Consider the following 50,384-nt stretch of genomic DNA (forward strand, 5'->3'; position numbering starts at 1 on the left):
ACGCAGGCGGCTGCCGGTGTCGCGGGTGTCATCAAGATGGTGATGGCCATGCGCAACGGGATGCTGCCGAAGACTCTGCACGTGGATCAGCCGTCCACGAAGGTCGACTGGGACGCGGGGAACGTGCGGCTGCTGACGGATCAGCAGGCATGGCCCGAAGCGGACCGTCCGCGCCGGGCGGGCATCTCCTCCTTCGGGATCAGCGGCACCAACGCCCACACGATCATCGAGGAGGCACCGGCCGAGGAACCCGCGGCGGACGCGGAACCGGCCCCCGCCCCGCTGCTGCCCCTCGTGATCTCCGGTGCCACCCCCGAGGCCCTGGCCGCCCAGGCCGCACGGCTGCACGCGGTCGCCGACCAGCCCCTGCCCGACCTCGCCCGCTCCCTGGCGACGGGCCGTGCCGCCCTCACCCACCGGGCCGCGGTCGTCGCCCGCGACCGGGACGAACTCCTCGCCTCACTCGCCGCGCTGGCCGACGGCTCCGCCTCCGACACCGTGGTCCGGGGCCGGCCCGCCGCAGGCAAGGTGGCCTTCCTCTTCACCGGCCAGGGCGCCCAGCGCGCGGGCATGGGACGCGGTCTGTACGCGGCCCACCCCGCGTTCCGGCAGGCGCTCGACGAGGCCTGCCAGGCGCTCGACGCCCATCTCGACCGCCCGCTGCGGGACGTGATGTGGGCCGAGCCCGGCACCGAGGAGGCCCGCCTGCTCGACCGCACCGTCTACACACAGAGCGCCCTGTTCGCCGTGGAGACCGCCCTGTACCGGCTGCTGGACTCCCAAGGCGTCCGCGCCGACTGGCTGGCCGGCCACTCCATCGGCGAACTGACGGCCGCGCACGTCGCCGGCGTCTGGGACCTGGCGGACGCCGCCCGGCTGGTCGCCGCGCGCGGCCGGCTGATGCAGGCCCTGCCCGCCGGGGGCGCGATGCTCGCCGTCGACGCCACCGAGGCCGAGGTGCTCCCGCACCTGGGCCCCGAGGTGTCCCTCGCCGCCGTCAACGGGCCCCGCGCCGTGGTCGTCTCCGGCACCGAGGCCGCCGTGACCGCCGTGGCCGAGGCACTCTCCGGCCGCCGCACCAAGCGGCTGCGGGTCAGCCACGCCTTCCACTCCCCGCTGATGGACCCGATGCTGGCGGAGTTCGAGAGGACGGCCCGTGCCCTGCGGTACGCGCCGCCCGCCGTCCCCGTCGTCTCCGACGTGACCGGAGCGCGTGCGGGCGAGGACGAGCTGTGCGCCCCCGAGTACTGGGTCCGGCACGTCCGCGAGGCCGTCCGTTTCGGTGACGGCATCCGCACGCTGGAGGCCGACGGAGTACGCACCTACCTCGAACTCGGCCCCGACGCCGTCCTGTCGGCCATGGGCGCCCACGCCCTCGCCGACGCCGAGGGTTCGGCGTTCGTCCCGGCGCTGCGCCGCGACCGCGACGAGGAGCAGACCTTCGCGACCCTGCTCGGCACCACCCACGTCCGCGGTCTGACCGTCGACTGGGAGCGGGTGTTCGCCGGCACCGGTGCCCGCCGCTGCGACCTGCCGACCTACGCCTTCCAGCGCCGGCGGCTGTGGCTGGACGACGCGCCCGGCGCGGCCACGGACGCCGGCGGACTGGGCCAGGCGCCGGCCGGCCACCCGATGCTCGGCGCGGCCCTGGAGCTGGCCGGCGACGACAGCGTGGCCCTGACCGGCCGCCTGTCCCTGGCCACCCACCCCTGGCTCGCCGACCACGCCGTGGCGGGCACCGTACTCGTCCCGGGCAGCGCCCTCGTCGAACTGGCCGTCCGGGCCGGCGACCGCACGAACTGCCCGCAGGTGGAGGAACTCACCCTGGAACGGCCCCTGGTCCTGCCCCGGCACGGCGCGGTCCACCTCCAGGTGGCCGCCGCGGCCCCCGACGCCGACGGACGCCGCCGGCTGACCGTGCACGCCCGCCCGGAGGGCGCGGACGGCGAGTGGACCCGGCACGCGACCGGCGTCCTCGCCCCGCGCACCACGCCCGAACCGGCCGCCGAGACCGCCTGGCCGCCCCCGGGAGCCGTACCGGTGGACGTCACTGGCACTTACGACCACTTGGCCGAACAGGGTTACCACTACGGTCCGTTGTTCCGCTGCCTGCGTGCCGCCTGGCGGCTCGGCGAGGAGGTCTGCGCCGAACTCGCCCTGCCCGACATCGACGCGGCGGACGGCTTCGGACTGCACCCGGCGCTTCTGGACTCCGCGCTGCACGCCATCGACCTGCTCGACGGCCAGGACCCGACCGTGATGACCCTGCCCTTCTCCTGGGAGGGCGTCACCCTGTACGCGACCGGCGCCACAGCGGTGCGGCTGCGCCTGACCCCGCACGGCAGCGACCACATGACCCTGCGCCTGTACGACGGCGCCGGGGCGCCCGTGGCCGAGGTGACGTCGCTGCGCATCCGCCAGGTGACCGCCGAGCAGTTGAACGCGGCCACCCCGGCGCCCGGCGACCTGTTCCGGGTGCGGTGGACCGCGCTGCCGCTGAGCGACGAGGGCGACGCGCCCGCGCCCCGCACCCTCCCCATGACGGTGGACGACGACTCCGGCGCCGATCTGCCCGCGCTGGCCCGCCGGACCGCCGTGCAGGCCCTCACCGCACTGCGCCGGCACCTCGCCGACGCACCGGACGGAGCGCCGCTGGTGGTCCTGACCCGGTCCGCCGTCGCCGTCGACGCCGAGGGTGCACCCGACCCGGCGCAGGCCGTGGTCTGGGGCATGGTCAGGGCGGCGGCGGTCGAGCACCCCGGCCGGTTCGTGCTCGTCGACACCGACGACGCCCCCGCCTCGGCCGCCGCCTTCCCGGCCGCCGTCGCCACCGGCGCACCTGAACTCGCCCTGCGGGCGGGCACGGTGTACGTACCGGAACTGGCCAGGACCACCGAAGCGGAGCCGGACAGCGCGGCCGCCCTGGACCCGGACGGCACCGTCCTGGTCACCGGAGGCACCGGCAGCCTCGGCCGTCTGCTGGCCCGGCATCTGGTCACCCGGCACGGCGTACGCCATCTGCTGCTGGCCGGCCGCGGCGGGCGCCTTCCCGAGCCCGGCGCCCTGGACGATCTGGCCGCTCTGGGCGCCACCGTGACCGTCGCCGCGTGCGACGCCACCGACCGCGCCGCCCTCGCCGCCCTGCTGGCGTCGGTACCGGCCGAGCACCCGCTGACCGCCGTGGTGCATGCCGCGGGCGTCCTGGACGACGGGCTGCTCACGGACCTCACACCGCAGCGGCTGGAGGAGGTGATGCGCCCCAAGACCGACGCCGGCTGGCATCTGCACGAGCTGACCCGCGATCTCGGACTCGCCGCGTTCGTCCTGTTCTCCTCCGCCGCGGGCACGCTGGGGGCGGCAGGGCAGGCCAACTACGCCGCCGGGAACGCCTTCCTGGACGCCCTGGCCGCGCGGCGCCGCGCCCAGGGGCTGCCGGCCCTCTCGCTGGGCTGGGGACTGTGGGACACCGGGGAGGGCATGGCGGCCGGGCTCGGCGAGACCGAGCTGCGCCGGCTGGCCCGCGACGGCATCCTGCCGCTGCCGGCCGACCGGGCGCTGGCCCTCTTCGACCGGGCGCTGAGCACCGACGACGCCCCGGCCGCCGACCGGGCCCTGTTGCTGCCGGTCCGCGTCCAGGTCACCGACGGCGCCCCCGCCCTGATACGCGGCCTCGTCCCGGCGGCGGTACGCCGTACCGCACGTGCGGTCACCGAGGCGCCGGCGTCCGCCGAGTCGCTGCCGCAGCGGCTGGCCCGGCTGAGTGGCGCCGACGCCCTGCGGGTGCTGGTGGAGACGGTGTGCGGACATGTCGCCGACGTCCTCGGACACGGCTCCGGCAGCGCCGTCGACCCCCAGCGCCCCCTGGGCGACCTGGGCGTGGACTCGCTCGCCGCCCTGGAGCTGCGCAACCGGCTCAGCGCCGACACCGACCTGCGGCTGTCCACCACGCTCACCTTCGACTACCCGACCTCCGACGCCCTCGCCCGGCACCTCTTCGCGGAGCTCGGCGGGGACACCTCCGGTGACCTCGTCGACATCGAGGCCGAAGTGGTGCGCCTGGAGACGGTGTTGGGTGCCGCGCTGGACTCGGCCGCGCCTGACGAGGAGCAGCGGGCCCGGGTGGCCGCCCGGCTGCGCACTCTCAGCGCACGGTGGGACGGCACCGGGGAGTGGCGGGAGAACGGGACCGGGCAGACCGGTGACGCGGGCCTGGAGACGGCCACGGCCGACGAGCTCTTCGACATCCTGGACGACGAGCTCGGCAGCTTCAGCTGAGGCCCGCGTCCGCCGACGGCAGAGCGCGGCCCCACCGGGTGATGTCACCGGTGGGGCCGCGCTCCGTCGCGTGGACGCGGGGGCGGACCGCTCAGCCCGCGGACGAGTGGGTGCTGGCCCAGCGGTCCGACAGCTTCGGGATGCGGTGCTCCAGCATCTTCGACGGCAGCTCCGACCGGCTGGCCACGTTCAGCTTGCGGTAGACCCGGGTGAGATGCTGTTCGACCGTGCTGATGGTGACGTGCAGCCGGGCGCTGATCTCGCGGTTGGTGTATCCGAGCGCGGCGAGCCCCGCGACCCGGCACTCCGCGTCGCTCAGGATGGCGGGGCCGCCCTCCTCGGACTCGGAGCTCTCGGGCCGTACCGGATCCTCCAGCAGGTGTGCGTCGACCGGCGACTCGATGCGGCAGGCCTCCGCCTCCTGCGCGGCCTGCCGTGCCACCAGCCGGGCGCGGTCGTACTCACCCAGTTCGTAGTGCGCCGCGGACAGGTCGGCGTACGCCTGGGCCAGCGCGTACCGGTCGCCGGACGTCTTGAGCAGGTCGATCGACTCGCGCAGCAGCGAGGCCCTGCGGTGCGGTTTGCAGGTCGCGGCCAGCAGGTGCAGCGCCATCGCCCGGGCCCGGGAACTGTGGCCGCCGGGCAGCCGCAGCTGCTCCTCGGCCCAGTCCCGGGCCGTGCGGGCCTTGCCGATCCGCAGATTCGCCAGGGCCAGGTCGGACCGCCAGGGGATGCCCTTCTGCAGGCTGGGGTTGCCCTCCCGCAGCAGCCGCCCGCAGGTTTCGAAGTCATTGAGCGCTGCGAAGGGCCGGTCGGTGGCGAGGTAGTGGTGACCGCGCGCACGCAGGTACTGGATGCCGAACACGGTGCGGAACATCGGCTCGGGCACATCGTGCTTCAGCAGTTCCTCGGCCTCGGCGTAGGAGCCCATGGCGGTGTACGCGGAGATCGCCGTCGACAGCGGGAGGCCGATGAGAACCCCCCAGCTCTGGGCGCGCAGTATGCCGAGCGCGGCGAGCGCGCCCTGGGACGCGGTGGTCACGTCCCCCTGGAGCAGGGCGATTTCGGCCCGGATGCTGCCCAGCAGGGCCTGCCAGGTCGTCGCCCGGCGTTCCACCGCGCACTCCAGCAGCACGTCGCAGGCCTCGGCGGCGATCGCGGGCCGGTCCGAGTGGGCGATCGCCAGCAGTGACATGGCGACCAGCTCCAGGTTCAGGTGGTCCAGTCGATGCCCCTGGAGTGCCTGTGCGACCGCCGCGGCCGACTCGTCGGTGGCCTCGCCGCCGATGAGCGCCGCCACCCGGGCGGCCAGTCCGCCGGTGCCCGCGGGCACGTGGCGGCGGCGCGGGTCGGGGCCGGCGACCGGAGCCCCCTTGCCGGGGAGCGCCACACCGTAGAACCACTGCCGTACGAATTCCACCTCGGCGATGATCTGTGCGTCGGCGGGCGACTGCGCGTGGACCAGACTGGCCACGGCCTGGGCGGCCAGCTCGGTGTCGCCCCGCCACAGCATGTACCGCAGGACCGTGGCGGTGTCCCGCATGGTCAGGTCACCGTGCAGCGCGGCCTCGCGCAGCGGTTCCAGATGGGGGCCGGCCGCTGCCGGGTTGGTGCGCCACTCCGCGCGCGCCAGAGCCGCCGACAGGGCGTGGCGTTCGCGCTCGTCGGCGCAGTCGCGCAGGACCAGACCGAGATAGGCGGTGCAGCGCTCCACGTCGTCGGCGGCCAGCGCCTGTTCCGCGGCGGCGCGCAGGATTCCCGCGCCCCATCCCGCCGGGACGAGGTCCGCGAGCCGGAGGTGACGTGCGACCTCGACGGCGGGTGCGCCGGAACGATACAGCGTGTGGGCGATCCTGCCGTGCAGCCCGGTGCGTGCGTCTGCGTCCATCTCCTCCAGGACCGCCGCGGCGGCGGTCGGGTGCCGGAAGGCGTGACCGTCGAGCAGCCCCGAGGAGTTGAGGACGTCGACGGCTTCCTGGGTGCCGGCCGGTGTGGTGCCGGCCAGTTCTCCGACGGGAACGGTCTCCGCCAGGGTGCCGAGCGCGGCCAGTGCCCGGGCCACCCGGACATGACCCGCCTCGCCTCGGTGCAGCAGCGACAGGACTGCCTGGCGGTAGGCGGCGCCGGCGATGGGCCGGCCGATCTCGGGTGCGAAACGCGTACCGTCGTCCAGCAGGGCGTGCACCAGAAGCGGGCTGCCGGCGGTGGCACGGTGGTAGGCGCTGCGGACGTGTCCCGGCAGGGCCCGTCCGGCCTGGGCTGCGAGCAGTTGGCCGACGCCGGCCTCCGACAGCGGAGCAAGGCGTACCCGTCGGTGCGGTTGTCGAAGGAGCCGTGTGTACGCGGGCGAGCGCATCTCGCCGAAGTGTCCTGAGGTGGCGCACACGACGAGCACTCGGCGGGAGCGGCTGCGGTGCAGCAGGTGGACGATCGTGTGCAACGAGGACCGGTCCATGGCGTGGGCGTCGTCCAGGGCGATGACCAGGGGGCGTGCGTCGTGGCCGAGGCGGAGGAGAGCCTCGGCCGTCTCCTGTTCCGCGGGGGCGTGATGCGCAGGGGTGTGGACGGCATCGTGCCCGGCGCCCGTAGGGCGATGGTCCTTCGCCTGTGGGTTCACTGCCGGTGGGGCGTGGTGCGACACGGCCCACTCCGCCTCTGCATTGCGGAGTAATTGTGCTATCAGGCTCAGGGGCTGGTCCTGTTCGGTCGCGCAGGCCGTACCGGTCAGTATTCGTGCATCGGTGCTGTTCAGTGTGGTGAGGAATTCATGCACCAGCTGGGTCTTGCCGGATCCGGGGCCGCCCGTGATGATCACGAGCCGGCCGTGCCCCCGCGCGCTGTCGGTGAACGCCTCACTCAAGGCCTGCAGTTCTCGCGAACGGCCGAAGAGGTGCATCGTGGGTCCCCCTTGATTCATTTTCCGAGTGAGGTCGTGGCCCCGTTTCCCGGTTTCCCGCGTGACGAGGCGGCGTCGTGCGACGGTGCGTGGAAGAGTTTCTGAGGGCGATCGCGCTGCCGCAAAGGCGGCGCGCCGGGTCGCTCCGGTCCTCGGCGAACGATTCCTGACAGGGTGCAAGAAAAAAGAGGGGCAGGAGTGGTCGTTCAAGCCATTCGGCCTGGTCCGGGCGTGTCTCGGGAAGGGCGTGTGACCATGCCGTCGCGCTGGCGTCCCGCACGTCCCCCGTCCGTCCGCCGACGTTTCCACCTGCACCGCTAGAGAGGCGTCGCATCCTGTGGCCCCCTGTTTGTCGCTTACCGCGGGCGGACCCCAATGCTGTTTGGAATTGATGTGCCGATTCTTGCCGCGGACACAATCGCGATGACCCGGAATTCATGCACCAAATGATTTCAGTCAATTCATGGCTGGCTTTGGTTCGGGGCGTCGGCGGCTTTGATGGTCGAGTGCCAATAATGAGTATTTTCTCAATAGCACGCAGAAAGGCTATCTGTCTAGTCCAACGTTGTCAACTGTCGTCTTGCGACGCTCCCTGCCTACTCACTGTATGACCCACCGAGACGTCCTTTTACCATCCTTTGAATTACCGGCCGGTTAAAGGAAGGAACCGGGCGGTTTCAATCGTGACATCGGTCACGAGAAAGCGCTTCCTGTGCCCGTTCGGGCAACGCCCATTGCCCTGGGAGCCTCTGACTCTCAAGGATCCATTCGGAATGTTGTCACCATGGACTGCCACGGCCGAAGTCGTGCTCGGCATAAATCGCGCCAGCGCCGGCTTCCTCCGGATCCGGCCTTCGACCCCGGTGGGGGAGAGGCCTACCTGCGCCTTCGGCTCCCGGTCGCCGGCGGTGCGGCCGTCGCGAAGGGGCGGGAACCGGTCAGGAATGCATCGAGCCGGCGCAGCCGCGCTTCGTCTGCCGGTCCGGTGGGTGGCGCGTGCCGGTCCGGCCGGTGGCGTGCGCCTGTGTGGCCCCGAAGGACGCGCTGAAGCCGCTTGTTGCCCGTGAGTTCACCGAGGCGGATGTGCTCGCCGTCGGCGAAGTCCCGCCGTCGGCCCGTCCGGGTCCCCGGGCACGCACCCGCTTCGAGCCGTCACCGGCCACGGGTTTCGCGCCAGGGACACGCCGCTCACGCTCAGAGGCATGCTCCGTCCTGGAGGCTCTCGCGCTCCAGGGCCCGGATGATGCGCCAGTCCGCCTCGACGGCCTCCGGCTCACTGCTGCTGAGCACGACCTCGGCGTGCCGGGCCGTGCCGGTGACCGGGGCGTGCCCCAGGAGATCTGCGCCGATCGCGGCCACCGTCGGCAGCCGGCGCAGGATGTGTCCGAGGCGGGGGTCGAGACCGGCGCCGCTGCTCCGGTCCAGGTGCACCCGGACGATCCGGTGACCTGCGGGGTCGGGAGCGAGCTGGACGGGCGACGGCGGGATCAAGGTGTCCAGTGCGTCCGTCACGCGGTCGTAGCCGGTCGCCCTGCGCAGCGCCTCGTCGGCCGGGGAGAACCCGGGCACCGCCAGCGCTGAGACGAGGAGCGGACTCCGGCCCTCTTCGTGGGCGACGCGCGCGGTGACCGGACCGCGCATCACGTCCAGGGCGTCGAGCACGCGCACCATGTACGCCGACAGAAGTCGCGTCAGCGGTTCGTGAGGGTGCAACAGGTCGGTGCGGTCCAGCGATCGGTCGTCGGAGCGCGTCTCGGCCCACACGTCGGTGATGACATGCTCCGTCTGCCCGTCCACCCCGGGACGGCTGACACTGTTGACGACGAACTGCCGGGTGGGCAGCCGCTCGGTGAGGACCAGGTGGGCGTCGTCGGAGTACCGGGCGGCGGCTCGCTTCATGGCGGGCCAGGCGGTGTTGATCTGACTCCGTCCGGCGCAGGCCACCGGCTCGACGGGCACTCCGGCCGCGGCCGGGGCCAGCACATGGCCGGGCAGGGGACAGGTCTCGGCCCAGGCCAGGACCTCGGCCAGGTCGGCACTGCGGATGCTGCGCGGTGCCGGTATTCCCACTCGCGCCAGGGCGGCCGCCTGCACGCCACGGTCGTAGCGCAACCGTGAAGTCTCAGGATCGCCTTGGGGCAGGCCCAGATGCCAGGCGATCCGCTCCGCCAGCTCGATCCCCGCCGCGCTCCCGGCGACGACAGCCGTCACACCCAGCCCGCGCAGCGATTTGACCGTCTGCCGCAGGGATCCACGATGCTCCACCGAGTCCGCGCACGCGCCCGCCCCGCGCGCCGGTACGAGCGCCGACGGCCGGTGCCGGGCGTCCAGTTCGACGGCCACGGTTCTCCAGCCCTGCCGCGCGAAGACCTCCGGGTGGGCAGAGCTGCCGTAGGGGGCGACGATCGCCACAGTGCCGGCATGGGCTTCGAACCGGGGAGCGACGACGAGTGCGGCGGAGGTGATGGCCATGGGAACGGGCTCCAGGACAGAAGATGTGTCAGGGCGATAGGTGGCCGTGCGGCCGGGCATTGACCGACTACGAGGACCAGATGCGCGCGGCCCCCCACCAGTTGGCTTCAGGCGTGGCCGGGCCGGAAGGCGCGCTGGTGACAGGCGGAGTTGCGGGCGCGGGCACTCCAGGCAGGAAGGGGCCGGGCCAGGGCGTCCGGCGAACACAGGGTGCCGTGGCCGCAGGAGTCGTGAACGCATCCGTCCGGGGTGCCCCCGGTCGCTGCGGCAGGTCAGGACCCGTGGGCCTTCGGCATGGAGACGACACCGGGACCTGCTGGGGCGCTTCGGCCGTAGCCATGAGGAGCACGGCTTCCGCGACGGTCCGGGCCGGTTTCCCCGCAGGAGCGGTACGTGCCGGGGCCGGCGGGCAGGCCGACGCCGCTTGAACCGAGCTGTCCCGGAAAACAGGGGAAGCCGTGAGGGAAGTCGCAGGAAAGGTTGCTGCGGCAACCGAATGGCTCACGGCCGACGCGGTCGGCGCGACGGCGATCGCTCCGCCGGCGAGCGCGAGCCTGTCCGCCGGGACGCCGGCGGCCTGGCTCTGGCCTCGGGAGCAGCGACGGCGAGAAGGAGGGGAAAGGGGCACAGCAGCCTCCTGCGTGAGGTGCTGGGAGCTCCGGCGCAGGGTGAAACAGTCCGTGCGCGAGGGCGGACGTGGGTGGCCTGTCCTGTGCGTGGCGTGCCGCTGCATTCCGCAAGAGCGCCCAAGGGCTTGGGTCGGTTCGATCTCTGGTGGTGCGGTGACGTGTGCCGAGTCGTTGACGGTGGCCGGTTCCCTGCCCCAACAGGGAACCGGCGACCGCGGTCCGTGGAAAGTGGTGTGGCGCCCCGGGCCCGGCTCAGGAGCCGCTTCGAGCCCCGGCTCGGCCATCCGTACCGGTCGTCCCGGCGAGGAGCTGCACGGCCGTCACGCGTCGAGAGCCCTCGGTATGTGCGGCAGGAAAGAGCCGGGCAGCCCCCTGGGGGGCTTGGTTCGGCATCAACTGCGGCCCTTGGTCGTTCATTCGGTGTCCTCCACCCGTCCCCGTACGCCTCTTGGAGCACTCACGTTCCGACCCCGGGCTCGGATCCCTCGGTTCTCCGCCGGGTCCTGGCCTGGGCCGTTGAGTTGTGCCCTCCTCCCGTACTGCCGGCCGCCCCGTAGCGGTCTCGGCTTCGGGGAAGCGCCTGGCAGAGCGAGGCGGGATCACTATGTCTCTCTGAAAGGGCAAAAGGCAACCCGCGGATTTCCCTTCTCATCTCGCGAGAAGTTCGACATTAAATCTTCTCGCGAGGTGAGAAAAGGATGGCCGTTTCTCGCCTCGTGAGAAATGTGTATGGGGCAAGGTGCCCAGGTCGGGGACGTTGCGGCGATGCCCTAGCCTGTCGTGGTACACAACCGGCCCGCGTTGATAGGAGTACTGTGCGCGCCATTGTCATGAGGGAATTCGGTGGCCCCGAGGTTTTGCGAATGGAGGACGTTCCCGACCCCGAACCCGCGCGCGGACAAATCTTGCTGGATGTGCGGCTGGCGGGTGTTAACTACGCAGATGTCCATGTTCGCGGAAATACCTACCTCGCGCCGGTCGAACTGCCCTACATCCCCGGCAACGAGGTCGTCGGCACCACCGCGGACGGCAAGCGCGTCGTGGCGCTGACCCAGGGCGGCGGCTATGCGCAGAAGGCGGCCGTTCACCGCAGGCTGCAATGGGAGATCCCCGACGAGGTCACCGACGAACAGGCGGTGCCGCTGGCTCTGCAGGGAAACAGCGCGTACCACCTCCTCTTCACGGTCGCCCAGATCATCAAGGGGCAGACCGTCGTCATTCCCGCCGCGGCCGGCGGCGTCGGCTCGCTGGCCGTTCAGTTGGCGCACCGGGCGGGCGCCCGGGTCATCGCTCTCGCCGGCACGGGCGAGAAGCGCCGGCTGGCCCTGGAGCTCGGGGCGGCGGCAGCCGTCGACTCCTCCGACGAGGACGGCCTGACGGAGCGGATCCTCGACGCGGCGGGAGGGCCCGTTCACGCCGCGCTGGAGATGACCGGCGGCAAGACCCTGCAGCAGACCCTCGCCGCGGTCGGCCCGCGTGGCAGGCTCGTCGTGTACGGCTTCGCCGGCGGGCAGCTTGCCGACGTCCCCGTGCACACGCTGCTCCAGAAGTCCGTCACCGTCGCCGGCTTCTGGCTCCCGCATCTGTACACCGACCGGACGCTCCCGCTGGCAGCGTCCATGCGACAGCTCTTCGGCGCCGTCGGCAACGGCACGCTCAAGATCGTGACCGGCGGGACCTACCCGCTCGCCGACGCGTCCAAGGCACACCATGTGCTCAACAGCCGTGCAGGCATGGGCAAGTTCAGCCTCGATACCACCAAGTAATAACCTTGTGCCCTGCGGTACGCGGTGGCACCAGGGCCGTGTACCACCGCGCTCCAGGACGAGGGGCGCGGGCACGATGAAGGGGGTACGGCTGATGAGTGGACAGCGTGGAACCGGGACCAGTTACGCCGACCGCTTCATGCGGGTCCAGCAGGCGTTCATCACTCTGGGCCCCGGTGCCCACCGGCTGTCCGAGATCTCCAAAGCCGCCGATCTCGACGACTCCACCACCGGCCGTATGCTCACCGCCGGAACGTACAACAGCACCTTCGTCCGCATCGACCGAGGCCTGTACCAGCTCGGCAGTACGGTCGCCGACCTGGGGCTCCACGCACTCGCCGAGGACAATCTCTCCGGCAGCGAGGCCACGCACGTCCTGCAAGGCCTGCGCGCGGCGACCGACAGCGGCCTGGTCTTCCTGTACATGAGGGCGCCGTTCGGCATAGCGGGCAGGCAGTGTCTGGACATGGCGGTGGGGGATTCCGATCTCGTCGAGCTCGGAATGACGCCGCGCGACGTCCTTTCGGTCACGCGGTCGCTGCGCACCGGCGCCTCGGGCCGGACGATCCTCGCCTACCTGCCCGAACAGATCCAGCAGCGGGTGGCCGCCGATCCGGTCCCGGAGGAGGCCGGTCCCGGCGTCATCCGCGACGGCGGAGAGCTGCTCGCCTCCCTCGCCGACATCCGTGACCAGGGCTATGCCCAGGGCCACCAGGAGTGCATGGCGAAGTGGAACTCCATTGCGGCCCCGGTCATCTGGGACGGCGCGATCTGGGGCGCAGTCCTGATGCTCAAGCCCATGGACGTCATGCCGGAAGCTCCCCAGCACTACATCTATGCCACCATCACGGCGGCTGCCAGGCTCAGCCAGCTCGGCGGAGCCTGGCCGGCCGACTGATCCCCCGCTGGACACCGCGGACGCCGTCACCGGCACCACGCCGGAGACCTGCTGCGCGGTGAGTGAGGCGTCGCCGCCGGGTGGCCGGCCGCCGCCCAGGCGGATGCCGGCCGTGCCCGCTGAGCAGGGGCAGCCGTGTCCGCTGCGGACAGGCAGCCGTGCCCGCTCCGGAAGGGCGAGGGGCCTGTTCGGCGGATCTCGCCGGAAGGCCCCTGGTTCCGAGGACGGCTCAGCGCTTGAGCGTGAAGGTGAAGTCGCCGGAGAGTCTGCCGCTCAGCCGGACTGCCGAAACGAGCTTCCCGTCCGTGATCAGTCTCCCGACCTCGGCCCGCGAAAGAGCGCAGCCCTCAGCGATCAGTCGCACCGGCCGGACAGGGATCGGCGCCGCGAAGCGGACCGAGACGTCGATCACCTCGCGGTCCTGGTGATCCGACCCGCCGGTGTCGGGGCTCCAGGCGTTGTCCCAGTCGAGGGCGATGCGATTACGGCGCCGCACGACCGGATCCTGGAGCAGCTCGGCTGCCAGGCCAGGGTCGTTGTCATGCAGCCGGTCCAGCAGCTCAGGTCGTACGGTGCGCACGTTCATCCGCTCGAAAACCGTGAGCTTTGCAGTGTCCCCGCATGCGGTACAGAGTGCGAGGAGCCAGGCGTCGATGAGCTTGTGGTGCGTTGACGCGAAATTTGCCGTCTACCCGGCAGCGTTCGGACGTGCACGCGTGGCAGCGGCGGAGAACGAGCGGCAGGCAGGTGGGCACGACCGCCCAGTGACTGGGCACAGAAGTACGCCGGTTTCAGTGAGGAGTCCGCAGCAAATAGGAGCGCGGCGCACATGCGCGACGCGCGACGATTCAGCGCTCGGGAGGTCTCACAGGGTGTACAACGGCACGTCCTTGCCCAGACGACTTGGTTCGGCAGCACGGTAATGGCGCACAGCCGCGCTGTTCCACTGGTTTTCGAGTGCCTCACCGCCAGGCTCTGTCCGACGGATCACGGAGTCGGCCGCGCCCGGACCCTGGCCTGAACCAGCCCCGGAACAGCAGGAGTTCGGGGCGATCTCTCTGAACGCCTCCGACCGGCGCGGGCCTTGCGCTGCCCGTGAGGCCGAGGGGCCTGGTTCCGGCACTCGAAACTCACGGATGGCGCGGGAACGGTCCAGCGCTGCGGACGGCCAGTGCGCCGGCCGGTCGGAGGTCTAATGGCCGGGTGGTGCCTCGTCGATGCGGTAACCCACCCCGGGGGTCGTCGTGATGACCGGCGGACCGCCCAGCTTCCGGCGCAACCGGCCGATGGTGACGGTCACCGTATGGGTGAACGGGTCGGCGTTCTCGTCCCACACCTGTTCCAGGAGTTCCTCGGTGCTCAGGAATCCCGGACTGGCCCGCAACAGCGCCTCCAGGACAGCGAACTCCTTGACGGACAGCTCCATCGGACGGCCGTCGCGGAAGGCGGTCCGGCGTACCGGGTCGAGTTCGAGGCCGGCGACGCGCAGCGTGCGTGCCCGGGCCGCGGGCCTGCGGCGGGCCAGGGAACGGATGCGCAGGATCAGTTCCGGGAAGTGGAAGGGCTTGGCGAGGTAGTCGTCGGCGCCGAGGGTGAGACCGCTGACCCGGTCGCCGGGCGACCCGGCGGCGGTCAGCATCAACACCATGGCCCGATCGTCCCGCTCGGTGATCATCTGGCAGAGCGTGTCGCCGTGGATGCCGGGCAGGTCGCGGTCGAGGACCACCACGTCGTACGACGTGAGGTCGATTTTGGCTGCGGCGGCCAGCCCGTCATGCGCGATGTCGACAGCCATCCCCTGGTCGCGCAGCCCCTCGGCGACGACCTCGGCGAGCGCCCGCGCGTCCTCGACGACCAGCACCCTCACGGCGTCATCCCTCCGAACGGGCCGCTCCCTTCGAACCGTTCGGTCCCGTCGAGCTGTTCGGGCCTTTCGCACCGGCCGCCTCCCGCATCGGCCGCCGACGGCAACGCGGCCGTGACCCGCAGGCCGCCCTCCGGCCGGGCTCGGAGGGCGAGGCTGCCACCGTGGGCGGCGGCGATCGCCGAGACGATCGACAACCCCAGGCCGGAACTCTCCTCCGACCCCGTCCGGTCGGCGCCCAGCCGCTCGAACGGCTGCCCCAGCCGGTCCACCCGGTCCTGGTCGAGGACGCGCCCGCCGGTCTCGACGACGAGACGCGCCTCGCTGTCGTCGTGACCGGTGGCGATCCGGATCCAGCCTCCCTCCTCGTTGTGCACGATCGCGTTGTCGATCAGATTTTCCACCAGCCGCGACAACAGCGCCGGGCTGCCTCGCGTCCAGGCCTTCGGCCGCACCTCGTCGTCGACGCTCAGGCTCTTCGCGGCGATGTCGGCGGCCCGTGCGTTCAGCGCCTCCCCGGCCAGTTGGTCGAGCGACACGACAGTCGGGTCGGCGAGGGCGCCGTGCTGCGCCCGGGCAAGGACGAGAAAGCCGTCCAACAGGCGGTCCACCCGGTCGAGTTCGGTCCGCAGCCGATGGGCGAGTGCCACGGTCGGCGCAGCGGCCTGCGGCTTGGCGACGGCCACGTCCAGCGACGCCCGCATCGTCGCCAGTGGGGTGCGCAGCTCGTGCGAGGCGTTGCCGACGAACCGACGCTGCGCGGCGAACGAGGCCTCGAGGCGTTCCAGAAGACCGTCGATCGTGTCGGCGAGCTCCTTGACCTCATCGGCGGGCCCGGCTACGGCAAGCCGCCGGTGCAGACTGTCGGCGGAGATCCGCCGTGTCGCCGCGGTGATCAGCCGCAGCGGGCGCAGGACGCGGCCGGCGAGGGCCCGGCCGAGCAGCAGCGAGACGACTGCCATCACCGTCAGCGCGATCAGCGAGCCGGCCAGCAACTGGCGGGACTGCTGCGCATGCACGTCCGAGAGCTGCCCCTCAAGGTCGCGGATGTGCTGTTCGGCAGCGGCGAGACTGGTCGGGCCGGTCTGGGGCTGACCGGGAGCGACGTGGGTCGCCTCGCTGCCGGACAGCAGGTAGGCCAGGGCGAGCAGCCCGATTCCGGACACGAGGAACATCACGGCATACAGGATCGTGAACCGCCGTCCGACGGTCCCCTGCCGCAGCTTGCCCATGGATGCTCTCCCTGTCAGGTCTGGTCGGACCCAGAATGCCCCGCCGCACCTAACAACGACATCACAGCAGCCGTTCCGACGATGTCATGGGCGAGTCCGTAGAACCGGACCATGCCCACGACCAAGACACTGCTCCGTCAGGAGTGGACCGCATTCCGGCGGCCGGGCCGGCTGCTCGCGATGGCGGCCGCGGCTCTGGCCGTCCTCGCCCTCGGTCTGCTCCACTCGGCCGGCAACCATGCGTCCTGCGACGGCTCGTGCCCGGCCGACCCGACCGGACCGGACGGCTCCACCGTCAGCGACCAGTTCTGGTTTCTGCACCGGGATCTGGGCGAGAACGGAGGCATCACTGTCCGGATGACGTCCATGGCCGGCACCATCACCTACCCGCCGCCGGACCATGATGAGATCGTCTCCGGGCTGGTGCCCTGGGCGAAGGCCGGGATCATCGTCAAGGACGGTGTCCGTCAGGGGGCCTCCTACGCGGCGCTGATGCTCACCGGCGGCCACGGTGTGCGGATGCAGTACGACTACCACCATGACATCGCGGGCCGCGCCGGTGGGGTCTCTGCGAAGGCGCCGCGATGGCTGCGGCTGACGCGGTCGGGCGACAGCATCACCGGCTACGAGTCCGCCGACGGCAAGCGGTGGACGAAGGTTGGCACGGCGACACTGTCCGGGCTGCCCACGACCGTACAGGTCGGCCTGTTCGCCACCTCCCCGGGCGATTTGACGCTGCGGCCGACCGGTCTCGGGGGCGCTACCGAGGAAACGCGCTTCACACAGGCCGGCGGCGTCTTCGACCATGTCACCCTGACGGGCACAGCCCCCGCCGAGGGCTGGAGCAGCGAGGCCGTCGGCGAGATGAACCACACCGACTGGGAGAAATACCACCGGGCATCCGAGGCGAGGACCGGGGCGAACGGCACGATCACCGTCACCGGCACCGGCGACATCGGGCCGACAGGGACCGAGGGCAGCTACCCCGTGGAGCGCACCCTCACCGGACTGACCCTGGCGCTGCTCATCGTGCTTGTGGTCGCGGTGCGGTTCGCCACCGCCGGGTACGGCCGCGAGCCCGGCGGCGGCGCAGCGGGCACCCGCAGGGTGTTCGCGGCGAAGGCGACGGTCGTGGGAGTCGTCACGTTCCTGACCGGTCTTCTCGCCGTCGGCTCCGTGATCCCGGTCGGCACGGCGATCCTGAAGGCGAACGGGATGCCCGTCACCGAGGCGTCCACGCTCACCGGAGTGCGGGTCGTGGTCGGAATCGCCGCCGTCCTCGCCCTGGCGGCCGTGCTCGCTCTCAGCCTCGGCGTCATGCTTCGCCGCGCCTGGCTCGCGATCCTCGTCGCCGTCTCGGCGATCGCCGTCCCGTACGCCGTGACTGCGGTCCCGTTACTGCCCGACGGCCTGGCCCGGTGGCTGCTGCGGGCCACTCCGGCCGCCGGATTCGCCGCCCAGCAGACCCTCACCGCCTATCCGCAAGTCGTCGCTCACTACGTGCCCTCCGCCGGATACTTCCCGCTTCCGTGGTGGGCCGGGATCGCAGTGCTGTGTGCGTACACGGTGATCGCCCTGGGGCTTGCTGCGCACCGCCTGCCGCGCGGTGCCGCGCGCGAAGCTCGACCGACAGGCCCGGCTGCTTGAGGCGCGCCTCAGGAACGGACCTGCCCGATAGCCACCGTGGCCGCGGACGGGATCGACGGGCGCGGGCGGGCGGCGTCCGGTCCGCGAGGACGGACGGCCGTCGACCTTCCAGGATCGGGACCTGGCCCCGCGCGAGACCGACCGCACCGCACGATCACAGGGCGGCGGCCAAGAAGCCGCCGGTCGGCGCCGGGCCTTCGGCTGCGGCCGAAGGCCCGGCGCCGCACGCCGTATCAGGCGGCGGCCTTCGCCGCTGCCGCCTTGCCCTTGGCGACGGCGTCCTCGTGCGCCTTGGCCTTCGAGGTCTCGGCCAGCGGGATCAGCTCCGCCATGGCGGGGTTGGAGTGGGCCATGGTGAGCTCCGGGACGATGAAGTCGACCTCCATGCCGAGCATGTCGACGAAGATCGCCCGCAGGTAGTTCTGTACGTACTCATAGCCCTCGCGCGGAGTGCCGGGAGCGTAGGAACCGCCACGGCTGGCCACGACGTAGACCGGGGCTCCCTTGACGGGCGACGCCTCCACCCCGGCGGTGCGGCCCATGAGGATCACCTGGTCGAGCCAGGCCTTCAACGTGGACGGAACCGTGAAGTTGTACATCGGAGCGCCGATGAGCACGGCGTCCGCGCTCTCCAGCTCCTCGATCAGCTCCAGCCGCCCGGCGAAGGCGGCCGCCTGCTCGGGGGTGTGGCCGGCCGGGTCGCTGAATCCGGCGGACGCGGTGACGGCGTCCAGGTGCGGCACCGGGGCGGTGGCGAGGTCCCGGTAGATCACCGTGCCGTCGGGGTGCTGTTCCTCCCATGCCTTGCGGAAGGCCGCGGTGACGGAACGGGAGGCGGAGGCGGACTCGGGGAAGAGGGACGAGTCCAGGTGCAGCAGCGTGGCCATGAGGATCTCCAAAGAGCGGGGAACGGCAAGAAACGAAGCGCAGCGGGGGGCTGCGGTTCCGTGTGTACCTATTGATAACACAGCCACTTACTTTTTTTCACCTGCGATGGTCGTCACAGTAGACTCAAGGCATGGAGGAAGCGGTCACTGACCCCTGCAAGACGGTCGACACGGCGATCACGCGCGTCTTCGCGCTGCTCGGAAAGCGCTGGACGGGCTTGATCGTGGCCGTGCTGATGGAGCGCCCGGTGCACTTCGCCGACCTGCGCCGTGCCATCCCCGGTATCAGTGAGCGCATGCTCTCGGACCGCCTGACCGAGCTGGGGGCGGCGGGGCTGGTCCTGCGCGAGGTGGACGAGGGCCCGCCGCTGCGCGTCTCGTACCGGCTGACGGGCGCCGGCGCCGCCCTGGATCCGGCTCTGCGGGAGCTGCGGGGCTGGGCGGAGGAGCATCTCCCGGAGGCGCACGGTGTCTCGCTGTCGTGCCCCGGTGAGGCGACCGCCGCCTCCGGGGGGTAGGGGCTCGGGCCCGGTTTCCGCCGCTCGAGGTGCGGGGCGGCCTTCCCGGTACGACGGTGTGCGCCGCCGAAGCCGCTCGAGCGGACGTGGCCGCGCGGGCTTGGCGGAAGAGGCGTGCGCCGATGTGCTGTGCCGGTGTGCGGACGGCGCTCTCACGGCCGTGCGCCGGAACCCGTGACGACTCCTTGACCGCCGCCTCGCTCTTCGCGATGCTGTGTTGCGAAACGCGAGATGCGTGCCGTAATAGGCAACATCTTGCCCCTCTGTCAGCGAGGAGTGGCCATGTCTCAGCAGGTCCGTGCTGTCGTCGCGCGGAGCAAGGGCGCCCCCGTCAGTCTGGAAACGATCGTCGTGCCCGACCCCGGTCCGGGCGAGGCGCTCGTCAGGATCGAGGCCTGCGGCGTCTGCCACACCGATCTGCACTATCGCGAGGGCGGCATCAGCGACGACTTCCCCTTCCTGCTGGGGCACGAGGCGGCGGGGGTGGTGGAGTCGGTGGGCGAGGGCGTCACGGACGTGGCACCCGGTGACTTCGTGATCCTGAACTGGCGCGCGGTGTGCGGCCAGTGCCGTGCATGTCTGCGCGGGCGCCCCTGGTACTGCTTCGACACGCACAACGCGAAGCAGAAGATGACCCTGACCGACGGCACGGAACTCTCGCCGGCTCTGGGGATCGGCGCCTTCGCCGAGAAGACGCTGGTGGCGGCCGGGCAGTGCACCAAGGTGGACCGGGCCGCCTCGGCGGCCGCCGCCGGACTGCTGGGTTGCGGGGTGATGGCGGGGATCGGCGCCGCCATCAACACCGGCAACGTCGGACGCGGTGACAGCGTGGCGGTCATCGGCTGCGGCGGCGTGGGGGACGCGGCGATCGTCGGAGCGAATCTGGCGGGTGCGGCGAAGATCATCGCGGTGGACATCGACGACCGCAAGCTGGCCACGGCGAAGAAGCTGGGCGCTACCCACACGGTCAACTCCAAGGAGACCGACGCGGTCGACGCGGTGCGCGAGCTGACCGGGGGGTTCGGCGCCGATGTCGTGATCGAGGCGGTGGGCCGTCCGGAGACCTACCGGCAGGCCTTCTACGCCCGCGATCTCGCCGGGACGGTGGTGCTGGTCGGCGTACCGACCCCGGAGATGAAGCTGGAGCTGCCGTTGCTGGACGTGTTCGGCCGCGGCGGCTCGCTGAAGTCGTCCTGGTACGGCGACTGCCTGCCCTCCCGCGACTTCCCGATGCTCATCGACCTCTACCTGCAGGGCCGCCTCGACCTGGACGCCTTCGTCACCGAGACCATCGCACTGGACGAGGTCGAGAAGGCCTTCGAGCGGATGCACCACGGTGACGTCCTGCGTTCGGTGGTGGTCCTCTGATGGCAGGCGCGCGCATCGAACGCCTCGTCACCTCGGGGACGTTCTCCCTGGACGGCGGCACCTGGGACGTCGACAACAACGTGTGGATCGTGGGTGACGACAGCGAGGCGGTCGTCATCGACGCCGCTCATGACGCCGACGCCATCGTCCTGGCCCTCGGCGGACGCACCCTGCGCGCGATCGTGTGCACCCACGCGCACAACGACCACATCGACGCTGCGCCCGACCTCGCCGACAGGACCGGTGCCCCGGTCCTGCTGCACCCCGACGATCTGCCGTTGTGGAAGCAGACCCACCCCGACCGGACGCCGGACGGTGAACTGGCCGACGGACAGGCCGTCACGGTCGCGGGCGCGCGCCTGACCGTGCTGCACACCCCGGGCCACGCCCCCGGAGCCGTCTGTCTGTACGCGCCGGACCTCGCCGCCCTCTTCAGCGGCGACACGCTCTTCGCGGGCGGACCGGGGGCGACGGGGCGGTCGTACAGCGACTTCCCCACCATCATCGGCTCGATCAGGGACCGTCTCCTCGCGCTGCCGCACGACACCGTGGTGCATACGGGCCACGGCGACACCACCACCATCGGCGCCGAGGCGCCCCATCTTCAGGAGTGGATCGACCGGGGCTGCTGACCGCCCGGCGACGGCCTCGCCCCGGTGGCGGTGCCCTGGGCGCCATCGCCGGCGACGCGGCCGTCGCGCCCTGACGCAATGTCTGTTCGCCCTGCTCACCGTTGGTGTCCGGGGCAATTCGGCGTGCCCGGAAAACCGCCGTCGCGCCCGCATCGAACCGACCCTTGGACGCCTTGACAAGGGTTTGACGCGGCCCGCAAACTGGCGTTGCGCTAATCGCAATCCGTTTCGCTATACGCACCGAGGTGTCATGATGATTCCCGCGTGCCGTCTCGCGGATCTGCCGCGAGGCGAGGCCCACCGGCTCGACGTCGATCCGCCGGTCTCGGTGTTCCATACCGATGACGGCGAGCTTTTCGCCATCGACGACACTTGCACCCACCAGGACGCCTCGCTCGCCGACGGCTGGCTGGAGGGCTGCGAGGTGGAATGCCCGCTGCACGCCTCCAAGTTCGACCTGCGCACCGGAGCCGTGGACGCACCGCCGGCCAAGCTCCCGGTCCGCACGCACGAGGTCCTCGTCGAGGACGGAATGGTCTACGTGCGGCTGTCCATGGAGGCGCCCAACCTGCCGCCGTGCATCGCCTCCCGCCTGGCCGGAGGCCCCGCGTGAGGACCGTGGCCGTGGTGGGCGCCTCGCTCGCCGGACTGTCGGCCGCGCGCTCGCTGCGCAAACGCGGGTACGACGGTCGGCTGGTCGTCATCGGCGACGAGCCCCACCGGCCGTACGACAGGCCGCCGTTGTCCAAGGAGTTCCTGTCCGGTGCCATGGGCGAAGCGGATCTGGCCCTGGAAAGGGACGACGAGGAACTCCGGGCGGAGTGGGTGCTCGGCGTCCGCGCCACCGGGCTCGACCGCCACGAGCGGGCGATCCGGCTCGCCGACGGCCGGGAGATACGCGCCGACGGCGTGGTCATCGCGACCGGGGCGGCGGCCCGTACCCTACCCGGCACCGAGGGCCTGGCCGGAGTCCACGCGCTGCGCACCCTCGACGACGCCCGCGCCCTGCGGGACGAACTGGCCAGGGGCGGACGGCTGGTGGTGATCGGCGGCGGATTCATCGGCGCCGAGGTCGCCGCCACGGCCCACGTCCTCGGCCTCGACGTCACCGTGATCGAGGCGGCGCCGACACCCCTGGCCGGACCGCTCGGCGAGGCCATGGGCTCGGTCGTCTCCGCCCTCCACGCAGACCACGGCGTACGGCTGCTGTGCGGGGTGGGGGTCAAGGGGCTGGGCGGGGAACACCGGGTGGATTCCGTACTGCTGGAGGACGGCCGCAGCGTTCCCGCCGACACCGTCGTCGTCGGCGTGGGTGCGCTTCCCTGCGTCGACTGGTTGCAGGGGTCGGGCGTCGTGCTCGACAACGGAGTGAAGTGCGGCGCCGACGGACGCACCGGTCTGGCCGGGGTGGTCGCCGTGGGGGACTGTGCCAACTGGTACGACCCGCGCACCGGATTCCACCGCAGGGTCGAGCACTGGACCGGCGCGCTGGAACGGCCCGACGCCGCCGTGGCGACGCTGCTCGCCCACGGTGCGACGGAACCGGGCGTGCCCAGGCCCCCGTACTTCTGGTCCGATCAGTACGGCGTGAAGATTCAGTTCGTCGGCCACGCGGCCGGGGCCGACAGTGTGACGGTCGAGGAAGGTGCCACCGGAGACCGCAGTTTCCTGGCCGTCTACCGGCGGGCCGGCAGGCCGGTCGCCGTGCTCGGGATGAACCAGCCGCGGCTGTTCACCCGCTGGCGCAAGCAGTTCACCGCTGCCGTGTCTTGACAGCGTGTTTGCGACATCCCATGCTGCGTTGCACTTAACGCGCAGCGTTGCTTCATGTACAACGCCGTTCGAAGTCGCTCTTCCCGGCGCGTGACTCACCTTTCCACGACGTTTCCCGAGGAGTGCAGCGTTGACCTCGACAAACCTGCCGGACAGCCTGATCGCCACCCTCCCCGGCTCCGCCTACACGGACCCCGGCGTCTTCGCCCAGGAACAGGAGCGCCTCTTCGAGGCGATGTGGTTCTGCGTCGTGCGCGCCTCCGACCTGGCGAAGCCCGGTGCCTTCCGCACCGTCGACGTGGGCCGTGAGAGCATCCTCGTCACCCGGGCCCGGGACCACTCGATCCGCGCCTACTTCAATGTCTGCCGGCACCGCGGAGCCAAGCTCTGCACCGACGGGACCGGCGAGGTCAGGCGTGCCTTCCAGTGCCCGTACCACGCCTGGACGTACGACCTCGACGGCAAGCTGGTGGCGGCACCCAACCTCACCAAGATGCCCGACGTCGGCCGCACCGAGTACGGCCTGGTGAGCGTGGCCGTCCGTGAATGGCTCGGCTACGTCTGGGTCTGCCTCGCGGAGAACCCGCCCTCCTTCGAGGAGGAGGTCGTCGGCGAGGTCGTCAGCCGTCTCGGCGACGTGGAGTCGATCGACCGCTACGGCATCGCGGACCTCTCCGTGGGCAGGCGGATCGTCTACGACGTCAAGGCCAACTGGAAGCTCATCATCGAGAACTTCATGGAGTGCTACCACTGCGCCACGATCCACCCCGAACTCACCGAGGTGCTGCCCGAGTTCGCCGACGGCTACGCCGCTCAGTACTACGTCGGCCACGGCGCCGAGTTCGGCACGGAGATCCAGGGCTTCACCGTCGACGGCTCCGAGGGCCTGGACCGCATCCCGGGGGTGTCCGAGGAACAGGATCGCCGGTACTACGCGATCACCGTCAGGCCGCAGGTCTTCATCAACCTCGTGCCCGACCATGTGATCTTCCACCGTATGTACCCGGTGGCCGTCGACCGTACGGTCGTCGAGTGCGACTGGCTCTACCTGCCCCACGTGGTGGAGAGCGGCAAGGACGTCGGCCGGTCCGTGGAACTGTTCGACCGGGTCAACCGCCAGGACTTCGACGCCTGCGAGCGCACCCAGCCCGGCATGAGTTCGCGGCTGTACGCCAAGGGCGGTGTGCTCGTGCCCAGTGAGCACCACATCGGTGCCTTCCACGACTGGGTGCACGAGCGTCTCGGTACGGGGCAGCCGGGGTAGCGCAGGAGAGCGTGCCACCCGTGGCCGACGCGGGCGGCGCGGCCGTGGTGATCCGTGCGCTCAGCCCAGGTATCCCATGCGGTGGCTGATCTCCTCCGCGCCCTCGACCAGCACCGGAGCCAGCTCGCGCATGCGTTCCTCGGTGAACCGGTACGAGGGTCCGGAGGCGCTGATCGACGCGATGACCCGGCCTTCCCGGTCACGGATCGGTGCGGCCATGGCGTGCAGCCCGATCTCCAGCTCCTCCAGCGTCCGGGAGTAGCCGCGCTCCCGGGCCTCGGCGAGGTTCTTCTCGAGTTTCGCCTTCGAGGAGATCGTGTGGGGAGTCACCTTCTTCAGGCCGGCCTCCGTCAGCAGCGCGGCTCGCTTCTTGGCGGGCAGGTGGGCCAGCATGATCTTGCCGCTGGAGGTGGCGTGCAGCGGGGTCAGCTGGCCGACCCAGTTGTGCGCGGTGATGGCGCCCGGACCGCGCACCTGGTACAGGTTGATCGCGAAGTGCTCCTGCATCACGGCCATGTTGACCGTCTCGCCGATCTCCTCGGCCAGCCGCTCGCACACCGGACGGCCCTGCTGGGTGATGTCGATGCGTCCCGTGACGGCGCCCGCCAGGCGCACGATGCCGAAACCGAGCCGGTACTTGCCCCGCTCGCCCGACTGCTCCACCAGTCCGCGCGCCTCCAGAGCGCCGAGCAGACGGAACGCGGTCGACTTGTGGACGTCGATCTCGGCGGCCACCTCGCTCACGCCGGCTTCTCCGCGCTGGGCCAGGATCTCGAGGACGCTGATGGCCCGGTCGACGGACTGCACCCCGCCGGACTGCGAGCTGTTCGTTTCGGTATCCGGACTGTAGTTGCTCATAGCGGAACTATACGCGCAGTAAACAACACCCTTGCAAGCAACCTCACCGAAACGCGGACCCCGCAAGTTGCGCGGTTCGCAACCTGGTGCGTATAGCGATACCCGTACTAGCATGCCTCGCGTATCGACGGCGCGAGCGAGCGAGACGAGGCACCATGGCTCCCCTGCACTACGACTTCGTCATCGTCGGCGGTGGATCAGCCGGCAGCGCACTGGCGAACCGACTCTCGGCCGACCCCGGAAACCGGGTCCTGGTGCTGGAGGCGGGCCGGTCCGACTATCCGTGGGACGTGTTCATCCACATGCCCGCGGCGTTGACCTACCCCATCGGCAACCGCTTCTACGACTGGAAGTACGAGTCCGAGCCCGAGCCCCACATGGGCGGCCGGCGCATCTACCACGCCCGCGGCAAGGTGCTGGGCGGCTCCAGCAGCATCAACGGCATGATCTTCCAGCGCGGCAACCCCATGGACTACGAGCGCTGGGCGGCCGACCCCGGCATGGAGACCTGGGACTACGCCCACTGCCTGCCGTACTTCCGGCGGATGGAGAACTGCCTCGCGGCCGACCCCGACGACGAGTTCCGCGGGCACGACGGCCCCCTGGTCCTGGAGCGCGGCCCCGCCACGAACCCGCTGTTCGGCGCCTTCCTCCAGGCCGTCCAGGAGGCGGGCTACGCACGCACCGACGACGTCAACGGCTATCGGCAGGAGGGGTTCGCCCCCTTCGATCGCAATGTGCATCGCGGACGCCGTCTCTCGGCAGCGAAGGCGTACCTCAAGCCCGTGCGGAAGCGGCCGAACCTCACCGTCAAGACCCGTGCCCTCGTCCACCGGGTCCTCTTCGAGGGCAAGCGCGCGGTCGGCGTCGAGTACCGGCACGGTCGCGGTGCGCCGCAGCAGGTCCGGGCACGTGAAGTCATCCTGTGCGGCGGCGCGATCAATTCCCCGCAGCTGCTGCAGCTCTCCGGCGTCGGCAACGCCGCCGAGCTGTCCGCCCTGGGCATCGACGTCGTCCACGACCTGCCGGGCGTCGGCGAGAACATGCAGGACCACCTGGAGGTGTACGTCCAGTACGCCTGCAAGCAGCCCGTTTCCATGCAGCCGTACATGGCGAAGTGGCGCGCTCCCTTCATCGGGCTGCAGTGGCTCTTCCGCAAGGGCCCGGCCGCCACCAACCACTTCGAGGCCGGCGGTTTCGCCCGCAGCAACGAGGACGTGGACTACCCCAACCTGATGTTCCACTTCCTGCCGGTCGCGGTCCGCTACGACGGCTCCTCGCCGTCGGGCGGCCACGGCTATCAGGTGCACGTCGGGCCCATGTACTCCGACGCGCTCGGCTCCGTGAAGATCAAGAGCAAGGACCCGCGGGAACACCCGGAGCTGCGCTTCAACTACCTCTCCACCGAGCAGGACCGCCGTGAGTGGGTCGAGGCGATCCGCGTCGCCCGCAGGCTCCTCGACCAGCCCGCGCTCGCCCCGTACAACGCCGGGGAGGTCTCGCCCGGGCCGACGGTGGAGACCGACGAGGAGATCCTCGCCTGGGTCGCCAAGGAGGGCGAGACCGCGCTGCACCCGTCCTGCACCTGCAAGATGGGCACCGACGAGATGGCCGTCGTCGACCCGCTGAGCATGCGGGTGCACGGCCTGGAGGGGCTGCGCGTCGTCGACGCCTCGGTCATGCCCTACGTCACCAACGGCAACATCTACGCGCCGGTGATGATGATCGCCGAGAAGGCGGCCGACCTGATTCTCGGCAAGGAGCCGCAGGCGCCCTCCAAGGCCGCGTACTACCGCCACCGCGACGCCCAGAAGCAGGCCGGGTAGGCCTTGGGCGCCGAAGCCCTGCGGGCGCTGCTCGCCCGTGTCCGCTACGAGGTGCTGCCGGCGAAGGCGACCGAGGAGAAGGTTCTCGCCCATGTGCCGCGCGATGTCACGGTCACGGTCACCGCGTCGCCGGTCAAGGGCCTTGAGCCGACCCTCCGCCTCGCCGAGCGGCTCACGGCACACGGCTACCGTGTCGTCCCGCACGTGCCCGCGCGGCTGCTGCGGGACGACATGCACCTGAAGGACGTCGTCGAGCTGCTGCGCACGGTGGGCGTCGACGACGTCTTCGTCCCGGCGGGAGACGCCGACCCGCCGGCCGGGCCGTACGACGGGGCGCTGCCGGTGCTGCGCAAGCTGGACGAGCTGGGCGGGCCCTTCGCGCACCTGGGGATCACCGGTTATCCGGAGAGCCATCCGCTCATCCACGACGACATCACCATCCAGGCGATGTGGGACAAGCGCGCGCACGCCACGTACATCGTCAGCAACCTGTGCTTCGATCCGCGCGTGCTCGGCGACTGGATCGCCCGGATACGGCGGCGTGACGTCACACTGCCCGTGCAGGTGGGCGTCGCCGGGCCCGTTCAGCGCGCCAAGCTGCTGTCCATGGCGACGAAGATCGGGGTGGGGGAGTCCACGCGCTTCCTGACCAGGCACGCGTCGTGGTTCCTGCGGTTCGCGACGCCCGGCGGGTACGTGCCCGAGCGGCTGCTCGAGCGCGGGGCGCAGGCACTGACCGCACCGTCGGCCAAGGTGGCCGGCCTGCACGTCTTCACGTTCAACCAGATCGCGGAGACGGAACGCTGGCGCCGCGCCCTGCTGGACCGGTTGGACGGCTGAGGGTTCGGCCCGAACGGCCTCGGCCTCGACCGCCGGACGGGCAGGGTGCGCCCGGCGGTCCTGCGACGCTCAGCGGAAGACCACCGTGCGGTTCCCGTCCACCATCACCCGGCTCTCGGTGTGCCACTTCACCGCATGGGCCAGTACCTGCGCCTCCACGTCCCGGCCGACCGTGACGAGGTCGTCCGGGTCGAGGGAGTGGTCCACCCGGACCACGTCCTGGTCGATGATCTGGCCCTCGTCCAGGTCCGGCGTCACGTAGTGGGCCGTCGCGCCGACCAGTTTCACCCCCCGCTCGTACGCCTGCAGGTAGGGCTTCGCGCCCTTGAAGCTCGGCAGGAAGGAGTGGTGGATGTTGATGGCGCGGCCCTCCAGCTCCTTGCACAGGTCGTCGGACAGGACCTGCATGTAGCGGGCCAGGACCACCAGGTCGACGTGCAACTCCTGTACCAGCTCCAGCAGGCGTGCCTCGGCCTCGGGCTTGGTGTCCCTGGTCACCGGGATGTGGTGGAAGGGGATGCCGTAGGTCTCCGCCAGCGACTCGAAGTCGCGGTGGTTGGAGACGATGGCCGGGATCTCGATGTTGAGGGCGCCGGTGCGGCAGCGGAAGAGCAGGTCGTTGAGGCAGTGGCCGAACCTGGACACCATGATCAGCGTCCGGGTCGGGGTCGCGGCGTCCCGCAGCGTCCAGGTGATGCCGTGGGCCTCGGCCACGGGGCCGAATCGGTGACGCAGATGGTCCAGGTCGACCTCCGGATCGGAGACGTCGAAGTGGACCCTCATGAAGAAACGGCCCTGCAGTCGGTCGTCGAACTGCTGACTCTCCAGGATGTTGCCGGAGTTCCTGACGAGGAAGCCGCTCACCGCGTGGACCAGTCCGGCCGTGTCCGGACACGAGAGGGTGAGGACGTACTCACGGCCGGGCTGCGGGCGAGGGGACATGGAGGGCCTCCCTGGTGCGTATGGCACAACATGGTGAGCGATACGCAACAAGGTTGGGGTGAGTGCCGCCCGCGGTCAAGGGTGTCGGGGCATCTGCCGTGATGGCCGAATCGGGATCCGCCAACCCCTTGACGTATGTCAGCCCATTCGGCCAGGGTGTTCCACCACAAGCAATTCAATGCACAATGCGCAACGAATTCCATTCGAAGGGCTCGGCGCGTGGCAGATCTGTATGTGGACGGAGAATGGCGCGCTGCGGTGGCCGGCGGCCACCGGGAGATCCGCTGCCCGGCGGACGGCACGCTCGTCGCGACGGTGTCCGAGGGAACGCGTGCCGACACCGAGGCGGCGATCGCCGCGGCCCGGCGGGCCTTCGACACCGGTCCCTGGCCGCACACCCCCGAGCGTGAGCGCGGCGCACTGCTGCTACGCACCGCCGGCCTCATCGAGCGCGACGCCAAGGAGTTCGCCCGCGCGGAGTCGCTCGACACCGGCAAGCGACTGGTCGAGAGCGAGTACGACATCGCCGACGTCGTCTCCTGCTTCCGCTACTACGGCGGCATCGCCGGCACCAGCGCCGGCCGGGTGGTGGACACCGGCCGCGACGACGCCCTCAGCCGGGTCACCTACGAGCCCGTCGGCGTCTGCGGACTGATCACCCCCTGGAACTACCCACTGCTCCAGGCCTCGTGGAAGGTCGCCCCCGCACTGCTCGCGGGCAACACCGTCGTCCTCAAGCCCAGCGAACTCACGCCCTCCACCTCGATCCTGCTGATGCGGGCCCTGCACGAGGCAGGGCTCCCGGCCGGCGCCGCCAATCTCGTGATGGGCGCCGGAGCCGAGGTGGGCGCGCCGCTGTCCGAGGACCCGGCCGTCGACATGGTGTCCTTCACCGGCGGGCTGGCCACGGGCCGGCACATCATGGCCACCGCCGCAGCGACGGTGAAGAAGGTCGCGCTGGAACTCGGCGGCAAGAACCCCAACGTGGTCTTCGCCGACGCGGACTTCGCGACCGCCGTGGACTTCGCGCTCACCGCCGTCTTCCTGCACTCCGGGCAGGTCTGCTCGGCCGGCGCCCGGCTGATCGTCGAGGACTCGCTGCACGACGCCTTCGTCGACGAGGTCGTACGCCGCGCCGAATCGATCCGGCTCGGCGGGCCTTTCGATCCCGAGGCCGAGACGGGTGCGCTGATCTCCGAACAGCACCGGGAGAAGGTCGAGGCGTACGTCGCCGCCGGCCTCGCCGAGGGCGCCGTACTGCGCTGCGGCGGTGACCGCCCCGCCGACCCCGAGCTGGCGAACGGCTTCTACTACCCGCCCACCGTCCTCGACGAGTGCCGGCAGGACATGCGCGTGGTGCACGAGGAGTCCTTCGGACCCGTGCTCACCGTCGAGCGCTTTCGCGACGAGGACGACGCCGTACGCATCGCCAACGACACGGAGTACGGACTCGCCGGAGCCGTCTGGACGCAGGACGCGGGCAAGGCCCAGCGGGTCGCACGCCGGCTGCGTCACGGCACGGTGTGGATCAACGACTACCACCCCTATGTGCCGCAAGCGGAATGGGGCGGGTTCGGGCACTCGGGCGTGGGCCGGGAGCTGGGACCGACCGGGCTCGACGAATACCGAGAGCCGAAGCACGTCTGGCAGAACATCCAACCCCGGCCGCAGCACTGGTTCCGCGGCTGAATGCCGAAAAGAGGTCGATCGTGGCCCCAGCACAGACCGAGGTGTCGCAGCGGCGCGACACGTCCAAGGACCCCCAGGACCGCACCCCGGTCATCTCCGTGCGCCGGCTGTGGAAGGTGTTCGGGCCCAAGGCCGACCAGGTACCGGACTCCGAGGAGCTGTGCGGACTCACCCGCCGCGAGCTCATGGACCGCACCGGCTGCACCGCCGCCGTGCGCGACGTGAACTTCGAGGTGTCGCCCGGTGAGGTCTTCGTCGTCATGGGCCTGTCCGGTTCCGGCAAGTCCACCCTGGTGCGCTGTCTCACCCGGCTCATCGAACCCACCGCGGGCGAGGTCGTCTTCGAGGGCGAGGACATCCGGGGCGCCGACCCGAAGCGGCTGCGCGAACTGCGGCGCAGCAAATTCTCCATGGTCTTCCAGCACTTCGGGCTGCTTCCGCACCGCAGAGTCGTCGACAACGTGTCGTTCGGCCTGGAGATCCGCGGCATGGGCAAGGCCGAACGCACCAGGAAGGCCCTGGAGATCGTCGAACTGGTGGGTCTGTCCGGGTACGAGAACGCCTACCCCGACCAGCTCTCCGGCGGCATGCAGCAGCGCGTGGGTCTCGCCCGCGCCCTCGCCGGCGACCCCGACGTCCTCTTCTTCGACGAGCCGTTCTCCGCGCTCGACCCGCTGATCCGCCGCGACATGCAGAGCGAGGTCATCCGCCTGCACCACGAGGTCGGCAAGACCATGGTCTTCATCACCCACGACCTCTCCGAGGCACTGAAGCTGGGCGACCGCATCCTGATCATGCGCGACGGCAAGATGGTCCAGTGCGGCACCGGCGACGAACTCGTGGGCGCCCCCGCCGACGACTACGTACGGGACTTCGTCAAGGACGTGCCGCGCGGCGACGTACTGACCCTGCGCTGGATCATGCGACCCGCGCAGCCCGACGACGCGCTCGACGGCCCCGAACTCGGCCCGGACGTCGTCGTCCGCGAGGCCACTCGTGCGGTGCTGGCCGCCGACAAGCCGGTCAAGGTCGTCGAAGACGGGAAGTTGCTCGGCATCGTGGGCGATGAGGAGATCCTCGCGGTGGTGGCCGGGCAAGAAGGCGGCGCGTGATGGCCACAGTGGTGGAGAAGCCCGAGAAGACCGACAAGATCCCGACGGCGGTGGCCGCGCCGGCTGCCCGCAAGGTCAGCCGCCCCATGGTGCTGGCGGCGATCCTGATCGCCTGGCTGGTGCTCTTCGCCGTCCTGCGCGGCCGGCAGACGCTGACCCTCGCCGCTGCCGACCTCACCGGTCTGCACCGCTGGTTGAACGACGTCAACGACACCATCGGAGCCAACCGCAACTCCAACCCGCTCTTCCTGTACTTCTTCAACGAGATCCGCCTGGGCATCGACAACCTGGTGACGTTCGTCCAGTCCCTGATCTCCCAGCCCACCGGCGACCGCCCGGTTCCGCAGATCGGCTGGCTCGGCGTCGTCGGACTCGCCGGCTACGTCTCCTGGGTCGTGGGCAACTGGCGGGTCGCCCTCCTGGCGGTGGCGGGCTTCACCTTCTTCGGGCTGCAGGGCCTGTGGCAGGAGAGCATGGACACGCTGGCGCTGACCCTGTCGGCGGTCCTCGTGGCGCTCCTCATCGGCATCCCGCTCGGCGTGTGGGCGGGCCTCTCCGACCGGTTCAACCGGATCATGACGCCCTTCCTGGACTTCATGCAGACGATGCCGACCTTCGTCTACCTCGCTCCGCTGACCCTGATCTTCCTCATCGGAGGGGCCTCCGCCGTGATCACCACGGTGATCTACGCGGCACCGCCCGCCATCCGCATCACCGCGCACGCCATCCGCTCCGTACCGGAGACCACCGTCGAGGCGGCGGACTCCCTCGGCACGACGCGGTCCCAGCAACTGGTGAAGGTGCTGCTGCCGATGTCCAAGCGCACGGTGGTCATGGGCGTCAACCAGACCATCATGGCCGCCCTGGCCATGGTGACCATCGCCGCCCTGATCGACGCGCCGGGCCTCGGCAAGACCGTCGTCCAGGCCCTGCAGTCGCTCGATGTCGGCACCGCCTTCAACGCCGGCCTCGCCATCGTCGTCATGGCCATCGTGCTCGACCGGGTCACCACGGCGGCGGCCGGACGCGCCGAGGAGGCCCGCCGCTCGGGCGGCCGCCTTCTCACGTGGCGCAGGCCGCTGCTGGCGGCCGGCGGCATCGCGGTGGCCGTCCTGGTCTACCTGTCCCACACCTTCGTCTGGGCGGCCGAGTTCCCCGGCGACGGCAGCACCGGCCGTCACATCGCGAGCGCGGCCGACACCACGACCACCTGGCTGCAGGACCATCTCTCGGGCCTGACCAACGCCCTTCGGGACGTCATCACCAACGGTCTGCTCAACCCGTTCCAGACACTGCTCACCGACTCCCCGTGGTGGCTCGTCGGCGCCACCCTGGTCGCGCTCGGCGCGGTGCTCGGCGGATGGCGCGCCGGGGCGACGGCCGCCGCGTGCGTCGCACTGCTCGTCGGCACGGGCCTGTGGTCGGACAGCATGACGACACTAGCCTCGACCGCCGTGGCCACGGTGCTGGTGATGCTGCTCGGCGCCGTCTTCGGCGTCTGGATGGGACGCAGCCTGCTCGTGGACCGGCTGGTGCGGCCCACCCTGGACGCCGCCCAGGTCATGCCGCCGTTCGTCTATCTCGTGCCGTTCCTGGCCCTCTTCGGCGCCACCCGGTTCACCGCGATCGTCGCGGCCGTCGTCTACGCCGCGCCCGTCGCCATCAAGATCATCGCGGACGGTGTGCGAAACGTGCCCGAGTCCACCGTGGAGGCGGCCACCTCGGCCGGGTGCAACACCTGGCAGATCATCACCAAGGTCCAGCTGCCGATGGCACGCAGCGCCCTGACGCTCGCGACCAACCAGGGTCTGATCTATGTGCTGTCGATGGTTGTGGTGGGCGGCCTGGTAGGGGCCGGCGCCCTCGGCTACGACGTCGTGGCCGGATTCTCGCAGGGAGAGCTGTACGGCAAGGGGCTGGCGGCGGGACTCGCCATCGTACTGCTCGGAGTCATGTTCGACCGGATCACGCAGGCTGCGGCGCGACGCACCAGGGCATAAGGAGCAGGACACCATGGCAAGACACTGGCGAGCCGGCGCGGCCGGCCTGGCCGTCCTCGGCCTCACCCTCACGGCGTGCGGAGGGGCGAAGGTCGGCGACAGCTCCTCCGGGGGCTCGAAGAGCTCGGGCGGCAAGTGCGGCACGTTCAACCTCGCCGTCAACCCGTGGGTGGGTTACGAGGCGGACGCGGCGGTCGTCGCGTACATCGCACAGCACGACCTCGGCTGCACGGTGAACAAGAAGGATCTCAAGGAGGAGATCGCCTGGCAGGGCTTCGGGACGGGCGAGGTCGACGCCGTCCTGGAGAACTGGGGCCACGACGATCTGAAGAAGAAGTACATCTCCGGGCAGAAGACCGCCGTCGAGGCCGGGCAGACCGGCAACAAGGGGGTCATCGGCTGGTACGTGCCGCCGTGGCTGGCCAAGGCCCACCCGGACATCACCGACTGGAAGAACCTCGACAAGTACGCCGCCGAGTTCAAGACCTCCGAGTCGGGCGGCAAGGGTCAGCTGCTGGACGGCGACCCGTCGTACGTCACCAACGACGCGGCGCTGGTGAAGAACCTGAAGCTGGACTACAAGGTGGTGTACGCGGGCAGCGAGACCGCGCTCATCCAGGCCTTCCGGACGGCCGAGAAGAACAAGCAGTGGGTGATCGGCTACTTCTACGAGCCGCAGTGGTTCCTGTCCGAGGTGCCGCTGGTGAAGGTGGACCTTCCCAAGTACACGACGGGCTGCGACACCGACGCGGCGAAGGTCGCCTGCGACTATCCCGTCTACGACCTGGACAAGATCGTCAGCGCGAAGTTCGCCAAGTCGGGCAGCCCGGCATACGACCTGGTCAAGAAGTTCAACTGGACCAACGACGACCAGAACACCGTCGCCAAGTACATCGCGGTGGACAAGATGTCCGCCGAGGCGGCGGCCAAGAAGTGGGTCGGGGCCAACCGCGCCAAGGTCGACGCCTGGCTGAAGTAGCGGGCGGCGACACGTCCGGGGCAGCGCCGCCGTCACCGTCTCCCGCCGTGGAGCGGTGACGCGTCGGCGACCCCGAAAACACCTGAACGGGCCCGGCAGGCTGCCAGCGCAGCCGGCCGGGCCCGTTGGTCTTTCGCGCTGTTCACCGACGCCTTGCGCCCCCTTGACACCTTTCCTCGGGGGCAGGCACATTGAGTTGCGCAACCTGAATCAAGTTGCGCAGACAGCAACTGGACCGGTTTCGAGTTCGGAGGTTGAGCGATGGCGGGACCCCGAGTGGTCATCATCGGAGCGGGCGTCGTGGGAGCGGCCCTCGCGGACGAGATCTCCGCGCGCGGCTGGACCGAAGTGACCGTGGTCGACCAGGGCCCCCTCCCGGCCACCGGCGGATCCTCCTCGCACGCCCCGGGCCTGGTCTTCCAGACGAACCCCTCCAAGACCATGACGGAACTGGCCCGCTACACCGTCGAGAAGTTCTGCTCCCTCGACGTGGACGGCAGGCCCTGCTTCCTGCAGGTCGGCGGCCTCGAAGTGGCGACCACCCCCGAGCGTCTCGCCGAACTCCACCGCCGCCACGGCTGGATCGCCGCCTGGGGCATCGAGTCCCGGCTGCTGACCGCCGACGAATGCGTCGAGCAGCATCCGCTGGTCAACCGCGACAGGGTGCTCGGCGGCCTCCTCGTCCCCACCGACGGCCTCGCCAAGGCCGTTCTCGCCGTCGAGGCGCAGATCCGCCGGGCCACCGGGCGGGGCGTGCGCTTCCTCGCCCGCCACGAGGTCCTCGACGTACGGCAGAGCGAGGGCCACGTCACCGGCGTGCTGACCGACCAGGGCGAGATCCCCGCCGACATCGTCGTGTGCTGCGCCGGCATCTGGGGCCCCAGGATCGCCCGCATGGTCGGGATGAACCTCCCGCTCACCCCGCTCGCCCACCAGCTCGCCTGGACCGGCCCGGTACCGGCCCTCGCGGGCCAGACCGAAGAGGCGGTCCGCCCCATCCTGCGCCACCAGGACGCCGACCTCTACTACCGCGACCGCTTCGACGCCATCGGCATCGGCTCCTACGGCCACCGCCCGATGCCCGTCTCGGCCGACGACATCCTCTCCATCGACGAGGCCGAAGAGATGCCGTCGGTCCTCGAGTTCACCGAAGAGGACTTCGAGGACGCCTGGACCGAGACCCGGTCGCTGCTCCCCGCGACGAAGGAGGCCAAGGTCGAGGAGGGCATCAACGGCCTGTTCTCCTTCACCACAGACGGCTACCCGCTGCTCGGCGAGTCACCGGAGGTCAAGGGCTTCTGGGTCGCGGAGGCCGTGTGGGTCACCCACTCCGCCGGCGTCGGCCGGGCCGTCGCGGAATGGCTGGTCGACGGCTACTGCTCCTCCTTCGACCTGCACGAGTGCGACGTCAACCGCTTCGAGCCGCACCAGCTCGCCCCGGAATACGTCCTGGCCCGCGACTGCCAGAACTTCGCCGAGGTCTACGACATCCTGCACCCGCTCCAGCCGTCCGGAAAGCCGCGCCCCCTGCGCACCAGCCCCTTCTACGCCCGTCAGCAGGAATACGGCGCGTTCTTCCTGGAGGCGGGCGGCTGGGAGCGCCCCCAGTGGTACGAGGCCAACTCGGCACTGGTCGAAGGGCGTTCCATTCCCACTCCCAACGACTGGGCGGCGCAGTACTGGTCGCCCATCGTCGGCGCCGAGGCGCAGGTCACCCGAGAGACCGTCGCGATGTACGACATGACGGCCCTCAAGCGCCTCGAGGTGAGCGGTCCCGGTGCCGCGGACTTCCTGGAGCGGCTGGTCACCGGCAAGGTCGCGAAGTCGGTCGGCTCGGTGACATACACCCTGCTCCTCGACCACGACGGCGGCATCCGCAGCGACATCACCGTGGCCCGGCTCGCCCGCGACCTCTTCCAGGTGGGCGCCAACGGCAATCTGGACCTCGACTGGTTCACCCGCCACCTCCCCGCCGACGGCACGGTCCAGGTCCGCGACATCACCCCCGGCACCTGCTGCATCGGCCTGTGGGGACCGCTGGCCCGCAAGGTCCTGCAGCCGCTGACGGACGAGGACTTCTCCAACGACGGCCTGAAGTACTTCCGTGCCAAGCGCGCCCACATCGGCAGCGTCCCCGTCACCGCGATGCGCCTGTCGTACGTCGGCGAACTCGGCTGGGAGCTGTACACCACAGCCGACCTCGGCCAGAAGCTCTGGGACACGCTGTGGGGGGCGGCCGAGCCGCTGGGCGGGATCGTCGCCGGCCGCGGTGCCTTCAACAGCCTCCGCCTGGAGAAGGGTTACCGCTCCTTCGGCACCGACATGACCTACGAGCACGACCCCTACGAGGCCGGCGTCGGCTTCGCCGTCAAGCTCGACAAGGACGACTTCATCGGCAAGGCGGCCCTGCAGCGCCGTAGGACCGATGTCCGCCGCAAGCTCACCTGCCTCACCATCGACGACCCCCGGGCCGTCGTCATGGGCAAGGAGCCCGTCTACGCCGACGGGCGCGCCGTCGGCTACGTCACCAGCGCCGCCTACGGCTGCACGATCGGCAAGGGCATCGCCTACGCCTGGCTTCCGTCCGGACTCGCCACCCCCGGCACCACCGTGCACATCGGCTACTTCGACCAGCGTGTGCAGGCCGTCGTCGCCGAGGAGCCCCTGTTCGACCCGGCCATGTCCCGGCTGCGTGGCTGATACACCGCGAGACCTTCCAGGGAAGGAGCACCGCAGGTGACCGCAGAGAAACTGGACGGCGGGGCCACCGCCGCCGAGATCCGCCGTGAACTCGCCGAGCGTGTCGCCAAGTCGACCGCCGGCGGCGGCCGGCCGCCGGGCCTGGGCACCGTCCTCGTCGGCGACGACCCCGGCAGCCGTGCCTACGTCGCCGGCAAGCACCGCGACTGCGCGCAGGTGGGCATCGCCTCCATCCGCCGCACACTGCCCGCCGACGCGAGCCGGCGGCAGGTCGAGGACGTCATCGACGAACTCAACGCCGACCCGGCCTGCACCGGCTACATCGTCCAACTGCCCCTCCCGGGCCACCTGGACACGAACGCCGTGCTGGAACGCATGGACCCCGCAAAGGACGCGGACGGACTGCACCCCGTCAGCCTCGGCCGGCTCGCACTGGGCGTCGACGCCCCGCTGCCCTGCACCCCGCGCGGCATCGTCGAGCTGCTCCGCCGGTACGAGGTGCCGCTCGCCGGCGCGCGCGTGTGCGTGATCGGCCGGGGCATCACGGTCGGCCGTCCCCTCGGCCTCCTGCTGACCCGCCGCTCCGAGAACGCCACCGTGACCCTGTGCCACACCGGAACCAAGGGCCTGGCCCGGCACGTGCGCGAGGCGGACATCGTCGTCGCGGCGGCCGGCTCGCCCGGACTGATCACCAAGGACATGCTGCGCCCCGGCGCGGCGGTCCTGGACGTCGGCATCACCCGCACCGAGCGCGGGCTGGTCGGCGATGTGCACCCGGAGGCCGCCACGGTCGCCGGCTGGCTCGCGCCGATGCCGGGGGGCGTGGGCCCCATGACCCGGGCGATGCTGCTCGCCAACGTCGTCGAGGCCGCCGAGAGGAACGCGAACACCGTATGAACGCGCTGAACACCCCCCTGGCGGAGCTGGACCCCGAGGTCCACGCCGCCCTCCGCGCAGAACTGCACCGCCAGCAGTCCACCCTCGAGATGATCGCCTCCGAGAACTTCGCGCCTGCCGCCGTCATGGAGGCCCAGGGCTCGGTCGCCACCAACAAGTACGCCGAGGGCTACCCCGGCCGTCGCTACTACGGCGGCTGTGAACACGTCGACGTCACCGAGCGCCTGGCCATCGAACGCGTCAAGTCCCTGTTCGGCGCCGGCTACGCCAACGTCCAGCCGCATTCCGGCGCCCAGGCGAACACCGCCGTCTTCTTCGCCCTCCTCCAGCCCGGCGACACGATCCTCGGCCTCGACCTGGCGCACGGCGGCCATCTCACCCACGGCATGCGTATCAACTACAGCGGCAGGACGCTCGACGTCGTGCCGTACCACGTGGCCGAGGCGGACAACCGCGTGGACATGGACGAGGTGGAGCGCCTCGCCAAGGAGCACCGCCCCAAGATGATCATCGCGGGCTGGTCGGCGTACCCGAGGCAGCTGGACTTCGCGGCCTTCCGCCGCATCGCCGACGACGTCGGAGCCCTCCTCATGGTCGACATGGCGCACTTCGCGGGCCTGGTCGCCGCCGGACTGCACCCCAGCCCCGTACCGCACGCGCACGTGGTCACGACCACGACGCACAAGACGCTCGGCGGCCCCCGCGGCGGCGTGATCCTCACCAACGAGGCCGATCTCGCCAAGAAGGTCAACTCGGCGGTGTTCCCCGGCATGCAGGGCGGCCCGCTGGAGCACGTCATCGCCGCGAAGGCGGTCTCCTTCAAGGTGGCCGCCTCGCCCGAGTTCGCCGAACGCCAGGCCCGCACGCTGGCCGGCGCCCGCATCCTGGCCGAGCGCCTGGCCCGGTCCGACGCCGCGGCGGCCGGTGTGCGGGTGCTGAGCGGCGGCACGGACGTCCACCTGGTCCTCGTCGACCTCCGGGACTCCTCACTGGACGGCCGTCAGGCGGAGGACCTCCTCCACGAGATCGGCATCACCGTCAACCGCAACGCCGTCCCCTTCGACCCGCGCCCGCCCATGGTGACCTCGGGCCTGCGCATCGGCACCCCCGCCCTCGCCACGCGCGGATTCACCGAGGAAGACTTCGCCGAGGTCGCCGACGTGATCGCCCTGGCCCTCCAGCCAGAGCCGGACGTGCCCGCGCTGCGGGCCCGTACGGCGGCCCTGGCGGCCAAGCACCCGCTCTACCCGCACCTTTCGGAAGCCGGAGACGCCCGATGAGCCCCAGCACCCCAGGCGCCGACCTCCCCGACCACCCCGACTGGCTCTGGCGCACGCCCGAGCCGAAACGGTCGTACGACGTGGTCGTCGTCGGCGGCGGCGGACACGGCCTCGCCACCGCCCACTACCTGGCGAAGAACCACGGCATCACCAACGTCGCCGTGCTGGAGAAGGGCTGGCTCGGGGGCGGCAACATGGCCCGCAACACCACCATCATCCGCTCCAACTACCTGTGGGACGAGAGCGCGGGCATCTACGAACACGCTCTCACACTGTGGGAAGGACTGGAGGAGGAGCTGGACTACCCGATCCTCTTCTCCCAGCGGGGTGTCCTGAACCTCGCCCACAGCCTCCAGGACGTCCGCGACAGCGTGCGCCGCGTCGAGGCGAACCGGCTGAACGGCGTGGACGCCGAATGGCTCGACGCCGAGCGGGTCAAAGAGGTCTGCCCGATCGTCAACACCTCACCCGACGTGCGCTACCCGGTCCTCGGCGGTACCTACCAGCCGCGCGCCGGCATCGCCAAGCACGACTACGTGGCCTGGGGTTTCGCGCGCTCGGCGGACGCGGCCGGGATCGACATCATTCAGAACTGCGAGGTCACCGGCCTGGATGTGGTCGGTGGCCGGGTGGTCGGCGTCCGGACGACCCGGGGGCCGATCGCGGCGGGCAGGGTGGCCCTCTGCTCGGCCGGCCACACCTCCGTGCTCGCGGCGATGGCAGGCATCGAACTCCCGCTGCAGAGCCACCCGTTGCAGGCCCTCGTCTCCGAGCTGCTGGAGCCCGTCCACCCCACGGTCGTCATGTCCAACGCCGTCCACGTGTACGTCAGCCAGGCGCACAAGGGCGAGCTGGTGATGGGCGCCGGCATCGACGCGTACAACTCCTACACCCAGCGCGGCGCCTTCCACATCATCGAAGAGCAGATGTCGGCGGCCCTGGAGCTCTTCCCCGTCTTCGCCCGCGCCCATGTGCTGCGCACCTGGGGCGGCATCGTCGACGTCAGCCCCGACGCCTCGCCGATCGTCGGCCTCACCCCGGTCGACAACCTCTACCTCAACTGCGGCTGGGGAACAGGCGGTTTCAAGGCCACCCCGGGCGTCGGCTGGGTCTACGCCCACACCATCGCCCACGACACCCCCCACGCCCTCAACGCCCCCTTCTCGCTCGACCGTTTCACCACCGGCGCGCTCGTCGACGAGCACGGCGCGGCCGCGGTGGCCCACTAGGGATCCTCAAGGGAGCCGAACGACATGCTGCTCATCCCCTGCCCGTGGTGCGGGCCCCGCGACGAGGCCGAGTTCCACTACGGCGGCCAGGCGCACGTGGCCTACCCCGAGGACCCGGCCGCCCTCACCGACGAGGAGTGGGCGCGGTACCTGTTCTTCCGCGACAACCCGAAGGGGCCGTTCGCCGAGCGCTGGAGCCATGCGGCGGGCTGCCGCAGGTGGTTCAACGCGGTGCGGGACACGGCGACGAACGAGATCCTCGCGGTGTACCGGGCGGGGGAGGAGCGTCCGGCCGCAAGCGAGCCGAGGCCGGTCGTATCAGCCTGTCCGGCGCTTGACGACGAGGCCCCTTCAGGGCCGACGGGGGGTCTGGGGGCGGTGCCCCCGGCGGGGGTCCAGGGGACAGCCACCCTGGTTCAGGGAAAGGGCGGGGTGGGGGGCGGAACTCAGCCGTTCCGCCTGCCCACCGGCGGCCGAGTGGACCGGGACACCCCCCTCACCTTCACCTTCGACGGCACCCGATACCAGGGCTACCGCGGCGACACCCTCGCCTCCGCCCTCCTTGCCAACGGCGTGATCGCGGCAGCGACCAGCATCAAGCTCGGCCGTCCCCGCGGCATCTTCTCGGCCGGCGTCGAGGAGCCCAACGCGGTGGTCCAGATCGAGGCCCCCTTCCCCGAGCCGATGCTCCCCGCGACGACCGTCGAGCTGTACGACGGCCTGGTCGCCGGCAGCCTCCCCGGCCAGGGCCGCCTCGCCACCGAACCGGACCCCGCCCGCTACGACGCCGTACACGTCCACTGCGACCTGCTGATCGTCGGCGCCGGCCCGGCCGGCCTCGCGGCGGCGGCCGCGGCGGCACACAGCGGCGCCCGCGTCATCCTCGCCGACGACCAGCCGGAGCCCGGCGGCAGCCTGCTCGGCACGGCCGAACACCTCGACTGGGTCACGGCCACCGCCGCCCTGCTGGCCGCGGCCCCCGAGGTGCGCGTCCTGCGCCGCACCACCGTCTTCGGCCACTACGACGACAACCACCTCCTCGCCGTCGAACGCCGCACCAACCACCTCGGCGCGCAGGCCCCCGAGAACGTCTCCCGCGAACGCGTCTGGCGCATCCGCGCCCGCCGGGTCGTCCTCGCCACCGGCGCCCACGAGCGTTCACTGGCCTTCGGGGACAACGACCGCCCGGGCGTGCTGCTGGCCGCCTCGGCCCGCACCTACGTCCACCGATACGGCGTCGTCCCCGGCCGTCATGCCGTCGTCTTCACCACCAACGACAGTGCCTACGCAGCCGCCCTCGACCTCGCGGCGGCGGGCGTCGAGATCGCGGCGGTCGTCGACACCCGCCCCGACCCGGGCGCGTGGGCCGACCGGGCCCGGTCCGCCGGCATCGAGGTGCTGACCGGCCACGCCGTCACCGGCACGGAGGGTGAGGCCCGCCTCACCGCCGTGACCGTCGCCCCCTGCGGAGAGACCGCACCGCAGCGGGAGTTCGCCGTCGACCTCCTCCTGGTCTCCGGCGGCTGGAACCCCGTGGCGCACCTGTTCAGCCAGGCCGGCGGCAAGCTCCGCCACGACGAGGCGCTCGGCACGTTCGTCCCGGACACCTGCCGTCAGGCACTGGAGGTCGCGGGCAGCGCGGCCGGCATCTTCGACCCCGCCGCGGCGCTCGCCCAGGGCGCGACGGCAGGGGCCCGCGCTGTGGAGGCCGAGGGCTACACCGCCGAGGCACCCGCGCTCCCCGCGGTCGCCGCCCGGCCACAGTCGCCGCCCATGCAGGTCTTCGCCGTCCCGGCACCCACCGGCGCACCCCGCTTCGTCGACCTCCAACGCGACGTCACCGTCGACGACCTGGCCCGCGCGACCGGGGCCGGTCTGCGCTCGGTCGAGCACACCAAGCGCTACACCACGGCCGGCACCGCCAACGACCAGGGCAGGACCGCAGGCGTCCTCGCGAGCGGCATCGTCGCGGAACTCCTGGGCGTGGACATCGCCGCACTCGGACTGCCGACGTTCCGCCCGCCCTGCACACCCGTCTCCTTCGCCGCCCTCGCGGGCCGCGACCGCGGCGCCCTGCACGACCCGATCCGCACGACCGCCCTGCACGGATGGCATGTCGAGCACGGCGCCCGCTTCGAGAACGTCGGCCAGTGGAAGCGGCCCCGGTACTACCCGCAGGACGGCGAGGACATGGAGAGCGCCGTGCTGCGCGAGTGCCGTGCCGCCCGCGAGACCGTGGCGTTCATGGACGCCTCCACCCTCGGCAAGATCGACGTGCAGGGCCCGGACGCCGCGGCCTTCCTCGATCTGCTCTACACCAACATGATGAGCACCCTGAAGGCCGGCATGATCCGCTACGGCGTGATGTGCCGCCCGGACGGCATGGTCTTCGACGACGGCACCGTCATCCGACTCGCCCAGGACCGCTTCCTGGTCACCACCACCACGGGCAACGCGGCCGCTGTCCTGGACTGGATGGAGGAGTGGCTGCAGACCGAGTGGCCCGAACTGCGTGTCCACTGCACCTCGGTCACCGAGCAGTGGGCCACCGTCGCCCTGGTCGGCCCCCGCTCCCGCCCGCTCCTCGGCGCGCTCGCGCCGCAACTCGCCGTGTCCAACGACGACTTCCCGTTCATGGCATGGCGGGAGACGACCGTCGCCGACCTCGACGCGCGCGTATGCCGGATCAGCTTCTCCGGCGAACTCGCCTACGAGATCAATGTGTCGCCGTGGGACGCCCTCGCCCTGTGGGAGGCACTGTACGAGGCCGGCGCCCCGTACGGGATCACCCCGTACGGCACCGAGACCATGCACGTCCTGCGCGCCGAGAAGGGCTACCCGATCATCGGCCAGGACACCGACGGCACGGTCACCCCGCAGGACCTGGGCATGAGCTGGGCGGTGTCGAAGAAGAAGCCGGACTTCATCGGTAAGCGCTCCCACACCCGCGCCGACACCGTCCGCCCCGACCGCAAGCACCTCGTCGGTCTCCTCCCCGAGGATCCGGCCGCCCTTCTCCCCGAGGGCACCCAGCTGGTCGCCGGGAGCGAACTGCCCGCCCCGCCTGTCCCCATGCTCGGCCATGTCACCTCCAGTTACCGCAGCGCGGCGCTGGGCCGGACCTTCGCGCTCGCCCTGGTCAAGGGCGGGCGGGACCGCATCGGCGAACGCCTCTACGCACCCGTCGGCGACCGGCTGCTGCCGGTGACCGTCGCAAGCCCCGTCCTCTACGACCCCGAGGGAGCCCGCCGCGATGGCTGACACCGCCCCGACCGCACGGCAGCGCAGCCCCCTGGCGCATGCCGCCGACCGTCTGGCCGCCGTGACGCGCTCCTGCGGGGGCGCGGTCCGCCTGGCCGAACTCCCCTTCCTGGCCCAGTTGAACGTCCGCCTCGACGCGAAGAGCCCGGCGGCGGACGCCGTCGGACTCGCCCTGGGACTCCAGCTGCCCCTGGAGCCCAACACCGTGGTGCGCGCGGGGCACCTGACCGCGGTGTGGCTCGGCCCCGACGAATGGCTGGTGGCAGGCCCGCCCGGCGCCCAGCGGGACCTGGAGGGCCGGATCCGCTCGGCGGCCGGGGACGATCCCGTCTCCGTCACCGACGTCTCGGCCCAGCGCACCACGCTCCTGGTCGCCGGACCCCGTGCCCGCGACCTGCTGTCCCACGGCTGCCCACTGGACCTCCACCCGCGGGCCTTCGGCCCCGGCCGGTGCGCCCAGACGACGCTGGCGCGCACACAGGTCGTGCTGGTCGCCCGCGACGAGATCAGGGCCGGTTTCTGGGTACTGGTGCGCTCGTCCTTCGCCGGCTACCTGACGGACTGGCTGCTGGACGCGGCCGTGGAGTACCGGCGGGGCGCCTGAGCACGGGCAGCCGCCCGCCGACGGGCTCGTCCCGCCCGGCTCCTTGGCCGGCGCCTCCAGCCCGTCGGCCAATCTCGATCAGGTCCTCCAGGTCACGACGAGGCAGCCCCGCCGTCTGGGGCCCGGCCAAGTCGCTTTTCAGGCAGTCGAAGGCCCTTGTTGTGGCGACGAACGGATCGATGGCATCGAAGGCGTCGTACGGTTCCACCGCGCTCTTCTTTCTTCTCTTCATTTTGGCTGGCACCTTCGAAGGTAGGAAGAAGAGCCTCCCCCGTGTGCCCTCGATCTTCGTCGTCACCGCAGGCAGCCCGATCCCCGGCACGATCTGCTTCGCCTGCATCGGCGCCGGCGCATCCGCCACGACCTCCACGATGTCCCAGTACACATCGGGCAGCGCATCCGCCGAGAGCCCCTCCCGCCAGTGCGGCACCACCTCGGCCACCGTCTCCCGCGTCACCCGCAAACACGACCACGCCTCCCGCTCATCCTCCAGATGCATCGTCAACTCGGCGCTCTGCAATGCGAGTTCCTCCACCCGCACATGGCCGCGGCTTCCCGGTGTCTCCAACTCCTCGATCAACGACGCCATCGACACCGCCTCCTCCATCGTCACGGTAGGAGGACAGCGATCCGACCCAGCACCGATCAACAAACAGGCAGCTCAGCACTTCCCTGCAGAAGAGCTACACCGTCTTCGGGCTGCGCTGAACGTCGTTGGCATTCGTCATCGCTCTGGTGTGGCGCCGTCCTCCAACGAAGATCACGCCGACGGGGTTGACGAGGCGGAGGGCTGGCCGCTCGGTGCTGAACCTCCCGCATCCCGGCGGGGACGGACAGCTTCCCACCGCAGTGCGCACGATGGGACCTGTCCATCATCAGCATGATGACGCGCCTGTTGACGGCTCGCTGAGTGCTGGCCACGGCCGGGGCATCACTGGGCGGACCCCAGTACCGTGTGGCGGAGTTTTCCGAGCGCCTACCGTGCGGTGAGCCGACGCGACATGATGGGTGCATCGCTCGTCGCTGGGGGTGCCGTGGGGGAGAGAACGCCGGACGGTGTGGTCGGACTTGCCGAAGCCGTCAACGCGTTGCGGGAGGAACTACAGCAGGCTTGGTCCAGCAGTGAGGGCGCACGGCTGCGATTTCGGCCCTCGCCCGTGGAGCTCACGGTACAGGTCGCGGTGACCAAGGCTGTTGGCGGAAGTGTCAAAGCCAAGTGGTGGCTTGTCGAGCTGGGCGGAGACTCCTCCCGCTCGTCCGTCACCACACAGACGCTGAAGCTGACCTTGGACCCCGTGGGCTACGACCCTGACGGCAACCAAGTCGACTTCCTGATCTCTGATGCCGAGATGGAGCTTCCTCCGGACGTTGGCGAACTGCCGCTGGACGACGGGCTGTAGGTCAGGCTGCCCATGATCGTCACCGAACGAGCCGCGCTTATCGGCTACACGCTCAACGGTGAGAGCCGGGTTGGCTCTGGGCTGTGGATTGGCGAACGCCTCGTGCTCACCGCCGATCACTGCGCAAAGGGCACTGGTCACTGGGTGCGCCACCACGGCGCAGACCTGCCCGCCGTCATTCACGTCAGATCGCACGACCCTCTGGTGGATGTAGCTGTGCTGGAGGTGCCAGACGCCGATCCCACAGAGCGCCTCCGGTGCGCTCGCGTCGACCGCAGCAGGGCGACGAAGGTCGAGGGCTGTCAGGCACTCGGGTTTCCTCGCTGGAAGGCGTCCGGCAGCGATCGGATCCTGGTGCAAATCGACGGCTTTGTGCCGACGGCGGAGGGGCTGACCGCGACCGACCTGGCCCAAGGCCGGGGCCGCGGGCCGTACAGGGGCCTGCTTGCGCTAAAGGCGACGGGTCCCGAAATCGCTGGTCAACCGATGCCCCACGGCAGCCTTGACCAGCCCCGCAGTCCCTGGGGAGGCATGTCCGGGGCGGTCGTTGTGTCCGGGGGAATGATCATAGGGGTGGTACGCAGCCACAATCTGCGCGAGGGCAGCAGTTCACTGACCATCACCCCGATCGACGCAATCGACCTGCTCCCCTCACTGGTGCGAGAACGTGTGTGGGACGCCCTGGGGGTCCGCAACTCGGGGAACCTCCCAGTCCTGCCGACGCCGTGGCCAGCCACCGAGGCCGAGAACCTCGCCGTGCCACTGACCGCCAACGGGTCACTTCCCACCGTTGGCGAAGTCGACATGTACGACATCGGGGTGTCCCCATCCCCGTACAGGGGTACCGGCAAGGACGTTTATGTCAAGCGAGGTGAATACGACCCGCAGGTCCTCGGCGCGCTACGGGACCATCGCTTCGTACTGATCACCGGCGACACGAAGGCGGGAAAGTCTCGACTGGCCTTCGAGGCGATCAGCACGCTGTACGGCGACGCGAAACTGATCGTGCCACAGTTCGGGCCCCGCGCGCTGCATGCTTTGTTCGCAGGAGACGGCCTGAGAGCGGCGACAGGCATTCGGAGCGTGCTGTGGCTGGACAACCTGGCCGCTCACCTCGTCGCGAAAGCGCTTGATCGGCGGTTGCTGAACCGCCTGCTGCATGCTGACAGCAAACTCATCCTGATTGGCACCATGACCGACAAGCAGCATGCCAAGCTCAGTACGAGTGATCTCCTGCTGCCGGAGGCCAAGTGGGTGCTCCGACGCGCAGAAAAGCATGTACGCGTCGACGGAAGGCTCACCGACGAGGAGCGGGTAAGGGCGACTGTCGTCTACCCGAAGGAAGATTTCTCCGGCGGAGTGAGCATCGGGGAACGGCTGGCCGCCGCACCGGAGCTCAAGCAGAAGTTCGACGGCAGCGGTCCAGCTGGGCGTGCTGTCGTTCAGGCTGCGGCTGACTGGAAACGGGCCGGAATGAGCGAAGAGATTCCGCAGCACCGCCTGTGGGAACTGGCCCGCCTGTATCTCTCCGAATCCCGGCCGACCCAGCGCCCCAAGGACCACGAACTCGTCGAAGGCGCGCACTGGGCCAGCAGCCCGATCGTCTCGCACGTCGCTCTGATCAGTGAGGCGGGCCAGGACGAGAGGCCGTGCTACACGGCTCACGATTACATCGTCTCTTATTTGGATGGCCAGGGCGGGCCCGAACGGCGCCCCGTCCCGATCCCAGACCACACGTGGAAGAAGCTTCTGACCTGGGTCGACGAAGAAGGGTTGCTCACGGTCGGCTACGAGGCCGCGCTGCGTCGCATCCACTGGGTCGCGGACGAAGCCGGGCGCCGTGCCCTCGGCTCTGATGATCCCGAGCTCGTCGTCGTGGGCCGCTTCTTCGTCGGCCAGGTTGCCCTGGGACGCGGTGACTATCGAGGGGCCGTTGAGGCATACCGACTCTTCCTTGCCGAGCCGATCGACCCGCAGTCTGATGCCACGCTGATCGCCAAGCTGAATATCGGACGCGCCCTGGACGCGCTCGGGAACCAGCACGAAGCACTGGAGGCGACGTGCGAGGTCATCTCGTCTGACCACCCCGAACTCACCGCCAGCGCGCGTGTGAACTGCGGGAAGATCCTTGCAGAGCAAGGCCGCTTCGATGAGGCCGCACCGATCCTCGTGGCAGCTCTGATGGACGATGACGAGACAGTGGTCGAATCTGCCCATCTGAACCTCGCCCTTATCGCCGTGATGCGTAACGGGGACGCAGAAGTCGCGCAGCAGCATCTAGAACATGCCTTGAAATCTCCGCGGCCCCGGATCCAGGCCATGGGCCACGTGATTCGGGGAAAGATTGCCGAGGACAACGGGCATTTCGATGTGGCGAAGACGGAGTTCGAGCGGGTCCTTGCCCTGGATGACATGCCGTTCGAGGAACGGGCGGTGGCGCTGGCCAACCTGGGCGAGATCATGCGGCACATGGAAGGTATGTCGGCGGCTGAGCCGTTGCTACGCGAGGCAATTGCAACCGGTCTGCCCTGCGGCTCCCTTCCAGCAAAGATCTCTCTCGCCCGGGGCCACTTGGAGACCGAACACTTCGAGGAGGCCGAGAAGCTTCTGAAAGAGGTAATAGCTTCGGGCCACATGCAGCACGCTACGGTCGCGGAGCTCTTCCTTGGATGGTTGTATTCAGCAAGAGGTTTGCACGAACAAGCCGTACGGACACTCACCGCGGTAGCGCAGTGCCCCAACCTCGTGGCCGCTCACAACGCTCTGCTGTTCCTCGGCACGCATCTGCGAGGTGAAGACCGCCGAGCAGCGCAGGAGAGCTTGCGGAGCGCCACGCAGTCCCCGATCGTGAGGGTCCGCGCCGCGGCTTCGATCGTGCTTGGTGATCTGCGCGCCGAGGAAGTCGGAATGCAGGAGGCAGAGAGCTACTGGCGCGCAGCCCACAGCAGCGGAGATGCAGTGTATGCCGCGGAGGCCGCCCTCCGCCTCGCTCGGCAGCACAGAGAATCGTCAGTCGCGATATCGCTGTACCAGGAGGCCATGCAGAGCAAGGATCCAGATGTATTCGCAGAAGCCGCGGATCTACTTGGCGACCTTTACAAAGACAGTGACAGGCGCGATGAGGCAGCGATGTGCTACCTCAAGGCCGTAGACAGTGGGCACCCCCGCTGGTCTCTGTACGCCCGCATCGACCTGGCACTCCTCGAGCACGAGGCTGGTCGTCTGCCAGAGGTCGAATCGCTGCTTGAGTCAGTTGTCGAAAGTGACAACGCCGAACTGGCAGGAACAGCACGGGACTTACTGGCCGAGAGTCGGCTGCTCCTTGGGGCCCCGGACCGGGCCGTCCCCCTGTTCAGATCCATCCTCGACACACAGCAAAACGCCCCACTCCGTGTCCGGGCCAATCTGGGACTGGCCCTTCTGATGTGCGGCCAGTACCACGAGGCAGAGCAACACTTGGCTGAAGCGATCGCTGAGGCAGACCCAGAGATCACCCCACTGGCGACCGTGAACATGGGGCTGCTCAAGAGCCTGCTGGGAACGCACGAGGAGGCCGCCTCACTGTACCGGCGGATGCTCGACAGCCCCCATCCAACGGCTGCTGCACTCGCCGCACTCCGGCTCGGGGAGCAACTGATCAACGACAACCGCGACGAGGAGGCCCGTCCGATCCTGGAGGCCGCCGCCACACTGGAACAAGTCGATCCGGCCATCGCGCAACTCATTCAGGTACATCTCGCCCGGGCAAGTGACGACCAAGCGAAGGCCGAACGCCTCGCCTGCGACGCACTGACGCAGGTCGTCGGCGCGAGGCGCCTTGACTTCCTGCTCCAGCTCGGCATCGTCCGGCTGGAACGAGGGGATGATGCCGGCGCCCTGGAGCCACTCGTGGAGGCGGCGAAAAGCACAGATGAGGTGACCCGGTCAGCTGCTCTGCACCTCCTCGATGAACTCCACCGCCGCAGGGGTGAGACGCCGCCGACCTGACCACCATTGATCGGAATGAATGAAGGGTTCCACCCCATAGCTCACGACAGGGAACTGCACATACTGCATTCACGGCAGTTTCCCAGAGCCCCATCCTTCAGTGCTTCCCTATCGCCTCACCCGCAGCAGAAGCTGCAATGTCGCCAATTCCGGAGTCGTGCTGAGCAGCTAGCGGTGCAGAGACATCTAGGCCGGAGCACACCCCCAGTAATTGGGGCCAGGGCGTGAAGCCAGCCGGGCTCAAACTATCTGCAGCCAATGCACCTGCCAGCGGCGGCATCGAGTGGTCATCCGACGAGATCGAAGCCCTCCCCGCCAGGTGGTCATCATGCTGGACCCCGAGTGAGGTCGCGCAGCGGTTGGCCGGGATCAGCACGCCCTGAACTGGTCCTGCTGTTCAAGGCCAAGCACGCCCGCCGAAAGGATCAAACAGACTTCGAGGCGACCTTCCCGCGCATGACCTCGGCTCAGCGCGAGACCCTGGCCGAGCTACTCGCCCGCGTACACCCGGGACATCCCTGGATCGCAGGCCTGTAGCCAACGGTTTACTGGTGTGACCGCCTAAGAACCCCTAACGAAATGATCTTCGAGGTGGTTGGATCACTCCGAGCTCGATGATTTGGGGGTGCGGGGTGGCTCGGCCGAAGCCGTGGGAAGTC

General features: G+C 70.2%; 32 protein-coding genes and 1 pseudogene. 24 read left to right on the forward strand and 9 right to left on the reverse strand.

The window, feature by feature from the left end; genetic code table 11:
• A partial coding sequence (locus ACIRU3_RS42445; protein WP_404068843.1) for an SDR family NAD(P)-dependent oxidoreductase occupies window positions 1–4,275 on the forward strand: 4,275 nt, incomplete at its 5' end.
• 91 nt (window positions 4,276–4,366) lie between these two features.
• Here ACIRU3_RS42445 and ACIRU3_RS42450 read toward each other — a convergent pair.
• Together ACIRU3_RS42450 and ACIRU3_RS42455 are read right to left on the reverse strand one after the other, a co-directional pair.
• Entirely contained in the window at window positions 4,367–7,171 is a 2,805-nt protein-coding gene (locus ACIRU3_RS42450; protein WP_404068845.1) for an AAA family ATPase, read from the reverse strand.
• A gap of 1,194 nt (window positions 7,172–8,365) precedes the next feature.
• The gene (locus ACIRU3_RS42455; protein ID WP_404068848.1) at window positions 8,366–9,643 is read right to left on the reverse strand and encodes a hypothetical protein; all 1,278 of its coding nucleotides are present in this window, start codon (window positions 9,641–9,643) and stop codon (window positions 8,366–8,368) included.
• Window positions 9,644–11,135: 1,492 nt separating this feature from the next.
• Here ACIRU3_RS42455 and ACIRU3_RS42460 point away from each other — a divergent pair.
• A complete protein-coding gene (locus ACIRU3_RS42460; protein ID WP_404068851.1) occupies window positions 11,136–12,038 on the forward strand; it encodes a zinc-binding alcohol dehydrogenase family protein in 903 nt (300 codons plus the stop codon).
• 94 nt (window positions 12,039–12,132) lie between these two features.
• The gene (locus ACIRU3_RS42465; protein ID WP_404068853.1) at window positions 12,133–12,936 is read left to right on the forward strand and encodes an IclR family transcriptional regulator C-terminal domain-containing protein; all 804 of its coding nucleotides are present in this window, start codon (window positions 12,133–12,135) and stop codon (window positions 12,934–12,936) included.
• 229 nt (window positions 12,937–13,165) lie between these two features.
• On the opposite strand, the pseudogene ACIRU3_RS42470 reads toward ACIRU3_RS42465, so the two are convergent.
• The 3 genes and pseudogenes from ACIRU3_RS42470 to ACIRU3_RS42480 form a co-directional block, all read right to left on the reverse strand.
• Window positions 13,166–13,712, reverse strand: a pseudogene (locus ACIRU3_RS42470) (DUF1062 domain-containing protein).
• Window positions 13,713–14,128: 416 nt separating this feature from the next.
• Entirely contained in the window at window positions 14,129–14,803 is a 675-nt protein-coding gene (locus ACIRU3_RS42475; RefSeq protein WP_404068855.1) for a response regulator transcription factor, read from the reverse strand.
• Window positions 14,800–16,032, reverse strand: coding sequence for a sensor histidine kinase (locus ACIRU3_RS42480; protein ID WP_404068858.1), 1,233 nt, complete (start codon window positions 16,030–16,032; stop codon window positions 14,800–14,802). The genes ACIRU3_RS42475 and ACIRU3_RS42480 overlap by 4 nt, the downstream gene beginning before the upstream one ends.
• 111 nt (window positions 16,033–16,143) lie before the next feature.
• Between ACIRU3_RS42480 and ACIRU3_RS42485 the strand changes: the two genes are divergently transcribed.
• Window positions 16,144–17,679 carry a hypothetical protein gene (locus tag ACIRU3_RS42485; protein ID WP_404068861.1) on the forward strand — a complete coding sequence of 512 codons (1,536 nt, stop codon included), beginning with the start codon at window positions 16,144–16,146 and terminating at the stop codon, window positions 17,677–17,679.
• Window positions 17,680–17,912: 233 nt separating this feature from the next.
• Here ACIRU3_RS42485 and ACIRU3_RS42490 read toward each other — a convergent pair whose 3' ends face one another.
• A complete protein-coding gene (locus ACIRU3_RS42490; RefSeq protein WP_404068863.1) occupies window positions 17,913–18,566 on the reverse strand; it encodes an FMN-dependent NADH-azoreductase in 654 nt (217 codons plus the stop codon).
• A gap of 131 nt (window positions 18,567–18,697) precedes the next feature.
• Here ACIRU3_RS42490 and ACIRU3_RS42495 point away from each other — a divergent pair, with 131 nt between their 5' ends.
• The 6 genes from ACIRU3_RS42495 to ACIRU3_RS42520 all read left to right on the forward strand — a co-directional run bounded on the left by ACIRU3_RS42495 (window position 18,698) and on the right by ACIRU3_RS42520 (window position 24,121).
• Window positions 18,698–19,084, forward strand: coding sequence for a winged helix-turn-helix transcriptional regulator (locus ACIRU3_RS42495; protein WP_404068866.1), 387 nt, complete (start codon window positions 18,698–18,700; stop codon window positions 19,082–19,084).
• 282 nt (window positions 19,085–19,366) lie between these two features.
• Window positions 19,367–20,452, forward strand: a complete 1,086-nt coding sequence (locus tag ACIRU3_RS42500; RefSeq protein ID WP_404068869.1) for an S-(hydroxymethyl)mycothiol dehydrogenase — start codon at window positions 19,367–19,369, stop codon at window positions 20,450–20,452.
• Entirely contained in the window at window positions 20,452–21,084 is a 633-nt protein-coding gene (locus tag ACIRU3_RS42505; RefSeq protein ID WP_404068872.1) for an MBL fold metallo-hydrolase, read from the forward strand. The genes ACIRU3_RS42500 and ACIRU3_RS42505 overlap by 1 nt, the downstream gene beginning before the upstream one ends.
• A 250-nt stretch (window positions 21,085–21,334) precedes the next feature.
• Window positions 21,335–21,697: a bifunctional 3-phenylpropionate/cinnamic acid dioxygenase ferredoxin subunit gene (locus tag ACIRU3_RS42510; protein WP_404068874.1), complete on the forward strand. Its 363-nt coding sequence runs from the start codon at window positions 21,335–21,337 to the stop codon at window positions 21,695–21,697.
• On the forward strand, window positions 21,694–22,857 hold the full coding sequence (locus ACIRU3_RS42515) for an NAD(P)/FAD-dependent oxidoreductase (protein ID WP_404068877.1): 1,164 nt from the start codon (window positions 21,694–21,696) through the stop codon (window positions 22,855–22,857). Before ACIRU3_RS42510 ends, ACIRU3_RS42515 begins: the two co-directional genes overlap by 4 nt.
• A 130-nt stretch (window positions 22,858–22,987) precedes the next feature.
• Window positions 22,988–24,121, forward strand: a complete 1,134-nt coding sequence (locus ACIRU3_RS42520; RefSeq protein ID WP_404068880.1) for an aromatic ring-hydroxylating dioxygenase subunit alpha — start codon at window positions 22,988–22,990, stop codon at window positions 24,119–24,121.
• A gap of 60 nt (window positions 24,122–24,181) precedes the next feature.
• Here the strand turns inward: ACIRU3_RS42520 and ACIRU3_RS42525 are convergent, their stop codons facing one another.
• A complete protein-coding gene (locus tag ACIRU3_RS42525) occupies window positions 24,182–24,979 on the reverse strand; it encodes an IclR family transcriptional regulator (protein WP_404068883.1) in 798 nt (265 codons plus the stop codon).
• A 155-nt stretch (window positions 24,980–25,134) separates the two neighbouring features.
• On the opposite strand from ACIRU3_RS42525, the gene betA reads away from it, so the two are divergent.
• Complete coding sequence (gene betA, locus ACIRU3_RS42530) at window positions 25,135–26,805, forward strand: choline dehydrogenase (protein WP_404068886.1); 1,671 nt, start codon at window positions 25,135–25,137, stop codon at window positions 26,803–26,805.
• A gap of 3 nt (window positions 26,806–26,808) precedes the next feature.
• Entirely contained in the window at window positions 26,809–27,645 is an 837-nt protein-coding gene (locus ACIRU3_RS42535) for a 5,10-methylenetetrahydrofolate reductase (protein ID WP_404068889.1), read from the forward strand.
• Window positions 27,646–27,714: 69 nt separating this feature from the next.
• Here ACIRU3_RS42535 and purU read toward each other — a convergent pair whose 3' ends face one another.
• The gene (purU, locus tag ACIRU3_RS42540; RefSeq protein ID WP_404068892.1) at window positions 27,715–28,587 is read right to left on the reverse strand and encodes a formyltetrahydrofolate deformylase; all 873 of its coding nucleotides are present in this window, start codon (window positions 28,585–28,587) and stop codon (window positions 27,715–27,717) included.
• A 219-nt stretch (window positions 28,588–28,806) separates the two neighbouring features.
• On the opposite strand from purU, the gene ACIRU3_RS42545 reads away from it, so the two are divergent.
• The 10 genes from ACIRU3_RS42545 to ACIRU3_RS42590 all read left to right on the forward strand — a co-directional run bounded on the left by ACIRU3_RS42545 (window position 28,807) and on the right by ACIRU3_RS42590 (window position 44,338).
• Window positions 28,807–30,276, forward strand: a complete 1,470-nt coding sequence (locus ACIRU3_RS42545; RefSeq protein WP_404068895.1) for an aldehyde dehydrogenase family protein — start codon at window positions 28,807–28,809, stop codon at window positions 30,274–30,276.
• A gap of 20 nt (window positions 30,277–30,296) precedes the next feature.
• Window positions 30,297–31,388 (forward strand): glycine betaine/L-proline ABC transporter ATP-binding protein, encoded by a 1,092-nt coding sequence (locus ACIRU3_RS42550; protein ID WP_404068898.1) that lies wholly within the window; start codon window positions 30,297–30,299, stop codon window positions 31,386–31,388.
• Window positions 31,388–33,388 carry an ABC transporter permease gene (locus ACIRU3_RS42555; protein ID WP_404068927.1) on the forward strand — a complete coding sequence of 667 codons (2,001 nt, stop codon included), beginning with the start codon at window positions 31,388–31,390 and terminating at the stop codon, window positions 33,386–33,388. Before ACIRU3_RS42550 ends, ACIRU3_RS42555 begins: the two co-directional genes overlap by 1 nt.
• A 13-nt stretch (window positions 33,389–33,401) precedes the next feature.
• The gene (locus ACIRU3_RS42560; protein WP_404068901.1) at window positions 33,402–34,367 is read left to right on the forward strand and encodes an ABC transporter substrate-binding protein; all 966 of its coding nucleotides are present in this window, start codon (window positions 33,402–33,404) and stop codon (window positions 34,365–34,367) included.
• 261 nt (window positions 34,368–34,628) lie between these two features.
• Complete coding sequence (locus ACIRU3_RS42565) at window positions 34,629–37,067, forward strand: FAD-dependent oxidoreductase (RefSeq protein ID WP_404068904.1); 2,439 nt, start codon at window positions 34,629–34,631, stop codon at window positions 37,065–37,067.
• Between the two features lie 36 nt (window positions 37,068–37,103).
• Window positions 37,104–37,964: a bifunctional methylenetetrahydrofolate dehydrogenase/methenyltetrahydrofolate cyclohydrolase gene (locus ACIRU3_RS42570; RefSeq protein ID WP_404068907.1), complete on the forward strand. Its 861-nt coding sequence runs from the start codon at window positions 37,104–37,106 to the stop codon at window positions 37,962–37,964.
• Complete coding sequence (gene glyA / locus ACIRU3_RS42575; protein WP_404068909.1) at window positions 37,961–39,244, forward strand: serine hydroxymethyltransferase; 1,284 nt, start codon at window positions 37,961–37,963, stop codon at window positions 39,242–39,244. The genes ACIRU3_RS42570 and glyA overlap by 4 nt, the downstream gene beginning before the upstream one ends.
• The gene (locus ACIRU3_RS42580; RefSeq protein ID WP_404068912.1) at window positions 39,241–40,473 is read left to right on the forward strand and encodes a sarcosine oxidase subunit beta family protein; all 1,233 of its coding nucleotides are present in this window, start codon (window positions 39,241–39,243) and stop codon (window positions 40,471–40,473) included. Before glyA ends, ACIRU3_RS42580 begins: the two co-directional genes overlap by 4 nt.
• 24 nt (window positions 40,474–40,497) lie before the next feature.
• Window positions 40,498–43,734: a sarcosine oxidase subunit delta family protein gene (locus tag ACIRU3_RS42585; RefSeq protein ID WP_404068915.1), complete on the forward strand. Its 3,237-nt coding sequence runs from the start codon at window positions 40,498–40,500 to the stop codon at window positions 43,732–43,734.
• Window positions 43,727–44,338: a sarcosine oxidase subunit gamma gene (locus ACIRU3_RS42590; protein ID WP_404068917.1), complete on the forward strand. Its 612-nt coding sequence runs from the start codon at window positions 43,727–43,729 to the stop codon at window positions 44,336–44,338. The genes ACIRU3_RS42585 and ACIRU3_RS42590 overlap by 8 nt, the downstream gene beginning before the upstream one ends.
• Here ACIRU3_RS42590 and ACIRU3_RS42595 read toward each other — a convergent pair.
• Window positions 44,241–44,951, reverse strand: a complete 711-nt coding sequence (locus tag ACIRU3_RS42595; RefSeq protein ID WP_404068920.1) for a hypothetical protein — start codon at window positions 44,949–44,951, stop codon at window positions 44,241–44,243. The two genes, ACIRU3_RS42590 and ACIRU3_RS42595, sit on opposite strands and share 98 nt — an antisense overlap.
• Before the next feature lie 373 nt (window positions 44,952–45,324).
• On the opposite strand from ACIRU3_RS42595, the gene ACIRU3_RS42600 reads away from it, so the two are divergent.
• Window positions 45,325–45,738, forward strand: a complete 414-nt coding sequence (locus tag ACIRU3_RS42600; protein ID WP_404068922.1) for a trypco2 family protein — start codon at window positions 45,325–45,327, stop codon at window positions 45,736–45,738.
• 12 nt (window positions 45,739–45,750) lie between these two features.
• On the forward strand, window positions 45,751–49,725 hold the full coding sequence (locus ACIRU3_RS42605) for a tetratricopeptide repeat protein (protein ID WP_404068925.1): 3,975 nt from the start codon (window positions 45,751–45,753) through the stop codon (window positions 49,723–49,725).
• The last annotated feature ends 659 nt before the right edge of the window (window positions 49,726–50,384 follow it).

This window comes from Streptomyces sp. NPDC101151 (assembly GCF_044768335.1).
GTDB lineage: Bacteria > Actinomycetota > Actinomycetes > Streptomycetales > Streptomycetaceae > Streptomyces.

What these genes read in the sequence shown, in the direction of transcription:
- ACIRU3_RS42555 (WP_404068927.1), top strand. Translation starts at nt 31,388, where the DNA reads ATGGCCACAGTGGTGGAGAAGCCCGAGAAGACCGACAAGATCCCGACG.
- ACIRU3_RS42455 (WP_404068848.1), bottom strand. Translation starts at nt 9,643, where the DNA reads ATGGCCATCACCTCCGCCGCACTCGTCGTCGCTCCCCGGTTCGAAGCC.
- ACIRU3_RS42465 (WP_404068853.1), top strand. Translation starts at nt 12,133, where the DNA reads ATGAGTGGACAGCGTGGAACCGGGACCAGTTACGCCGACCGCTTCATG.
- ACIRU3_RS42585 (WP_404068915.1), top strand. Translation starts at nt 40,498, where the DNA reads ATGCTGCTCATCCCCTGCCCGTGGTGCGGGCCCCGCGACGAGGCCGAG.
- ACIRU3_RS42605 (WP_404068925.1), top strand. Translation starts at nt 45,751, where the DNA reads ATGATCGTCACCGAACGAGCCGCGCTTATCGGCTACACGCTCAACGGT.
- ACIRU3_RS42485 (WP_404068861.1), top strand. Translation starts at nt 16,144, where the DNA reads ATGCCCACGACCAAGACACTGCTCCGTCAGGAGTGGACCGCATTCCGG.
- betA (WP_404068886.1), top strand. Translation starts at nt 25,135, where the DNA reads ATGGCTCCCCTGCACTACGACTTCGTCATCGTCGGCGGTGGATCAGCC.
- ACIRU3_RS42450 (WP_404068845.1), bottom strand. Translation starts at nt 7,171, where the DNA reads ATGCACCTCTTCGGCCGTTCGCGAGAACTGCAGGCCTTGAGTGAGGCG.
- ACIRU3_RS42565 (WP_404068904.1), top strand. Translation starts at nt 34,629, where the DNA reads ATGGCGGGACCCCGAGTGGTCATCATCGGAGCGGGCGTCGTGGGAGCG.
- ACIRU3_RS42460 (WP_404068851.1), top strand. Translation starts at nt 11,136, where the DNA reads ATGGAGGACGTTCCCGACCCCGAACCCGCGCGCGGACAAATCTTGCTG.
- ACIRU3_RS42560 (WP_404068901.1), top strand. Translation starts at nt 33,402, where the DNA reads ATGGCAAGACACTGGCGAGCCGGCGCGGCCGGCCTGGCCGTCCTCGGC.
- ACIRU3_RS42490 (WP_404068863.1), bottom strand. Translation starts at nt 18,566, where the DNA reads ATGGCCACGCTGCTGCACCTGGACTCGTCCCTCTTCCCCGAGTCCGCC.
- ACIRU3_RS42590 (WP_404068917.1), top strand. Translation starts at nt 43,727, where the DNA reads ATGGCTGACACCGCCCCGACCGCACGGCAGCGCAGCCCCCTGGCGCAT.
- ACIRU3_RS42480 (WP_404068858.1), bottom strand. Translation starts at nt 16,032, where the DNA reads ATGGGCAAGCTGCGGCAGGGGACCGTCGGACGGCGGTTCACGATCCTG.
- ACIRU3_RS42495 (WP_404068866.1), top strand. Translation starts at nt 18,698, where the DNA reads ATGGAGGAAGCGGTCACTGACCCCTGCAAGACGGTCGACACGGCGATC.
- purU (WP_404068892.1), bottom strand. Translation starts at nt 28,587, where the DNA reads ATGTCCCCTCGCCCGCAGCCCGGCCGTGAGTACGTCCTCACCCTCTCG.
- ACIRU3_RS42500 (WP_404068869.1), top strand. Translation starts at nt 19,367, where the DNA reads ATGTCTCAGCAGGTCCGTGCTGTCGTCGCGCGGAGCAAGGGCGCCCCC.
- glyA (WP_404068909.1), top strand. Translation starts at nt 37,961, where the DNA reads ATGAACGCGCTGAACACCCCCCTGGCGGAGCTGGACCCCGAGGTCCAC.
- ACIRU3_RS42580 (WP_404068912.1), top strand. Translation starts at nt 39,241, where the DNA reads ATGAGCCCCAGCACCCCAGGCGCCGACCTCCCCGACCACCCCGACTGG.
- ACIRU3_RS42505 (WP_404068872.1), top strand. Translation starts at nt 20,452, where the DNA reads ATGGCAGGCGCGCGCATCGAACGCCTCGTCACCTCGGGGACGTTCTCC.
- ACIRU3_RS42525 (WP_404068883.1), bottom strand. Translation starts at nt 24,979, where the DNA reads ATGAGCAACTACAGTCCGGATACCGAAACGAACAGCTCGCAGTCCGGC.
- ACIRU3_RS42510 (WP_404068874.1), top strand. Translation starts at nt 21,335, where the DNA reads ATGATGATTCCCGCGTGCCGTCTCGCGGATCTGCCGCGAGGCGAGGCC.